Origin of the sequence: Rufibacter ruber (assembly GCF_001647275.1) — a bacterium.
Taxonomy (GTDB): domain Bacteria; phylum Bacteroidota; class Bacteroidia; order Cytophagales; family Hymenobacteraceae; genus Nibribacter; species Nibribacter ruber_C.
Genome location: NZ_LRMM01000026.1, coordinates 1 through 57,671, shown reverse-complemented (window position 1 = coordinate 57,671; position 57,671 = coordinate 1). Strand labels below are relative to the sequence as shown.

Here is a 57,671-nt window from a genome sequence, read left to right as displayed (position 1 = left end):
CAGCTTCCCCTGCCCTTCACCCCTCCCTTCGCACTGCAGGCCGATGCCGAGTACAACCTGCCCCGCCTAACCACTTACCTGCAAAATGGTTACTTCAAAGTCAACTACGGGTATTATGCGGCGCAGCACCGCGTGGAGCGCAATGAACTGGAAACAGACGCGTATTCTTTAGTGAGCCTGACTACCGGAATACATTTGGGCCAGCAGAAGTGGGGGCAGCTGGGCTTTCAGGTGCAGAACCTGCTGAATGGGAAATACCTCAACCACCTGAGCCGCTACCGCATTCTGAACTTGCCCGAACCCGGCCGCAATTACGTGGTTTCCCTGTCCATTGACTTAGAAACGCCGTAACACTATTCATTTGATTTCCGGTCTTAGGAAACGGCCATCCTCGGGACCGTCAGCCCAACTTTTTATTACTTCCCCATTGTTCCCAACTAGTTCTTAACTGACCACCTCATAAAAACTATAGGCTTCCAAATAATTTGAGAAAGTTGATGGAAAACACTGAATAGCTAAGGAAGATGTTTTAGAGTTTTCTTTCTGGCCCTGGCACAAGCGTCTGCATGTGCCTTTTAAAAAGTAAGCTTCTGTTACTAGGCTTTTTTTGTAAAAATAAGCCAAAAACGTGGGCGCAAGCGTCCGCTTACACCCGCGTTTTAGCCCTCTAATGCAGAAACCAGAATACTTTAGCAAGAAAACAAAAAAGCCCTGAACCATTGCTGATTCAGGGCTTTCAAGTACCAGGAGCGGGAATCGAACCCGCACTTCCTAATGGAAACAAGATTTTAAGTCTTGCGTGTCTACCAGTTCCACCATCCCGGCATCCCGTTCCTACAGGAGAAACGGAGTAGGTAGATAAACAAAAGACGTTACCGAAGCAACGTCTTTTATCTGGAGCGAAAGACGGGGTTCGAACCCGCGACCTCGACCTTGGCAAGGTCGCGCTCTACCAACTGAGCTACTTTCGCGTTTTTACTAACTCGCTGTTTGAATTAGTGATACAAAGGTAGGCGCTTTTTCTCTAAAGTCAAGAGGTGCCCACAAAAAAATCTTCACCAAACGCATTTCTTTCTGAAAATCAGGCAGAAAATTTTTCAGTCTTTTCTTACCCTCACGCGTTTCTGGGCTGTTTTCCTGAAAACAGCCCAGAAATAAGGTTTCCTTTTTAGGCTACGCTGGCGCGAGTCTCCGGACTCGCGCCGAAAGATGGTTGGAGTCTCCAGACTCCGTGTTTTCTTTCAGTGCCTCCCGGCGAGTCTGGAGACCCGCTTCATCCTTTGCCACGAGTCTGAAGATTCGCGCCAGAAAGGACCCGTAAATGCCGTTTTTGGCCTGTTTTCGCCAAAACAGGCGAAAAACGGAAAAGCACGCTCCCCTCTCTGCGGGAGAGGGACCAGGGCGAGGCCCCTATTTCTTGTCTACCAGCATTTTCAGCTCGTTGAGCTTGAGCAGCGCCTCAACCGGCGTAATGGTGTTAATGTCCAGCTTCTCAAACACTTCTTTGATGCGCACCAGTTGCGGGTCGTTGAGTTCAAACATGCTGAGCTGGTACGGCTGCTTGGGCAGGCTTTTTAGGGTTTCCTGCGGGTCTTGGTGCGGATGGCTGATCTTCTCCTGCTCCAGGTGGTGCATGATTTCGCTGGCGCGTATGACCACGCTGTTGGGCATGCCCGCCATCTGGGCCACCTGTATCCCGAAGCTGTGGGCGCTGCCCCCTTCCACCAGTTTGCGCATGAACAAAATCTTGCCGTTGCTTTCTTTCACGCTTACGTTGTAGTTCCGCACGCGGGGGAAATCTTCGGTGAGCTGGTTCAGTTCATGGTAATGCGTAGCGAACAAGGTTTTGGCCCGACCTTTGGGAGCGTTGTGCAAATGCTCTACAATGGCCCAGGCAATGGAAATCCCGTCATAGGTGCTGGTGCCGCGGCCAATCTCGTCCATCAAAACCAGGCTGCGGTCAGAGAGGTTGTTCAGGATGCTGGCTGTCTCGGTCATCTCCACCATGAACGTACTTTCGCCCCGGCTCAGGTTGTCTGAGGCGCCCACGCGGGTGAAGATTTTGTCAATCACGCCCAACTGCGCGGCCTCGGCGGGCACAAAACAGCCAATCTGCGCCATGAGCACAATCAAGGCCGTCTGTCGCAGCAAGGCACTTTTACCCGCCATGTTGGGCCCCGTGATGATGATGATCTGCTGCTCGTCATTATCCAGCCTGATATCATTGGGCACGTAGCGCTCACCGGGCGGCAGTTGTTTCTCAATCACCGGGTGACGGCCTTGGGTAATATTCAGCACTGTGCTCTCATCCACCTCTGGCTTCACATAGTTGTTCTGCTGCGCCAGCTGCGCGAAGTTGGCCAGACAGTCCAGCACGGCCAGCGCCTTGGCGTTCTGCTGAATCTGGGGCACAAACTCGGCGGTACTCAAGACCAGTTCGTTGAAAATGCGCTGCTCAATCACATACAGGCGGTCCTCGGCGTGCAGAATCTTCTCCTCGTAGGTTTTGAGTTCCTCGGTGATGTAGCGCTCGGCATTGACCAGCGTCTGTTTCCTGATCCAGGAGCTGGGCACCTTGTCTTTGTGCGCGTGCGTCACCTCCAGGTAATACCCGAACACCTTGTTATAGGCAATCTTCAACGATGAAATGCCCGTGTTCTGCACCTCGCGCTGCTGAAGCTGCAGCAGGTAATCCTTGCCCGAAAACGCAATGGCCCGCAGTTCGTCCAGCTCGGCGTCAATGCCGTCATTCACCAGGTTTCCTTGGTTGGTGAGCACGGGCGCGTCTGGTTTGAGAATGGCTTTGATTTCGTCCCTGATGCGTTCACACGGCAAAAGTTGGTCGGCCAGTTTCTGCAGGGCGGGCACGCCGCTCACCGCCAGCAGTTCTTTGATGGGCAGCGTGGCCTCCAGCGCCCGCGCCAACTGCAGCAGCTCCCGCGGGTTCACGCGGCGCACGGCCACCTTAGAAATGAGGCGCTCCAGGTCACTGATCTGCTTCAGGTAATGGCTGATGTCCTGCAGCAGCTCGGGGCGTTCCTGCAACCCTTCCACAGTGTCTAACCTTCTTCTTATTTGCGCCGCGTCTTTCAAGGGCAGCACCAGCCATCGGCGCAGCAGGCGCGCACCCATGGGCGTAATAGTATTGTCCAGCACGTCAATCAAGGGCACGCCCTCCGGGTGCTGCGGATAAATCAGCTCCAGGTTGCGCACCGTGAAGCGGTCCAGCCACACGTATTGGTCTTCCTCCAATCGGCCCACGGCCGAAATGTGGCGCAGGTCATGGTGCTGGGTCTCTGCCAGGTAGTGCAGCACGGCGCCCGCAGCGGTAATGCCCTCGGTGAGACCTTCCACCCCGTAACCTTTCAGACTCTGGGTATTGAACTGTTTGGTGAGCGTCTCCAGCGCAAAGTCATAGCTATACACCCACTCGTCCAGCCCGTAATGGCAAAAATCCGGCCCGAAGCTCTGGAAGAACGTCTCTTTCTTGCCTTTGCAGAACAACACCTCGGCGGGGCCGAAATTCTGGAGCAGCTTCGCCACGTAGCCCGCATCGCCCTGCGCCAGCATGAAATCACCGGTAGAGGCATCCAGCAGCGCTATGCCAATCAGCTCCTTCCCGAAGTGCAATGACGCCAGGTAGTTGTTGCGTTTCTGGTCCAGCACCTGGTCATTGAACGACACGCCCGGGGTCACCAGCTCGGTCACGCCGCGCTTCACAATGCCTTTCACGGTTTTAGGGTCTTCCAGCTGGTCACAGATGGCCACCCGCTCCCCCGCCCGCACCAGCTTGGGCAGGTACGTGTCCATAGAGTGGTGCGGAAAACCGGCCAGGGCCGTCTCAGCCGCGCTGCCGTTGCCGCGCTTGGTGAGCATGATGCCCAGAATTTTGCTGGCCTTGATGGCATCTTCACCGAAGGTCTCGTAAAAATCTCCCACCCGGAACAGCAGGAGCGCGCCCGGGTGTTTGGCCTTGATGGCATTGTATTGTTTCATCAGCGGCGTGGCGCTGAACTCTGCAGATTTACTCAAGGTGGTAATGTGCTAATATTTTTAAGGTACTGATGTGCTCGTTTGGAATTTCTGCTCCTGGTTTAGCCCATCAGACACCTCTTTATTTTTCTTTCTAATGCGTTTTTTGCCTGTTTTACAGAAAACAGGCCAAAAACGGCTTTGCCTGGTTTTGCTCTTTCTGAAAAAATCACGCCTCCAGTCCGCCTTTGACGGGGGCAGGGGCCTGATTTCTTGTGCAGACAAAGGCGTTCCTGTTGGCTTTTCTGCCAGCTGTTTTGGCGTAAAACTAATGCTTTTCACCTCTCAACGGCCTTGGTCATCCCCCCACCCCCTTCAAAGGGGCACGGAATGCGCGTCAGAATTTCCTCTTCCTATTTCCTGTTTTTGGCCTGTTTTCAGAAAAACAGGCCAATAACGGCTCTCCCGTTTCTTCCTTTGCCTGCCGCTGGTTTTGGTCTCATTTCTGAAAAACAGGCCAAAAACGCGTCTGTCCTCCCAATGTGTTACCTTTGCACTCCATTCTTCGGCTACGCCGAAAAACACCTTTGACTATGCGCAAATTAAGCATGGAAGAACTCCAGCGGGACTCGGTGGAGGACTTCAAAAATAAGCAAAAAAATCCGTTGGTGCTGGTTTTAGACAACGTGCGCAGCCTGCACAACGTGGGCTCCACCTTCAGAACCGCAGATGCCTTTGCCGTGGAAAAGATCTACCTCTGCGGGATTACCGGCACGCCGCCCAACAAGGAGATTCACAAGACAGCGCTGGGCGCCACCGAATCAGTGGAGTGGGCCCACGTGCCCACCACGCTGGAGGCCGTGCAGGGGTTGAAGCAGCAAGGCTATGCTGTTTGGGCCGTTGAGCAGGCTGAGGGCAGCATAGAGCTCCCCCACTTCCAGCCCGCGGCCGACGGGAAATACGCCTTTGTGTTCGGGAATGAAGTCTTTGGGGTAGAAGACGAGGTGATAGAGGCCGCTGATGGGGTGCTGGAGATTCCGCAGTTTGGCACCAAGCATTCGTTGAACGTGTCTGTGACCGTGGGCGTGGTGGTGTGGGATGTGCTGAGTAAACTTCTGGCTCCTACGCTCTAGAGTGGCACGTAGGGCCGCTGAGGTGTTCGGTTGCAGAGTCAAGCCTGCCAATCTCTGTTTTTGCCTGTTTTCAGAAAAACAGGCCAAAAACAGCCAATGCTTTGCCCAACTCATTTAGCTACGCCCATAAAAGCAGAAAGGCGAGATTTTCATCTCGCCTTTCTGCTTTTATATAAAGTATGGAATTATCGCTTCGCTATTTTTTTCTCCAGCTGAGATTTGGCCAGCTCTAACGTAAAGAGGGCTTGCTCATGGTTAGGGTTCTGCTGTAAGAATACGTTCAGGTCAGCAATGGCACCTTCTGTCTGTTTCATGTCCATTTTCACAACGGCACGGTTGTAAAGGGCTTTGTCATGCGTTGGCGCCGCGGCAACCACTTGGTCAAGGTCACTCAAAGCACCTTCATAATCTTCTAAATGAAACTTGGCAACGGCGCGGTCATAGATCAGCTCAACAGATTGGTTGTTCAAAAGAGCCACGTTGAAATCATTCAAGGCTTCTTTGAAGGCCTCTACCATGATGAAAGCATTACCACGGGCCTGCAGGAAATTAACATTCTCAGGGGCGATGGCAACGGCCGCGTTAAAATCTTTGATGGCACCAAACGCATCGCCCAACTCCAACTTAGCAGCCGCACGGTCTGCGTATGCCTGAGCATTTTGTGGGTTTTGCTTCAGCACCTGGGTGATTTCTTTCACCCGCATTTTTGAGGCGGCCATAGATTTAGCCACATCTCCTCCGCCACCGCCAGCAACTGAAGTAAAGGAAACAGCTGCAAAGCACACGAGCGCCAACACAATTCTGATATTTTGAATCATCTTGATATTTTTATTGACTTTTCTAACCAATCTTCTGCGGGGGAATCCTCTAACCAGCGAATCAGGAGTCTTTTATACTCCTAAAAATTACAACTAGTTACAAGAATGACACAAATATAAGGAGATTCTTTAGTTAAGTGCAATGGTTTTCATAAAATAGTGCTGTAAAATTCCGTGAATTGGCTCAATCAACTTGAAAAGACGTTAATCACCCCGTTTTATCCGTTGAAAATCATTTTTACCCCGACGAATGCGCAAATCTATTTCTCCATTTTTTGGCTTTGCCCTTGAAAGCCACTCTTATGATGCAATATTTTGCTAACATACTACAAAACCCGGCAAAACCAGTTAAATTTTTTATTAAAATGAGCCAAAATTTTTTCCTCTCATTTTAGAACAAGTATTAACTGCAGGCCCACATGGTTCATTGGTTAGCCTCTCCCCACCTGCTTAGAGGATTTCAAGAAAGCTGTAGGAGAATTTTAAGGCCTGCTTACGGCTACAGGTTTTGTGATCCAGAGCTCTACAGCTTCTGCGAGAGAAGGCATTAGCCAGGTAGCGTAAAATTTACTCAGTTTCGGCCTGGGGTAGCTGCACCCGAGAAAAATCTGTTTTCAGCCTGTTTTCAGAAAAACAGCCCTAAGAGCATGTTTAAATTTGCCTTTTGTGCTGCAAACGGGCATCAAAAGAACCTGACTTTGCCTTTTTCTCGCACCATAGTGGGGCGTATGCTGCTCAAAAAACGCTTCGCCAGAACCTTTCGCTCCCAATTTTCGCTCGCAAAATCAAAATTTAAACAAGGAGCCTGTTTAGCATTTCCCAAAATGAGCTTTAGATAGCTTCTGTACTGGCGCCAGCACCCGCTTGTGTCGCTGTTTTGGCTCTTCTTTTGCGAAAACAGGCCAGAAACAGAAGCAAATAGTTTCAAAAGACTACCAAAAAGCAGAAACTTGCGCCTATGATCAGAAAACACTAAACAGGCTCAAGCCCTAAAACAGAGAGCAGGTACGGCTTACTTAGTGGTTATTTGAATTGGAAGCCCCACTGGCCAGAGCAGGGTGCTGCCTATGCGGTTTAGAACCTTGTAACAGCGCTACAAAAAACAGGAAACCGCTTCGGTGTTGGCAGGATACTCTGCAGCCCATACGCCAGGAATGGATGGTTCTAAAAGCAAAAGGACTACACAACGTCATTGCATAGTCCTTTCAGGAAGAGACATGCGTAGCAGGGGAACAAATTGCCCCGCCACACCTGGCTTAAGAAACCTTTTGCCTGCGGGCTAGCGCATGCAGGGCATACCTTACTCCTTCATCAGCCCAGATATAATTGATTCGTAAGTACGAGGTCTGATCCAGTACCACCTGGTTTCCAAGCCCATCACAGATCGCAAAAGATGTTTTCACCTCCTGCGGGAGCACGGGCGGAAACTTCTCCTGTAATACAGAAGCCATATAGGCCACTTCCTCTGGTGAAGGGTGCCGTACCACACACTGGGCCAGGAATAACTTTCCGTGCAGGAAATGCAGACAAGAGGTGACGCCAATGGGGCCCACTTTCCTTTTAAAAATAAACGCCTTGTGCCCGGGCACCTCGGCCTGGGCAGATACCTCATGCTGCGGCTTCCCCATCACTTTCACCACCTCCTTCAAAGAAGTGCCAAAGGGAATGTTCTGAAAACAAACCTTCTCTTGCGTAAGCAGTACAGGAGACGGCGTTGCTTGCAGCACCTTAAGAAGTTGGTTTAAGGTGCCGGCAAAGCTGTACCGTTCAAAATAATCGTCCTTGGTGAAACTGGCAGAATACATCCGTTTTCTGCCTTTCAGGAATGGAAGGTTTTTCTGGAAAACTAGAGTAAAAAACTGATGCATGTGCTACGTCCTCTGGTGCTTTATGGTTGGTTTGAAAAATGCAGGATATCTGAAAGAAACTTTTTTAAGGCAATAGACAAATATATTCAGAGCTGGCAGCTAAATCAAATATTATAAAAATAGTACCGGTAAATACTTGTTTAAATACCTAACAATTATTTTACCAACGGTAAAGTGCAAAACCTCAACCGGATTTATTACATCTATTCTTCCCTTGGTTGTTTACTGGCACGCGGCATAGTTGCACTGTCCTCTCCAGTACTCTGTTTTGGTCTGATTTATAAAAAACAGCTCTTAAACGCCGTTTGTCTCCCCATCAGGGGCTCCTTCAACTGAACCAATCTCCTGTTGCTTCACTATTCGTTACCTGGAAGCAGACTGTTCTACACCTGGCGCAGGGGCGCTGTTTGAGCTATCTCAGCCAGCACGGCAACGGTATGCACGTTACCCGTTCAGGCCAGGGGGAAAGTTACTCCCCCAAAGGAACCTCACTTCTCTGCTTGATTAGCTGACTGCCCCAAAACTCCATGCTTTTGAATAAGCTCTTTCCGGCCTCCTTCTGCCTTTGCCCCGTTAGCTTCTGCCAAACCAGCCGGTCACCAGTGATATAATCAATGCGCAGATACACAGAACGGTCTATTGACACGCTGGCTCCACAAGCCCCCCTCACCACAGAAGAGGCCCCCAGGCTCTCCAGGCAAACCCTTGCCAGGTCCTTTACCGCCGAAACAATACAGAAGTCTGCCTGCATCACAGTAGGATACCTCACCACTTCCTGGGCAAGGAAAAATCTGCCTTCATAAAAATGGACGCAGGAAGTGACACCTATCGCTCCTACTTTTCTCCTGAAGATTAAAGCACTGTGCCCTTCTACAGTTGCAGAAGAGGCCATAGTATGAACCGGCTCCCCCAGTTTTTTCACAACCTCTCTTACGGTGGCCCCAAAGGGAATGGCTTGAAAGAAAATACTGCTCTCTACCTGATAGGCAGGTCTATGTTGAACAGACAATAGGTTTTGCAACTGTGTTAACGTCTCAGCAAAACCATATTTTTCAAAAAAGTTTGAACTTGAGTAGTAGATAGCTGAATGTTTCTTTTTTGAATGAAAAAGCAAGAACCAAGAGCGAACTGCCTGCACTACCTGAAGTTTCATAAAATGCCCTCCTCTAACTTAAATGTATTTTAATGTATGGGGGCGCTACATTTCTGCATAAAGTTAGCAAACAATCAAACCAGAACTTTTGGCTCCACAAATAAATTCAAACTATTCTTATCAGGATATATTAAATTTATAATATTCTTTATTTTATTAAATTAAAAGAAGGGAATAGACAAGCCTGCGCCAGATCTACAACCTTCTCCGGCCCGCTGTTATCAACTCCCAAAACAATGCGTACCTTTGCAGCTTAGTTCTAAAGAAGAGACACAATGCTTCGTTCACACACCTGCGGCGAATTACGCCTGGAGAATGTTGGTCAGGAAGTGACCCTGACCGGATGGGTACAGAAATCACGCGACAAAGGCGGCATGCTTTGGGTTGACCTGCGCGACCGCTACGGCATTACGCAGCTAAGCCTGGAGGAAGGCGTTTCTGAGGCCTCGGTGCTGGCCACTGCCCGCACCCTGGGCCGCGAATTTGTGGTCAAAGCCACCGGTACCGTGATTGAGCGCGAGTCTAAGAATGATAAAATCGCCACCGGCGAGATTGAGATAAAAGTAACCGCGCTGGAAATCCTGAACCCCGCCAAACTGCCGCCCTTCCTGATTGAAGACGACACCGACGGCGGCGACGACCTGCGCATGAAATACCGTTATCTGGATCTGCGCCGCTCCCCCGTGCGCAAAAGCCTGGAATTGCGCCACTGCATGGGCCAGCAAACCCGCTCTTACCTGGACGGCCAGGGCTTTATTGAGGTAGAGACGCCGGTCTTGATTAAATCTACGCCTGAAGGCGCCCGCGACTTTGTGGTGCCCAGCCGCATGAATCCCGGCGAGTTCTACGCCCTGCCACAGTCTCCGCAGACGTTCAAGCAGCTCTTGATGGTATCTGGGTTTGACAAGTACTTCCAGATTGTGAAATGCTTTAGAGATGAGGACCTGCGCGCCGACCGCCAACCGGAGTTCACCCAGATTGACTGCGAGATGTCTTTCGTGACGCAGGAAGACATCCTGAACACCTTTGAAGGTTTAGTGAAGCACCTGTTCAAGGCCGTGAAAGGCATTGAACTGGGAGACTTCCCCCGCATGACGTACGCTGATGCTATGCGCCTCTACGGCTCAGACAAACCAGACACCCGTTTTGCCATGCAATTTGTGGAGCTGAATGACCTGGTGAAGAACAAAGGCTTCAAAGTGTTTGATGACGCCGAGTTAGTAGTAGGCATTAACGCCAGCGGCAGCGCCCATTTCACCCGCAAGCAACTAGATGAGCTCACAGATTTTGTGAAGCGTCCGCAAGTGGGTGCCACCGGTTTGGTGTACGCCCGCGTGCAGGAAGACGGCAGCGTAAAATCAAGCGTTGACAAATTCTACTCTCCAGAAGATTTAGCGCAGTGGGCGCAGGCCTTCAACGCCCAGCCAGGTGATTTGCTGTTGGTGTTGGCCGGCGGCGCTGATAAAACCCGTAAAGCTTTAAATGAACTGCGTCTGGAGATGGGCAGTCGTTTAGGCCTGCGTGACAAAGACACGTTCTCTACCCTATGGGTACTGGACTTCCCGCTCCTGGAGTGGGACGAGGAAAGCAACCGCTACCACGCCATGCACCACCCGTTCACCTCACCCAAGCCCGAGGACATGGACCTGATTGACACCAACCCCGGCGCCGTGCGCGCCAATGCCTATGACATGGTCATCAACGGTGTGGAAGTGGGTGGTGGCTCCATCCGGATACATGACCGTGGCGTGCAAAGCCGCATGTTTAACCTGTTGGGCTTCACGCCCGAGGAAGCGCAAGCGCAGTTCGGGTTCCTGCTGGATGCCTTTGAGTACGGTGCGCCTCCGCACGGGGGTATCGCCTTCGGGTTTGACCGTCTGTGCTCGCTCTTTGGCGGGGCAGATTCTATCCGCGACTTCATTGCGTTCCCTAAGAATAACAGTGGCCGTGATGTCATGATTGATGCTCCTTCTCCTATCGCGCAGGCGCAGTTAGATGAGCTGCAGATTGACGTCCGCTTGCGCGGATAGTTATTCGTTATTAGTTGTTCGTTATTCTTTTGAAACGGGTGAGGTCTGTAGGCTTCACCCGCTTTGCGTTTTTGGCCTGTTTTAGGAAAAGTAGGCCACGCAAACGGCACAGAGACGCTCGCAGGTCCTCCGGACGCTACGAGGTCTTTTGTGCAAGGCGGCTTATTGAATGGCTGAAGAATCTGGCGCGAGTCTTCAGACTCGTGCCGCACTGTGAGTGGAGTCTCCAGACTCCATTTTTACTTTTTTAGCCGCTGGCTCCCGGCGAGTCTGGAGACTCGCTTCATCCCATGTCACGAGACTTTAGTCTCGCGCCAGCGTGGGGCTGCGTGGGATATATAAGTGTAGAGAGTTATCGGCATCTTCCTTGAAACTTGAAAATCTAATTCTGACCTCGTAGCGTCAGGAGGACGTGCGAGCGTCTGTGGCAAAAGCCGTTTTTGGCCTACTTTTCCCAAAACAGCCCGAAAACGGAACATTCCCCTTTCCAACAGCCACCACCAACAAATTACCCCTTCACCGCTCACCCTTTGCAATTACCGCTCATCATATTTTGCTTCTCATGTGCCTGGTTGCGGTGCACCTTTGTGACCATCAATCGCACTAAAAACCTTTAACCCATAAAAACATGAAAGCAAAACTTACCTCTCTCCTGGCGCTGTTGTTGTGCCTCACCTTAACGGCTCAAGCTAAAACTCCTTCTTTCAAAGTGGTGAAGACGGGCAAAGGCCCCGCCATGATTTTGATCCCGGGCCTGAACTCTGCGGGTGAGGTCTGGGATGAAACCGTGCAACACTATCAAAAAAACTACACCTGCTATGTACTCACCCTGCCAGGGTTTGCGGGCCAACCGGCCATCAAAGCTGATCCTTTCCTGAACACCATGCGCGATGAAATCATTGCCTACGTGCAGGAGAACAAACTGAAGAAACCGGTGCTGGTGGGGCACAGCTTAGGCGGTTATTTGGTGCTGGCCTTGAATGTAAAAGCGCCGGAGCTGTTTGGGAAAACAGTGGTGGTAGATGGTTTGCCATTCATTGGGGCCGCCCAAAATCCCGGTGCCACGGTAGAGACCATCAAGCCCATGGCTGAGCAGTTCCGCAAATCTATGGCTACACCCAGCCCGCAGATGCAAAAGCAGCAGGAAGCCAGCTACGGCACCACTATGGCCAAAGACTCAGCGCATATTAAGAAGATCATAGAGTGGGGCAGAAAATCAGCTTACCAAACCACCGGCCAGGCCATGTATGAGATGTACACCACAGACCTGCGCGCAGACATTGCCACCATTAAAGCCCCTGTGTTGGTGCTGGGCGCCTGGTACGGCTACAAAGGGTACGGCGTGACCAAAGACATGACCACTACCATGTATACCGCGCAATTCGCTAAATTGCCTTCGGCTGAAGTCAAAATTGCCGACACCGCCCGCCACTTCATCATGTATGACGAACCCGCCTGGATGTTTGCGCAGATAGACGCTTTCCTGAAAAAGTAATTCCAAAGTTTTAGATGACCACTTCCCGTCAACAAAAATGGTACTGGGTCTGCCAGGCAATTGGTTGGACCTTTTACCTGTGCATAGGCCTCCTGATGAGTGTCCTGTGGTTTAAAAAGCAGCCGGGCATGTACGCGGTGCAGTTTGTGGGAACGGGTATTTTTCTGGTGCTCACGCATTTACAACGGCACCTGAGCCACCAATACCGCTGGCTTGATTTGCCCCTGGGTAGACTGGCGCTGCTGGTGCTGGCGTACAATGCGCTGGCCTCTATTATCTGCCAGCTGCTGGTGTGCGTGTTCATGCTGAGCATTGGCCTGTTCACGTGGCAGGAATTCAGCTTCGGTTACCTGGTTATGTATGCGGCCAACGGGCTGGTGATTCTAAGCTTCTGGTCCACCATCTACTTCGCGTTTCAGGCAATAAGACGGTGGAAGGAAAAGGAAGTGGAAGCCTGGAAACTGCAGGCTTCTTTGAAGGAAGCCGAGCTGCAGGCCATACGGTCACAACTGAACCCGCATTTTCTGTTCAACAGCCTCAACAACATCCGGTCATTGGTGCTGGAAGACCAGGGCAAGGCGCGGGAGATGATTACCCGCCTCTCTGCCATGATGCGGTACGTGATTGGTTACAATAGAAACAACCTGGTGCCCGTGGCCGAAGAACTGGAATTTCTGGACAATTACGTGGCCTTGGAGAAGATTCATTTTGAAGAGAAGCTGCAGTTTTCCTCTCAGGTAGATGCCGCTGTGAAACAGGCCGCCATTCCGCCGCTGGGCATTCAACTGCTGGTGGAGAACGCCATCAAGCACGGCATTGGCACGCAGCTGGACGGAGGCCGCATTCACCTTTCCCTGCACCGGCAGAACGGGCATCTGCAGGTACAGGTAGAGAATACCGGAACGTTGCCAACTGCCTTGACCCCGGCGGGCATTGGCATAGAACGGCTGCTGGAGCGCGTGGGCCATTCGCTGGAGCAGCCGGGGACATTTGTCCTGGCGCAAACGTCAGAGCACCACGTGACCGCCACCCTCACCCTTCCCTACAGAGAATATGAGAATCTGCATCATTGAAGACTCGCGGCTGGCCCGCCTGGAACTGAAGCACCTGTTAGGCAAATTCCCGGAGCTGGAATTAGCAGGTGAAGCCGAAAACGCCGAGGAAGGCATTGCTTTGATTGAGGAACTTCGGCCTGATTTGCTGTTCCTGGACATTCACCTGCCCCAGAAAAACGGTTTTGAGCTGCTGGAGGCGCTGGAGTACACCCCGCAGGTCATCTTCACCACCGCCTATGACCAGTACGCCCTCAAAGCCTTTGAACAGAACGCGCTGGACTATCTACTGAAACCTATTGAGGAGCCCCGTCTGCGGCAGGCCGTGGAGAAAGCGCTACACAAGCAGGAGGGTTCCAAACCCACCATCGCTCCTGCTCAACTCAGCGAGGAAGACCGCGTGTTTGTGAAAGACGGCGAGCGCTGCTGGTTTGTGGCTCTCAAGCAGGTGCGCCTGATAGAATCTAACGGCAACTACGCTTTCCTGCACTTTGACCAGGAGCGCCCCTGCATCTTAAAAAGCCTGAACTACTTAGAAAACCGACTGGACCCGAAGGTGTTCTTCCGGGCCAACCGCCAGCAGATTATCAACGTGAATTACATTGAACAGATTAACCCGTGGTTTAGCGGCAGCATCAAGATTCAACTGAAAGGTGGTGAGGAAGTGGAGGTGAGCCGCCGGCAAAGCCAGGTTTTCAAGGAGCTGATGAGTTTGTAATTTCCATTTTTGTCCTGTCTTGCGAAAAGTAGGCCGAAAACGGAAATTTGATTGCTGATTGCAACTTCCCGATTGTTTCAAATAATAGCGCAAGCTAAGCGCAGATTCTCCCCTTGAGGGGAGCTAGTGGGGTGTTTACACCTGCCGGTCATGGCATTCCCAACTATGGTGCGGAAGTTACTTCCGTGACTTTCCTAGTTAGGCACAGAAGTAACCTCCGCGCCATAGAAAAATAAGTACGCCTAACAATGTGTGCTCTCCTGTGCAACACCCCTCTTTATCTCCCCTCAAGGGGAGAATCTACACTTAGCTTGCGCTATTATTTGAAACAATCGGGCAGTTGCAATCAGCAATCAAATTCCCGTTTTTGGCCTGGTTTCTGAAAAACAGTCCAAAAACGCATAAAAGAGAAGAGGCGCCCAAGGGCGCCTCTTCTCTTTTATCTAAAAATGGTAAGCCTTACAGCAAATCACTGAACAAGCCAGGCACCACACCCATCAGCACGGTCAAGACCACCAGAGAAATCAACGTAAAGGCAGCAAACGGGTCAACGGCTACACGCGCACCCACCGGTTCCCGCATGTACATGGCAATAATCACCCGGAAGTAGTAGTAAATCCCTACCGCAGACATCAACACCGCCACCACAATCAGCCAAAGCATGTCTTTTTCTAAAGCGGCAGAGAACAGGAACAGCTTTCCGAAGAAACCACCCGTTAAAGGAATTCCCGCCAGTGACAGCATGGAAACAGTCATGACAAACGCCAGCAACGGGTTGGTCTTACCCAGGCCGTTGAACGAAGAATAGTCATCTGAACCCCGCTCATCGGCTACGTATTTCAGCACGCCAAACGCCGCGATAGTTGCTACGCCGTAGGCCAGTGAGTAGAACAGGATGGCGTTTTCAGAACGGTCGTTGAACGCGGTCAAGGCAATCATCAGATAGCCCGCGTGTGAGATACTGGAGTAAGCCAGCATCCGCTTCATGCTGGTTTGTGCCACAGCCCCAATGTTACCTACCAGCAACGTCAGCACGGTAATGGCCACCACCGTGGGGAACCACTCCTGGTACACCGCCGGGAACGCCACGTTCATCAGTTTGTAGAAGGCCGCAATACCAGCGGTTTTCACCACGGTAGACATGTAGCCGGTGAAGAGGGTTGGCGTACCTTCGTACACGTCAGGAGTCCAGAAATGGAATGGGGCAGCCCCAATCTTAAAGGTAATGCCAATCAGCACCAGCAGAATGCCCATCAGGAGCAACGGGGCCATGTTGGGGTCAATGTTGTTGGCAACGTTGGCAATGTCTACTAAATAGAAGTGACCGGTGGCCCCGTAAATCAAGGCCATGCCAAACAGAATCACGCCGGTGAAGAACGACCCCATCAGGAAGTACTTCATGGCCGCCTCATTAGACAAGATGTTGCGTTTGTCTGCCCCCGCCAATACATACATAGGAATGGACATGATTTCAATGCCCAGGAACAGCATGAGCAGGTTCTCATAGCCCACCATCATCACACCGCCTACTAATGAGAAAATAAGCAGTGAATAATACTCAGCCAAGTTGGCTTCTTCGCCTACCACGTAGCGGCGGGAGAACGGCAGAATAAAAATAGTTGACAACACCATCACCGCCGTGAACCCAACGGTGTAGTTGTCTACAGCCAGCATGTTGTTGAAGAAGGTCTTGTTCTGGCCCCAGTCATACACGGTTGCGCCCAGCACCACCAGCAAGAACAGCAGCACCAGCGGGAGCAACGCTTTTTTAGACTTCATGAACCCCAGAAAGAGATTCAGAATCCCGAAAACAGAAAGTAGTATAATAGATGTCATGTGCAGGTGATTTCTCCTGTATGTCTTAAATTCTTAGCGCTTGATTACTTCCAGCAAGTTCAGAATGGCTGGTTCAGAAATGCTCAGGAACGTGTTAGGGTGCAAACCAATCCAGAACACCATCACCACCAACGGCACCAAGACGGCTTTCTCCGTGAAAGTAAGATCTGTAAAAGCCTGGGTGATTTCATTCTTCTCGCCAAACATCACGCGCTGGAACATGCGTAGCATGTACACGGCTCCTAAAATAATGGTGATACCGGCTACCGCGCCCATCCAGGCTTCGTACCGGAACACGCCCATCAAGAGCAGGAACTCGCCCACAAACCCGTTGGTCAATGGCAACGCCACCGCGCCCAGCATCAAGACCATAAAGCACACGGTCATGAACGGTGCGTTCTGCGTGATTCCGCCCATGGCGGCAATCTCCCGGGTACCAAGGCGACGCTGGATAATGTCAATGATGAAGAACAATCCCACCACGTTTACGCCGTGGCTCAGCATTTGAATCATCACGCCTTGCAAGCCTTGCTCATTCAGGGTGAACAAACCAGCGGCAATTAGTCCTACGTGTGAAATAGACGAGAACGCCACCACCCGCTTCATGTCATGCTGACGGATGGCAATGATAGCGCCGTAGATAATACCAATGATGGCCAACACCAACGCTACATCAGCCCACTGGCTCACGCCCAACGGCACCACGGGCAGCAACCAACGCAGCGCTCCGTAGATACCCATCTTCAGCATGATACCAGACAACAGCATAGTACCGGCAGCAGGGGCCTCAGTATAGGTGTCAGGTTGCCACGTGTGGAATGGGAACACCGGCATTTTAATGGCGAAGGCAATGAACAGGAACCAGAACAGCCAGCTTTGCGTGCCAGAATCTAATACCAGTTGGTAGAAGGCTACTTCCTCTGAACTATGCGTGCCCGGCGTCTGGAAATACAGATACACAAACGCAGCCAGCATGAACAGCGAGCCAAATACGGTGTAGATGAAGAACTTGAACGTGACCCTGATTCTATCGGCACCGCCCCACAATGCGGCGATGAAGTAGATAGGAATCAACGCCACTTCCCAGAAGAAATAGAACAGGAACGCGTCTAAGGCGGTGAATACGCCAACCAAACCGGTCTGCATGAACAGAATCAGGGCGAAGAACGAAGACGGTTTCTCGTAGTCATTTTTGAAAGAGGCCAGGATAATCAACGGAACCAGGAACACGGTCAACAGCACCATCAACAAACTGATGCCGTCCATGCCTACTTTAAAGGCGATGCCCGCTGAGGCCACCCATGGTTCATTCAATAAAAACTGCGGACTAGAGAGCGTAGGATTAAAGTTAATCCAAGCCCATACGCCTACCACCAGTTCCAACAACGCCGCGCCAAACGCGACTTTCTTGGCGCTCTGGCCTTTTACCAACAGTACCAGCAACGCCGCCAGCGCAGGCCATAAGATTAAGAATGCGGTTAACATGTTTGGCCTATCAGATAATAAAGTTCAGCAATAAGATTAATGCGATGCCCAGCACCATAATCAGGATATAAGACCCAATGGCCCCGCTCTGCACCAGACGAAGTGAACGTCCGCCGCCCAGTACGCCTTTTCCCAATCCGTTTACAATTGGGTCAATGATGCCGCGTTCCACAAAACGGTACAAGCCCACAGATAAACCCATGATGGGTTTCACGAACAGGGCATTGTAGAGTTCATCTACATAGTATTTGTTGTACACCAGCTTGTGCAGGCCAGTGGCAGTGCCTTCCTCGGCGGGAACGGCTCTTTTCTTTCCGTAAATCACGTACGCCAGAATGATAGCAACAATTGCCACGGCCACAGACACCGCCATCAAGGTGTATTCCAGTTCATGCGACAGGTGATGCGTCTCAAACGCACTCGGCACCGCTCTTCTAGCCAATTCATATACCGGAGATAAGAAGTTGGCCAGCATGTGGTTTTCACTGAATACTGGCGGCAAACCCATGAATCCACCCACGGTGGAAAGAATTGCCAGAATAATCAACGGAATGGTCATTACCGCTGGAGACTCGTGCAGGTGGTGGCGCTGCGCCTCGGTGCCTCTGAAACTTCCGAAGAAGGCCAGGTACAGTAGACGGAACATGTAGAACGCGGTCATGAAAGAGGTCAACAGACCGAATGCCCACATCACTTTGCTGTGCTGGAACACGTGCGCCAGTAATTCGTCTTTAGAGAAGAAACCCGCAAACGGCGGAATACCAGAGATAGCCAGCGTTCCAATCAAGAAAGTAAGGAAAGTAATTGGCAAAGCTTTTCTCAATCCGCCCATGCGGCGTAAATCCTGCTCACCAGACATGGCGTGAATCACGCTACCCGCACCCAAGAACAGCAACGCTTTAAAGAACGCGTGCGTCAATACGTGGAACAGTGACGATGAATACGCCATCACGCCTAGGGCGAGGAACATATAGCCCAACTGACTCACCGTAGAGTACGCCAATACTTTTTTGATGTCGTTCTGGAAAAGACCGATGGTAGCAGCAAACAGCGCCGTGGCTAAACCAATGATGGCTACAATTTCCAGCGTATCTGGTGCCAGCGTATACAACACGTTAGAACGAATCACCATGTAAATACCGGCGGTCACCATGGTAGCTGCGTGAATGAGGGCAGAAACCGGGGTTGGGCCCGCCATCGCGTCTGGTAACCAAGTGTAAAGTGGCAACTGCGCTGATTTACCCATAGCACCAACAAACAACAGAAGGGTAATAGCTACCACTATGCCATCGTTCACTTCATTCAGTTGAGAAGCCTGGTTGAACACCTCGCCGTAGCTCACGCTTCCGTAGGTGATGAAAATTAAGAAGATACCCAGCAAGAAGCCCAAATCACCAATCCGGTTGATGATGAATGCTTTTTTAGCGGCGTTGTTATAGGGAGTGACTTTGTTCCAGAAGCCAATCAGGAGGTACGAGCAGAGCCCTACGCCTTCCCAGCCCACGAACATCATCACGTAGTTTGAGCCCATCACCAGCAGGAGCATCGAGAACACGAACAGGTTCAGGAAAGCAAAGAACTTCCCGAAGTTCTCGTCATCATGCATGTAGCCCGCAGAGTAAATGTGAATCACCGAACCCACGCCCGTTACCAGCAGCAACATAATCAAAGACAGCTGGTCAATCTGGAACGAGAACGGAATTCTCAGCCCCGCCACGTTAATCCAGTTGAAGATGTCGGTGGTGTAGGGGCGGTTGCCGTAGCCTTCAAACCCGAAGAACAGGAACAAAGACAGCGCAAACGACCCGATGACGGTGGCACAACCCACCAGACCCGCCAGCCCTTTCGGCAATTTCCGGTTACCCAGGCCGTTAATCAGAAACCCGATGAACGGCAGGAGCGGAATCAGCAAACAGACCCAAGTCATCTCAGCGTTGTTTGCTGGCAAAATAAATTCTTGCATTTGTTAAAGCGTAAATGGAACGGTACTCTTTATAGATATAGCTCTGCGGTTAAACCGCCTTACCATTTCAGTTTGTTCAGGAAATTGATGTCTGTGGTGCGCAGGTTGCGGTAAATCATCACAATAATAGCCAACCCAACGGCCACCTCAGCGGCAGCCACCGCCATGATGAAAAACACGAATATCTGCCCGTTGGGGTCAGAACGGTACGCTGAAAAAGCCGTAAGCAACAGATTGACGGAGTTGAGCATGAGCTCCACACACATAAAGATAATGATGGCGTTGCGGCGGGTCAGAACCCCAATGACTCCAATAATGAACAAGGCGGTGCTGAAATACAGATACAAGTTCAGCGGAATGGTTCTAATGACCTCAGGAATTTCGTTCATGTCTACTATTCGTTCTTAGAAACGGGGTTGGCCCTGCCTTGCAACAGGGGCCAAAGTTATTTCCATTTTTTGGTAAATCCACAATAAAATATGACCTCACCCCCAGCCCCTCTCCCACGGAGAGGGGAGTACTCTTTTGCGTTTTGAGGCTGTTTTCTGAAAAACAGCCTCAAAAGCCTCAGCGGAAAAGTCCCTCTCCGCGGGAGAGGGATTTAGGGTGAGGTTGCTTGCGTTTCTGGCCTCTTTTTCAAAAAACAGCCCGAAAACGGCAGTTACTATTTTATACCACCCAAAGCGGCATGAAAAAAGGACAACAAATAAAGCTGTCCTTTTTAGGGGTTCTACAGAACCCTTAGAATCTATTTCGCTCGCCCGGCTCGCGTTTACCTAACATTACCGCACCGGCCATAGCCGCCAGCAACAAGATAGACGCCAACTCAAACGGCAACAGGTAATCTCTGAACAAGACAATACCCAGGTTCTCCACCAGACCAATCTGTGAGTCAAACACCGCCGGGTGGTACACGTTGGTGTCCACGTCCTTCAAGGCGGCAATGATGATGACAAACAGCATACCACCGGCAATAGCCGCCGCAATTTTGCTGAGCATGGGTTTGTGCTGTTCGGTGTCTTCGCGCATGTTCAGGAACATAATCACGAAGAGGAACAACACCATGATGGCCCCCATGTACACTATGAAATTCACAGCCGCCACAAACTGGGCGTTTAACAGAATGTAGTGCCCAGTCAGTGCGAAGAAGGTCAGAATCATGAAAAGAACGCTGTACACAGGGTTCTTAGAAACCACCACGCCTACAGCGGCAATCAGGGTCAGGAAGGTCAGGAAGTAAAAAATATTACCCGTCATAGTTTTTCTAGGTGATTAGCGAGTAGGGGCTGGTGCCGTTAATTCAATAGGAAGCGGCTCTACTAAACGGTCTTTGCCGTAGATGAACTCATCGCGCTCATAGCGGGCCGGCGCCACTTTGTCGTTCTGCAGGAAGATGGCTGCTTTAGGGCACGCCTCCTCACACAAACCGCAGAAAATGCAGCGCAACATGTTAATCTCGTAGCTTACCGCGTATTTCTCCTCACGGTACAAGTGCTCTTCGCCCCGCTTACGCTCACCAGACACCATGGTAATGGCTTCGGCCGGACAGGCCACCGCACACAAACCACAGGCCGTGCAACGCTCTCTCCCCTTCTCATCACGCTTCAGCACGTGCAAACCACGCCACACCGCACTCATGGGGCGGGTTTCCTCCGGGTATTTAATGGTCGCCTTCTTCTTGAAAAAGTGACGCATGGTAATGGTCAAGCCTTGGAAAATGGCTGGGAGATACATTCTCTCAGACAGGTTCATGGGCTTTTTCTCCAGTTTCTTTGCTCTATTACTTAATGATTGCATCTCATTCAGTCGTTAAAAGGTTGTCAGGCTTCTATAAATGAAGCCTTCCGTCTGCTATTTGAAGAATTCGTCTTTCAGCAGAATTGCACCGGCTGTCAACACCACGTTCAGGATAGACAACGGAATCAAGATTTTCCAGCCCAGGTTCATCAATTGGTCATAGCGGAAGCGCGGTAAGGTCCAGCGTACCCACATGAAGAAGAAAATGAACAACAGGATTTTCACGAACAGCACCACGGTACCCAAAATGGTCACCACATTGTGCGGCAAGCCGAGGTCATACATGAACGGGAAATTGTAGCCGCCAAAGTAAAGCGTTGCCATCACAGCCGAGGCCACGAAGATATTCACGTACTCCGCGAACAGGTACAAGCCCATGCCCATAGAGCTGTACTCGGTGTGGTAACCGCCCACTAGCTCAGTCTCGCACTCTGGTAAGTCAAACGGTACTCGGTTGGTCTCTGCGAAGGCACACACCAGGAAAATCAGGAAGCCCAGCGGCTGGTAGAAGATGTTCCAGTTCATACCAGAAATCCCGAATAAATCCTGCCCCTGCTGCTCGGCCATCACGCGTAATGAAAGTGAACCAGACAACACCAACAGAGCGATGATAGACATACCCATGGCCAGCTCGTAGCTGATGTTCTGAGACGCCGCGCGGATAGCCCCCAATAAAGAGAATTTATTGTTAGACGCCCAGCCTCCAATCATGATGCCGTACACGCCCAGCGCCACTACGCCGAAGATGTAGAGAATGCCAATGTTCACCTCAATGGCCTGCACCGGAATATACTCGCCGTTAATGTACAGCGTGTTCCCGAAAGGAATCACCGCGCTGGACATACAGGCGGTCAACATCGCCAATGACGGACCCGCAATAAACAGGAACTTGTTCGCATTGGCCGGCACGAATTCTTCTTTGAAGAACAGTTTCACGGCATCAGCCAGCGGCTGCAGCAAGCCCATGGGACCAGCCCGGTTAGGGCCCACACGGTCCTGAATGAACGCGGCTACTTTGCGCTCAGCATACGTGGAGTAGGTGGCAATCAGCAACGTGACCCCAAAAACGGCCACAATGATAAGCGCTTTGATTAATAATACGGATAGCTCCATTATACGTGTCTTCCTAGGTTGAAAGGAGTGGATTCTAAGTCTTCTTCAGTGGAGCCTGGTAAGTTAGGCACCACCGGCACGTTCAATACCGGCAACTCATAATGATTGGCAGAAATCACCGAGGCCCGGTCAATCTTGCGTGGTCCTTCAATGGTCCAGTCGTTCGGGTCTTTGTGGTCAAAGCGGCACTCGTTGCAGATGAACTCCTGCACCTCATTGTACTGGTCTTTGCGGGCCGTTACCCGTAGCACATCATTGCCACGCATCCAGAGCACGGTTTTACCAGAGCATTTAGGGCAGTCACGGTGCGCATCTACCGGTTTGGTGAACCACACACGGTTCTTAAAGCGGAACGTCTTGTCGGTCAAGGCACCTACCGGACACACGTCAATCACGTTTCCGGAGAAATCGTTGTCAATGACGTTCTCAATGTAGGTTCCAATCTCAGCGGCATCACCGCGGCCTAACACGCCATGCACCCGCTTATCGGTAATCTGGTTGGCAGTGTACACGCAGCGGTAGCACAGGATACAGCGCGTCATGTGCAGCTGCACCAACGGCCCGATGTCTACTTTTTCAAACGTGCGGCGCTCTTCCTCGTAGCGGGTACCCGAAGTACCGTGCTCATAGGCAAAGTTCTGCAAATCACACTCTCCCGCCTGGTCGCAGATGGGGCAATCCAGCGGGTGGTTAATTAACAGCATTTCCACCACGCCTTTGCGGGTCGCCAGCACATCTGGGTTAGTCGTGTTTTCCACCACCATACCGTCCTGCACCGGCGTCACGCAACTTGCCACCAACTTCGGCATGGGGCGCGGGTCTTTTGCCGAACCGGCCGCCACCTTTACCAGGCACGCGCGGCACTTGCCGCCGCTGCCTTTCAAAGGCGTATAGTAACACATGGCAGGGGGCACCACCTCACCGCCAATTTTGCGGGCTGCGTTGAGGATAGTAGTTCCTTCCTCTACCTCCACCTCTATGCCATCAAACGTAATTTTTACCATTTCAAATTATTGTTGATTGCTGCTGGCTATTTGTGTAAACCATAAGCAAATGGCTATTAAATTGTATTTCTGTTTTCGGCCTGTTTTAAGAAAAACAGGTCAAAAACGGCATTCTTTGTTTGTTCTTATTCAAAGCTGCTTCACGCATTTCGTCCCCCTTTGAAGGGGACATATCAGGCATACTCAACTCTTTCCATTCCTTTCACCCTTCCTTTTGTCATTCTGGAAGAATCTTGTGGGCGAACGGTAGTAGCTTTTGCTCTTCTGCTTTTCTAGCTTTCTCACAAGTTCCTTTCAGGATGACAAAAGAGAAAAGTTTATAAAAGGAACAGATGCTTTCAAAAGAATTTATTAGAAGCGGCTCTTCTATTCTTGCGTTTTCGGGCTGTTTTCTGAAAAACAGCCTGAAAACAGGATGCTTATGCTAAAACAGACTCTGCTTTGTTAAACACCGCGCCTGGAGCAGTAGCTGCCTGTGGGTGTTTCACGTGCCACTCAAACTCGTCTCTGAAGTGACGGATGGCAGCGGCAACTGGCCAGGCAGCAGCATCACCCAATGGACAGATGGTATTTCCTTCAATTTGTTTGGCAACGCTCACCAGCAGGTCAATGTCATGCATGTGGCCGTGGCCGTGCTCAATGCGGTGTAATACTTTCTCCATCCAGCCGGTTCCCTCACGGCACGGGCTGCACTGTCCGCAAGACTCATGGTGATAGAAACGAGCGAGGGTCCAGGTATGACGTACAATACACGTTTGGTCGTCCATCACGAAGAAACCACCGGAACCCAACATGGTACCCGTCGCGAAACCTCCGTCAGACAAAGACTCATAAGTCATTAAGCGGTCTTCGCCGTTGGCTGTTTTCAGAATCAGGTCTTTGGGAAGAATTGGAACCGAAGAACCTCCGGCAATCACTGCTTTCATGTCACGGCCTTTCCAGATACCGCCGCAATATTCGTCTGAGTAGATGAATTCCTCTACCGGAACACCCAGCTCAATCTCGTACACGCCTGGCTTGTTGATGTTACCACCGGCAGAAATCAGTTTGGTACCAGCACTGCGGCCAACGCCAATCTTAGCGTATTCAGCAGCGGTGTTGTTCACAATCCAAGGAACAGTGGCAATAGACTCCACGTTGTTCACCACGGTTGGGCAACCGTAAAGGCCCCAAACCGCTGGGAAAGGTGGTTTGTTACGTGGGTTACCGCGTTTTCCTTCCAGAGATTCCAACAACGCCGTTTCCTCACCGCAGATGTACGCGCCACCGCCTGGGTGCACGTGCAAATCCAAAGAGTAACCGCTTCCTAAGATGTTTTCACCTAAGAACCCGTTGGCATAGGCCTCAGCAATGGCTTTCTCCAAAATGCGAAGCACATACAACAACTCGCCTCTGATATAGATATAAGACGTGCGAGCACCCAGCGCGAAAGAAGATGTAATCATTCCTTCAATCAACAGGTGCGGCAGTTTCTCCATCAGGTACCGGTCTTTGAAAGTACCCGGCTCTGACTCATCGGCGTTGCAAACTAAATAGCGCGGCTTTCCTTCTGGTTTGGCCAAGAAGCTCCACTTCATTCCGGTAGGGAAACCAGCACCACCCCGGCCACGCAGGCCAGATGCTTTCACCTCTTCCACCACTTCCTCGGGGGTCATGGTTTTCAAAGCTTTCTCTACCGAGGCGTAGCCGCCATGCTTGCGGTATACGTCAAAGGTGTGGATGCCTTCAACGTTAATATGTTCAGTTAATAATTTTCTTCCCATGGTTTCCTTACGGTTAAGGCTTTCAGGTCTTCCAGCATCTGGTCAGCGCTGGCGGGGTCTAGGTTCTCGTAGAATTTCTCACGTACCTGCAGCATAGGGCCGGTTCCGCAAGAGGCCAGGCATTCCACAGTTTTCAAGGTGAAGTTGCCGTCGGCAGAGGTTTCACCTACTTTGCAGCCCAAACGGTTCTCCAGATGCTCAATCAGTTGGTCAGAGCCACGCAGCATGCAAGGGCCTGTGCGGCAAACCTCCAACACGTGCTTGCCTACCGGCTTCAGGTTGAACATGGTATAGAAGGTGGCTACCTCATACACCTCAATAGGCTGAATATCCAGAATCTCGGCCACTTTGTCCATCACCTCCGGGCTTACCCAGCCGCCAAATTCCGCTTGCGCGATGTGCAGGATAGGCAGAATCGCTGATTTCTGACGACCCTCAGGATAGTGGGAAATGTAGCGCCGAATCTCGGCCATGGCACCTTCTGAGAACTCTACTTTTTTATTTTCTACTGTTTGCTCCATTTGGTCAATGGCAGGTATGTAAAAGCTGCCCTGCGGCAGGCTTGGGAAAAATCGTTTCTAATCTACCAGCTTAAGCGTCAAGCTCTCCGGCAATCACGTTCATGCTGGACAGAATCACAATGGCATCTGACAGTTGCGTGCCCACCACCATCTCTGGATAAGCCTGATAATAGATGAAGCAAGGTCTTCTGAAGTGCAAACGGTACGGCGTGCGGCCTCCGTCAGACACCAGGTAGAACCCTAACTCTCCGTTTCCGCCTTCCACTGAGTGGTACACTTCGCCGGCCGGTGCGTCAATTTCACCCATCACAATCTTGAAGTGGTAAATTAACGCTTCCATGTTGCGGTAAACGTCCTGCTTTGGCGGCAGGTAGTACTCTGGGGCATCTGCGTGGAAAGGTCCTTCGGGCAGGTTGTCCATGGCCTGCTGAATAATGCGCAGGCTCTGCCAGATTTCCTCGTTGCGCACCATGAAGCGGTCATAGGTGTCACCCTTGGTTCCTACCGGAATTTCAAACTCGAAATCCTGGTAAGAAGAATAAGGGTTCATCACGCGCACGTCATAGTCAACGCCCGCAGCCCGCAGGTTAGGGCCGGTAAAACCGTAGTTCAACGCACGCTCAGCAGTGATAGGACCCACGCCTTCCACGCGGTCCACAAAGATGCGGTTGCGGTTGAACATGGTCTCGAACTCCTGCATCACCTTCGGGAAGTCACGCAAAAAGTCTCTAATTTTCTGAATGGCCACCGGAGACAAATCGCGCTCCATGCCGCCTACTCTACCCATGTTGGTCGTTAAGCGGGCACCGCAGATTTCCTCGTAGATTTCGTAGATTTTCTCCCGCTCCTGGAACACGTACAAGAACCCAGAGAAGGCTCCCGTGTCCACCCCAAGAATTGAGTTACAGATTAAGTGGTCGGCAATACGCGCCAGCTCCATTACGATTACACGGATGTATTCGGCGCGTTTTGGCACCGTCACCCCCAGCAGCTTCTCTACCGTCATCCACCAGCCCATGTTGTTGATGGGCGAGGAGCAGTAGTTCATGCGGTCAGTAAGCGGGGTAATCTGGTAGAAGTTGCGGCGCTCGGCAATCTTCTCAAACGCGCGGTGTATGTACCCGATGGTGGGCACACCGGACACAATCTTCTCCCCATCCATTTGCAGGATGTTCTGGAAGATGCCGTGCGTGGCGGGGTGCGTAGGCCCTAAGTTCAGGGTGGTTAAATCCTGAATAAAGGTATCGGTAGTGTTTAGTTCAGTATTCTGTTTGGCTAACTCCATGGTGGCTGTTAGTATAAGCAGAAACCCCGGCGGCTTGTTTTGCAAAAGCCGTAGGGGTCTCTCTTGTTTTATCTTCCGAAGAAGGTATTAATCTTGTCTTCGCGGGTCTGGTCTTCCAGCGGGAACTCCTTGCGCATTGGGAACACCTCCATCTCCTCCACATTGAGAATGCGAATGAGGTTGGGGTGCCCTTCAAACCTGATTCCGTAGAAATCCCACGCCTCGCGCTCCATCCAGTTGGCCGTAGCGTACAGGTTGGTGGCCGTTGGCACCACCGCATCATCTTCTGGGAAAAAGATTTTAATGCGCAGCCTGATGTTGTTCTGCAAGCTGTGCACATGGTACACCACGCCTAGCTCCTGCCCCTTGTTATCTGGGAAGTGCATGCCGCACATGGTGGTCAGGAACTGCATCTGCAGCACCTCATCGTCATACAGCGCCTGCAGCATGGGAATAATGTTTTCCCGGGTGGTGGTCACGGTGACAAGCCCGTACGGCTCCTGAATATCAAACACCTGGTCTCCGAACTTCTCCTGAAGCCGGGCAATCAGCTGTTCGTTGGTTATTTCGGCCATGCCTTATTTAATATTGTAAGAGGCTAAAAGTTCTTGGTACTCTGGTGAGTTGCGGCGGCGCAGTGACTCGTTCTCAGCCAAATCCTGAATGCGCATGAGGCCATCCAGAATCTGCTCAGGGCGCGGCGGGCAACCCGGCACGTACACGTCAACGGGCACAATGCGGTCAATGCCTTGCAGCACGCTGTAGGAGTCAAAAATGCCGCCAGAAGTAGCGCAGGCGCCTACGGCAATTACCCAACGCGGCTCGGCCATCTGCTCATACACCTGTTTCACCACCGGACCCATTTTCTTGGCAATGGTGCCCATCACCATCAGCAAATCGGCCTGACGGGGCGAGAAGCTAGGACGTTCAGACCCGAAACGGGAGATATCATAGTGCGCGCCCATGGTGGCCATGTACTCAATACCGCAGCAGGAAGTGGCAAACGGCAACGGCCACAGCGAGTGCTTGCGGGCCAGGCCTACTACTTTCTCAAAGGAAGTGGCAAAGAAACCGGCTCCCTCCACCCCCTCAGGGGTACCCACCATGGTTATATCAGTTTTGTTATCGCTCATGTTGTTTTCGCTTAGTTTTCAGAAAAACAGGCCAGAAACGCCTTCTTCCTGAACAAAAGCCCGCATATAAAAGTTTGCCGCGCACCGCGGAAAAGTATTATTCTATTCCCACTTGAGCACGCCCTTGCGGATTACATAGTAGAACCCGATCAAAAGCAGCGCCATAAACAGCAGCATCCAGATAAAGCCGTCCAGACCCATAGCCCTGAAATTCACCGCCCACGGATAGAGGAAGATGATTTCCACGTCAAAAAGTACAAACAGAATGGCAATCAGGAAATACTTGATGGAAATAGGGGTACGGGCATCGCCTTTCGACTCAATCCCGCATTCCCAGGAGGCGTTTTTCACCTTGCTCTGGCGCTTGGGACCAATGAGATGGGTCACCACCATGGCGAAAACCACGAAGCCCAGGGCCGCCGCAAACTGAATCACGATGGGCAGCCAGTCGCCGGGTACATATTGTGCAGTGGGTGTAGGTTCCATATATAAAATCAAATTCGCGCAAAATTAGACAGGAATACTAAAGTTTCAAAGCAAAAACCAGAATGACTCTTATGTAGAATCCTTCTCAATAACAAACAAACGAGCGTTCTGAACATTTTCTAAAATACCTAATAACTAACCCTTGTTAATTGAAAATTTAAAAAAAAGTTAGCTCCTTCTGTAATAAATCTGTAAACTTGACTACTTATCAATAGAAATCCTTACTCATGGATACATCAAGGCATGGCTGCCCCTCCTTCCAGTCTTCATGTATCTCTGTTTTATTTATAAGTTTTCTTCAGAACCTAGATAAAAGCCCGGTTATTTTAGCTGGGCTTTTTCTGTGCCTCCCCCTCTGTTTGTGCTGGTGTGTATTTCTGGATTACCTTTGCAGCGCGCCCGCAGAACAATACGGCGCGGTATTTGCTTTTGGCGGTAATGCTGAAACCTTCATGATCAATTATGAACAGAACGTATTTAATAGCCCTTTTAGTACCTTTTCTCTTCGCCTTTGCGCCGCCTAAACTCAAGAAAGTGACGGTCGCCAAAAATGTGGCGCTTTCCATACCGCAGAACTTTGAGGTGATGCCAGATGACGGCATTGCCCGCGAATACCCGGCGGCCCGCAAACCGCTGGGCGTCTACACCAGCCCAGACGGCCAGATTGACATCAGCGTGAACCAGCGCGAAAGCACGTTCCCGGCCAACGACCTGGACATGCTGCTGCCGTTCTACAAGGCGTCTATCCAGCGCATGTTCACTGAGGTGCAGTTCCTCAAAGAGGAGAAGCAGAAGATCAACGGCCGCGACTTCCTGGTCTACGAGTTTGTCTCTACCGTACGTGATGAGCGCAGCACCCGCAGCCTGGCCCCGGTAAGAAAATACACCCTCATTCAGTACACCTTCCTGAAAGGCCAGATGGTCATCTTCAGCTTCAACGCCCCGGCGCAGCTGCAGAACCAATGGCAGGAAACCGCCAGAGCGGTAATGGCCACAGCCAGTGTCAAGTAAAGCCTCACCCCCAGCCCCTCTCCCACGGAGAGGGGAGACAATATGATTGTGTTTTTGATCCGTTTTCTGGAAAAGAGGTTAAAAACAGTTTAGTGAGAAAGCCCCCCTCTCCGTGGGAGAGGGGCTGGGGGTGAGGTCATTTGAAACATAGCACAGCGGGTGGCAGTAGAAAAAGCCACCCGTTTCCATTTAACCCAACCCGCCCGTGCTCAGCATACACTCAGACGAACATTTCATGCGTGAAGCCTATAAGCAAGCGCAATATGCCCTGGAGGAGGGTGAGATTCCCATTGGGGCCGTGGTGGTCTGCCAGAACAAGATCATTGCCCGCGCCTATAACCAGACGGAGAAACTGAATGACGTGACCGCGCACGCAGAAATGCTCGCCTTCACCGCCGCCGCCAACCACCTAGGCAACAAATACCTGCATGACTGCACCCTGTACGTCACCGTAGAACCCTGCGTGATGTGCGCCGGCGCCAGCTACTGGTCCCAGCTGAAACGGGTGGTCTACGCCACTGGTGATGAGAAGCGCGGCTACCGCCGAACGGGCGTAAACCTGCTCCACCCCAAGACCGAACTGGTAACCGGGATCCTGGCCAGCGAGTGCGCGCAATTGATGACTGACTTTTTCAGGGCGAAAAGAATTTAATCTTAACTTTGGCGCGTTCCCACTAGTATACTTGTAGGAACATCAATTGTATTTCTAACCATAAACCAGATAAAACTATGGCATTTGAACTTCCGCAACTTCCGTATGCGTATGATGCGCTTGAGCCGCACTTTGACCGTCAGACCATGGAAATCCACCATACCAAGCACCACCAGGCCTACACCACCAACCTGAACAATGCCATTGCCGGCACTGAGAAAGAAGGCCAGTCTATTGAGGAGATCCTGCGTGATGCGGCCAAGACCCCGGCCATCAGAAACAACGGTGGCGGGTACTACAACCACAACCTGTTCTGGACCATCCTGAGCCCGAACGGCGGCGGCGCCCCCACCGGAGCCGTGGCTGAGGCCATTGACAAAGCGTTTGGGTCTTATGACGCGTTCAAAGAAGAGTTCACCAAAGCCGCCACCACCCGTTTCGGTTCTGGCTGGGCCTGGCTGTGCGCCGTAGAAGGCGGCGGAGTGCAGATCTGCTCTACCGCCAACCAGGACAACCCTTTGATGGAAGGCGTTGACACCTGCGGCGGCGTTCCAATTTTAGGCCTTGACGTGTGGGAGCACGCCTACTACCTGAAATACCAGAACCGCCGCCCAGACTATATCGCCTCGTTCTACAACCTCATTAACTGGGACGAAGTAAACCGTCGCTACGCGGAAGCAAACCGTTAATTCTTTAGCCTTGCATAGGCTCCCTAAAAGGGCTTCGCTGTAAAAGGCGGGGCCCTTTTTTTTATGGCTGACATTTGAAGTGCGTTTTTGACCTGTTTTGGCGAAAAGAGGTCAAAAACGGAAAATTAGTTGCTGGTTGAGATATTTTCCCACTATTCCTTCGCTGGCGCGAGCTTGCAACTAGTGCCTACAGATGATGGGTAGTTTGCAACTACCCTCGCTGCCCCGCAGCGAAACTTCTTTTGCTAAGGCCAAATGGTTTAATAAATTTCTATCTCTCTGCTGTAATCTGCTGATTCCGCTGTTCGGGATTTGCAATCCCGAACCATATATCTGGGGATTTGTAATCCCCTCTCATGAAGTGAAACGGGGATTACAAATCCCCTATTACCTACTTCCGGATTGCAAATCCGGAAGAGCAAAGCTTGGGATTTTCAAATCTGGAACAGCAAAAGTGTAATAATTGCAATCCCCTTCACTTAACGCAGATTCTCCCCTTGAGGGAGCGAAGAGGGGTGTTTACACAGGAGAGCACGCATTTCAGAAAAAGACTTGTATTACCTATTCAGTTAAAGAAAGCATTTCATCAGCAATGCTTAATCAGCAAGTGTTAACATCCCTCTTTATCTCCCCTCAAGAGGAGAATCACCTGTAATAAGCAATATCACGAAAGCAAATTCCTAACTCCGTTTCCGGCCTACTTTTTCTAAAACAGCCCCAAAACATTCTTCTCACGCCTTGCACCCCGCACAGTACCCAGACACCCAGCAGTTCACCTGTGCCACCTGGTACGCGGGGGGCAGCGCCACCCTCACCTGTTCCGGCAGGCATTCTACCCGCTGGCAGGCGAGGCACCGGAAGTGGAAATGGTCATGGGCATGGTGGTGCTTCTCGCAGCCTTTGCAGAGCGCGAAGTAAGATTTGCCTTCCTCAGAGACAATGCGGTGGGTAATCCCGTCTTCACTAAACCGGTTCAGCACGCGGTAAATGGTAACTCTATCTGCTGTGCCCTGCAGCTGCTGCTCCAGCATGTCCTGGCTCATCGCCGAATCTGAGGATTTGAGCAGGGATAAAATAGCTTGCTGGGCAGGGGTGGTTCGTCTTTTCATCTTCATTATTGCAACACTGTTGCAATAATAGAAAATTCGGCTACATTTGCCAAAAATAATTTACCATGCCCCCCCGCCAGAAGAGCCGCTCTGAAAAAGAAACGCATGGCATCTACCGCCATCTGGTGCTAAAGGGGACTGCCTAATCTGCAACAGCCATGATAGAGAGAGAAGAGTTTGATGCCATTGTTATTGGGGGAAGCTATGCCGGCCTGTCGGGCGCTATGTGTTTGGGGCGTTCCCTGCGCCGCGTGCTGGTCCTGGACAGCGGCCAGCCGTGCAACCGCCAGACACCGCACTCCCACAACTTCCTGACCCAGGACGGTGAAACCCCGGCCGCCATTGCCCAGAAAGCCAGGGAACAGGTACTGGCCTACCCCACCGTCACCTTGCAACCGGGAAAAGCAGTAGCCGCGGCCAGGCAGAACCAGGCATTTGAAATTACCACAGAGGCCGGCCACGTCTATACAGGAAGTAAACTGCTGCTCGCCACCGGCGTGAAAGACCTGATGCCGCCCATCCACGGCTTCGCCGAGTGCTGGGGCATCTCTATCCTGCACTGCCCCTATTGCCACGGCTATGAAGTGGCCCATCAGGAATGGGGCATTCTGGCCAACGGCGACACGGCCCTGGAGCTGGTGAAACTACTACAGAACTGGACACCGCAGCTTACAGTCTTCACCAACGGCAAAGCTGATCTCACCCCAGACCAGCGGCTGGTTTTAGAGAAGCACCATGTCACCCTTGTTGAACAGGAAATTGCCTCCCTCACGCATGCGCAGGGCCAGCTGCGGCAGGTAAACATGAAAGACGGCACCTCCCACCACCTGAACGTCATGTTTGCCCGCCCCGCTTTTGAACAGCACTGTAAACTAGGAATAGACCTGGGGTGTGAACTGACTGAAACCGGGCATTTGAAGGTAGACCCCATGCAGAAAACCAATGTACCAGGCGTTTTTGCCGCCGGTGATGCCATGACCATGTTCAGAACGGTCTCGTTTGCGGTGGCCACCGGCACCATGGCGGGCGCGGCCATGAACAAGGAACTGATTGAAGAGCGTTTTTGACCTGTTTTCAGAAAAACAGGCTAAAAACGGAACGGGCACCCACGGCATTGGCGGCAGCCGAAGTGGAGAGGTATCTTTTTTACCGGATAATATTGTAATATAGTGCCTAGACGTTAATAGGCTGCTATGGAAGTATTTCTGCTTTTGGTGCTGGTGATTTTGGTGCTGTGGTTTGGGAAAAGCGTCTCCAGGCATCTGCTGGCCAGCCGGCAAGAGATGCAGGAGGTGCGTGAAGAACTGGCGCGGCTGCGGGAGCAGGTAAACCGGTCTGTGGTTAGACCGCCTGTTGATGCCGCCGCGGCCGCCGCCCAAAGAGACGCCAGCGCGGCCGTGCGGGCAGCACCCCAAGAAGCGCCTGCCCCGCCCAAAGCGCCCGAGACAGCTGCCCCGGCTCCAAAGTTTACTCCGCCACCGTCCATTCTTCCGCCCGCGGCCGAAAAGCCAGGACCAGCACCCACTCCTATTCCAGCACCGCCCATGGCGGCCTTTGCGCCAGCGGCGGAAGAACCTGCTTACACCGGCCCTGAGCCGGAGAAGCCCTTTTCCTTTTCACAGAAGATTGACTGGGAAAAATTCATTGGCGAAAACCTGATCAACAAGCTGGGGATTGCCATTCTGGTGCTGGGCATTGGGTTCTTCGTGAAGTATGCCATTGACCAGGACTGGATAAACGAGATAGGCCGCGTGGCCATTGGCTTGCTGGCGGGCGGCGCGTTGGTGGCCGTGGCGCACCGGCTGCGTCAAAACTACAAGGCGTTCAGCTCGGTGCTGATTGGCGGCGGCATGGCGGTTTTGTACTTCACCATTGCCATTGCGTTTCATGAGTACCAGATTTTCAGCCAGACGGTGGCGTTTATCTTGATGGCGGCCATTACGGGGTTCACCATCTTCCTGAGCATGGCCTATGACCGTATGGAGCTGGCGGTGCTGGCTTTGGTGGGCGGCTTCGGGAGTCCGTTTATGGTGAGCACCGGCGAAGGCAATTACGTGGTGCTCTTCGTCTTCATTCTGCTGCTGAACGCAGGTATTCTGGTGCTGGCGTACTTCAAAAAGTGGAACCTGCTCAACTTCATTGCCTACGTCTTCACCATTGTGCTGTACGGCGGCTGGCTCTTTACCCGGGTGGTAGACACGCCCAACGCGCCGTATCTGGGGGCGTTGCTGTTTGCCACGCTGTTTTACCTGGTGTTCTTTTTAATAACCATCATCTACAATGTAAAAGAGCGGCAGCGGTTCAGCGGCCCAGAGATCATGATGCTGGTGAGCAACACCTTTCTGTATTATTCAGCGGGGCTGTACGTACTCCATTTTGTGACCGGCGGCCGTTACCAGGGGTTGTTCACCGTTGCGCTGGGCGCGTTCAATTTTGTCTTCGCCTATGCCTTGTACCGCAGCCAGCGCGTTGACCGCACCCTGGTGTACCTGCTCATTGGCCTGGTGCTCACGTTCCTGAGTTTATCTGCCCCCATTCAACTGGAGGGGAATTACATCACGCTGTTCTGGGCGCTGGAGGCGGTTCTGCTGCTGTGGCTGTCACAGAAATCGGGTATTCAGCTCATGAGGTACGCGTCTGTGCTGGTGCTGCCGCTCATGCTGGTCTCGCTCTGCCTGGACTGGATGGAATACACCGTGACCCGCCTGCCGTTGCCGCCGGCCCTGAACAAGCTGTTTGTGACGGGCGTGGTGGCGGTGGCCTCGCTGGCGGGCAGCTGGTGGCTGCTGGGCCGTGAAACCCCCACCCCGGCACAAGGCCGGCTTTTAAGAACCTACCGCACCATAGTGGGGCTGCTGCTGGTGGCGTTCCTGTACCTGGTGCCATTGCTGGAACTGCACCACCAACTGCCCCTTTCCCCGCTGAGCGAAAACACCCAGACACTCTGGCTGGGTTTCTACCGGTATGTGTTCCTGCTGGGCCTGTTGCTATGGAGTAGACGGCTGCGTGACCCGGGGTATCACAACCTTCTGCTAGGGCTGTCCCTTTTGGCGGCGATCCTATACGCCCTCCATCTCAATCCTGCCACCGTGTCCCTGAGAAACGCCTACCTCTTCCCCCAGACTGAAACCCTGGGGGCGTATGCCACCCATTACCTTCCGCTGGGGGCGCTGGGGGCGGTACTGGTGCTGGCGCTGGTGAAGGTGCGGCGGCAGTATGACTGGGGAGGCGCCTGGGGCAAGGTCAGTCTGTGGCTCATCAGCATCATGGCGGTGTTTCTGGCCAGCACTGAGCTGGAGCACACGTGGCTGCTGGTTTCCCGGCCATCGGCCGAAGGCCAGTATGACACCCTGCGCCACGTGCATAACATTGGGTTCCCAATTCTCTGGGGCCTCTGCTCGTTTCTTTTGATGATGCTGGGCATGTCCCGTAAGTTGAAACCGCTGCGCATTATCTCCCTCACGCTGTTCTTCTTCACGCTGCTCAAACTCTTCCTGCTAGACCTGCGGGATATGTCTGAAGGCGGAAAAATTGCAGCCTTCATTTGCCTGGGGGTGCTGCTGCTGGTGATTTCGTTTATGTACCAGAAGTTGAAAAACCTTATCTTGGTTGATGATTCCGCCCCGGCGGAAAACATGACGCCCCTTCCTGATGAAAAGTAACCCGTTCCTGCTCCTCTGCTTCCTCCTGCTGCTGCCCCTTGCGTCTGCCTCTGCCCAGGATTTTAAATGGCAGGCGCAGCTTACCCCGGTGCCGCAGCCGGGGTATTACCGCGTGCTGCTCAGCCCCCAGATAACCGGGCACCTGCAGGAAAGCCTGGCCGACATACGCCTGGTAAACCGGGAAAAGCAGGCGGTTCCTTATCTGCTGCGCGTGGAGCAGCCGGTGCAGTACCAGACGCTGTTCAAAGAATATGAGATTCTGCGGTACCAGCGCCGCCCCGGCGGCATGTCTGAACTGCTCATTCACAATCCAGAACAGCGCACCCTCAACAACATCAGCCTCCTCATTGGCAACGCCGAAACCCGTAAAACCGTCTCGCTTAGCGGCAGTGACAACCAGCAGGACTGGTTTGTGCTCAAGGAGCAGGACGTGCTGTACGCCATTGAGAACACCCAGAAAACCACCGAGGTCAAGCTTCTGGACTTCCCGCTCAGCAACTACCGCTACTTTAGGCTGCAGCTCCAGGACTCTGCCAGTGCGCCGCTCAACATTCTCAAGGCCGGCTACTATGACACCTATTCTGAAGCGGGCAAGTACACCCGTATTCCGGTGCAGACCCTCTCCCGCACTGACAGCGCGAAGACTACGCTGCTGCGCCTCAGGTTTGGTCAGCCGGTGTACCCAGAGCAGTTGGTGTTCCATATTTCGGCCCCGCACCTGTACCACCGTGCGGGACGCGTGGTTTTGGGCAAAAAAGAAGCGTCCGCCAGAGTCCGTAAGAAAAGACGCCGCCAGCAGATAGAGCAAACCACGGTGCCGCTGCTGCTGAGTTCTAACACCCCGGCCACGCTGCACCTTCCGCGGCAGCGGGTAGAGGAGCTGGTGGTACAGATTGACAACGGTGACAGCCCGCCGCTGCGCATTGACTCCCTGCAGGTGCTGCAGCTGAACCGGTACCTGGTAGCCGAGATGGCGCCTGACCAGCAGTACAGCCTCCTGTTTGGCAGTGAAAAGCTGGACGCCCCAGACTATGATTTGATGTACTTCCAGGACAGCATTCCGCGGGAGCTCCCGCTGGTACACGTGCAGTCCCTGCAACGGCTCAAAACCGATATAAAAGTAGGCAAGACCAAAGGCTCCAAGATTCTCATCTGGGTGGCCATTGCCGTACTGGCGGCAGGGCTGGGGCTCATGAGCATCAAACTGCTGAGGGAGATGGAGAAGAAGAAGTGACTCCTGTTTTGGGCCTGTTTTTCAAAAAACAGCCCAAAAACAGAAGGCACCCCTCTAATTCATGGCACATGTAGGGCAGAAGCTTTATATTGGCACTCTTACAGACCTACCCCATGAAACCCTTTTTCCTGCTCCTCTTCACCTGCCTCGCCCTAGAGGCAGCCGTGGCCCAGAACCCAGCCACCAAACCAGCCGCCGCCAAGGCAACCCCTCCCGCCGCCGCCCCTGACTCCCTGCAAGTGGAGTACGTGCGCACCCAGCCAGATGCCGACCTGTGGCTCCAGCCCGGCGACCGGCTCCAGATGCGGGTCAAGGCCAGATCTGGCCTGAAGGTAACCCTCTGGAACCAGCACTCGCTGCAGGAGCTTCCGGCGGTACAGAACAAAGGAGAGAAAGGCTTGTACGTGGGCACGTACATCCTTCAGCCCGGCGACAGACTCCCCAGCTTGAACGTACCGGTGCTGGTAGATGACACCACCAACGCGTACCCGGCTACCGTCTTCAGCACCAAAAGCAACGTTACCCTGCTCAACCCCGCGCAGCCTCTTTACGGCCTCACCAACACCTCCAGCGCTTACCTCAACTATGGTTTGGGCGAAGACCGCCTGGGCGGTGCCAAAATGGGTTTTCTGGACTCGCTGGTGCGGGTGCAGATCACGGGCAAAATTGGCCGCGATTACCGCATTAAACTGTCTAACACGCTCAACGCCTACATGCCGGTGCAGCAGGTGCAGCTGGAAGGAGGCCCCTCTTCGCTTACCGGCGAAAGCCTCACCAGCTCCTGGAGCGTGACCGGCGATGACGAGAAAGGGAAATACGATTACGTGCGGGTGGCCGTGGGCCAGCGCCTGCCCTACACTTCTTTTATGGACGTAGCCCCCAGCCGCATAGTGGTTGATATTTACGGGGCCGTCTCCAACTCCAACTGGATCACCCAGCACCGCACGCTGCGCGAAGTGGAGAACGTGCAGTACCAGCAGCTCACCTCAGATGTGTTCCGGGTCATCATTGACCTGAAGCACCCGCAGGCGTGGGGCTACGGCATTGGCTACCAAGGCAATTCACTGGTCATCAAGGTAAAGCGGCAGCCTGAGAAACTGAAGCTGAAGCACCTGACCGTGGCGGTAGATGCCGGGCACGGCGGCACCAACAAAGGAACCATTGGCAAAACCGGCATTCCGGAGAAGGAAATCACCCTCCAGATTGCCCAGCAGCTTAAAAGAGAACTGCAGAAGAAAGGCGCCCACGTGATCATGACCCGTGAGGCAGATGTAACCGTTGACAACTCTGAGCGCGTGCGTATTCTGAAAAAAGCCCAGCCAGACCTGCTGGTGAGCGTGCACGTGAATTCGGCGGGGCGGCCAGAGGTGCAGGGCACCAGTACCTATTACCGGCACGTGGCGTTCCGGCCGCTGTCACAGGCGCTGTATGAAGAGGTGCTGGAACTGGGGCTGAAAGAGTTTGGCAACATTGGCGGCTTCAACTTCGCGCTCAACGCGCTCACTGAGTTCCCCAACGCACTGGTAGAAACCGCCTTCTCCTCCAACCCCCAGGATGAGCAGAAACTCATTAACCCAGCGTTTCAGGAAGACATGGCCCAACAGATCAGAAAAGGCGTGGAGCGGTTTCTGAAGGAAACCAAAAGAAGAAAAAAATAACGTTTTCGGCTTACTTTTAGAAAAACAGGTCAAAAACAGAACCAACCTTCTAGAGCTTACTTTCATTTTGGTTTTGCCGGTTAAAAATGGGAGGAAAGGTCCTTCTACAGCGTTTTTGAGCGGCGTGGCAGCGCTACAGTGCGAGAAAATGGTGAAGTCAGGTTCTTTTGATATCCGTTTGCAGCGCGAAAGAAAAATATAAACCTACATTTAGCACCCTTTCAATATGGCTATTTTCAAAGATTTCAAAGAGTTTGCCATGCGGGGCAACGTGGTAGACCTGGCCGTGGGGGTGGTGATTGGCGCCGCCTTCGGGAAGATTGTCACCTCACTGGTCAATGACCTGATCATGCCGCCGCTGGGCCTGCTGGTGGGCGGTGACCACTTCAAAAACCTGAAAATGGTGCTGCGCCGCGATGTGATGGGCCCAGACGGCAAAGTAGCCGATGTCACGCTCAACTACGGCGCTTTTCTCCAGAACATCCTGGATTTCATCATCATTGCCTTCGCCATATTTATCCTGGTGAAGCTCATCAATAAACTCAAGCGGGAAAAAGCGGCGGCCCCAACCGCCCAACCCGCCCCTACCAAAGAAGAAGTACTGCTCACTGAGATCAGAGACGCCCTTAGGGAGCAGCGGAAGGGGTAGCCGTTTTCACGGTTCCCGTTTTGGGTCTGCTTTCTGAAAAACAGCCCCAAAACGCACCCACCCCTGTCTCACGGTACTCACCTTCTTTCAAACAGAAAAGCCACCGCAGGTGGTGGCTTTTCTGTTTGAAAGAAGGTGAACCAAGGCTTACGCCTCTTCTTTCTGGTCTTTGATGGCCAACTGGCCACAGGCTGCGTCAATGTCTTTGCCCCGGCTGCGCCGAACGTTCACCTGCACACCTCTGTCTGCCAGATAGCGCATAAACGGCTCCAGGCGGTCATCGCCTGACTTCTGGAACAGGCCGTCGCCAATGGGGTTGTACTCAATGATGTTCACCTTGCAGGGAATGAGCTTGGAGAACTGCAGCAGTTCTTTGGCGTCTTCCAAGTTGTCATTGAAGTGGCTGAGCAAGATGTACTCATAGGTCACCTTGCGGCCGGTTTTCTGGTGGTAATAGACCAGCGCCTCTTTCAATGCCTCCAGCGAGTTGGTCTCGTTGATGGGCATGATCTCGTTACGCTTGGTGTCATTGGCGGCATGCAGGCTCAGGGCCAGGTTAGCCTTGATGCCGTCATCGGCCATTTTCTTGATCATCTTGGCAATACCGGCGGTACTCACCGTGATTCTGCGGGCAGCCATGTTCAAGCCGTCTGGCGCCGTGATGCGCTCAATGCTCTTCATCACGTTGGCGTAGTTCAGGAGCGGCTCGCCCATGCCCATGTACACAATGTTGGTGAGGGCGCGGTTGTAGTTCTGCTCAGACTGTTCTTTGATGCGCACCACCTGGTCATAGATCTCATCAGCGTTGAGGTTGCGTATGCGGTCCATCTTGCCGGTGGCGCAGAAAGAGCAGGTCAGGGAGCAACCCACCTGGCTACTCACGCAGGCGGTCATGCGCTTGGGGTGCGGAATGAGCACGCCCTCCACAATGTTGCCGTCAAAAAGCCTGAAGGTAGATTTGATGGTATAGTCTTCGCTCAGCTGGCTGGTGTTCACTTCTACCGTGTTAAGGGTGAAGTGGCGCTCCAGTTTTTCGCGCAGCGGCAGCGCAATGTTGTTCATCTCGGCAAACGAGGTGGCCGTGAGCTTCCAGATCCATTCATAGACCTGTTTGGCCCGGAACGGCTTTTCGCCCTGCTCCACCATCCAGGCCTTGAGCTGGTCAAGGGTCAGCTTTCTAATGTCCTGCCGGTTCAGAATCTCTATGTCTGGGATAACTAAAGTGCTCATACCACAAAGGTACAAAATATCTTACGGTTTAGTTTCCAGCCGCTCCCGGGCTTGGGCGGGAATTGTCTGGAGCTTTCTGGCGCCGTAGTCAAAGCAGAGCATGCCGGTCTTGGCGTGGGCAATCTCCCTGCCGTTCTGGTTGGTGAGGCGGTACACCAGATCAAACCCGTACTTGCTGAACTCAACCGCCTGCACCTGCACGGTGAGCACATCGCCGTAGAAGCCTTCGCCTTTGTAGACAATGCCCACGTCGCTCATGATCAGCCCGGCGCCACCGAAATCCAGCTCTGAGTACCCGTGCTCTTTCAGAAACCGCACCCGCGCCTCATGCAGCAGGCTCAGCAGGGCGTCATTGCCCAGGTGGCCACCGTAGTTGAGGTCGGTGATTCTGATGGGCAGTTGGGTCTGGAAGGAGAAATGCTCTGGGAGGTCTATCTTGATGCGGGCCACTTTTTAATTATGAATTGGGAATTGGGAATTAAGAATTAGGAATTAGGAATGGAAGATACGGCAAAGACAGTTAGAAAGGGCGTTTTGGAGCTGTTTTCCTAAAAACAGCTCCAAAACAGAAAGCGGGCTGCTCAGAAAAAATGCCTATTTTGGAAGCCCAATCACCAAACAACGCGTACCCGTGAACCTACCCGCCCTCCAGAAAGGCGATGCCGTGGGCATTGTCTGCTTAGCCAAGAAAGTGAGCCCAGATGAAATTTTGGCCGGTGTGCAACTGCTGGAGAGCTGGGGCCTGCGGGTCATCATTGGCCAAAGCGTAGGCGCTGAGGACCGGCAGTTTGGCGGCTCTGATGAACTGCGCACCGCTGATTTCCAGCAGATGCTGGACAACCCCGAGATCAAAGCCGTGATTTCCGCCCGCGGCGGCTATGGCACCACCCGCATTCTGGATCAAATTGACTTCTCCCGCTTGCAGCAGAACCCCAAATGGGTGGTGGGCTTCAGTGATATTACCGCACTCCTGTGCCACCTCCAGAATCTGGGAATTGAATGCCTGCACGCCACTATGCCGTTGCTCATGGGCCAGCCAGACACCGCTGCCGCAGATGAGAGCCTGCGCAAAGCCCTGTTCGGCGAGCCAATTTCTTACACCGTTCCTGCACATCCGCTAAACCAACTGGGCACCGCCACCGCCCCCGTGGCAGGCGGCAACCTGATCTTACTGGACACCATTGTCAACACCGCCTCAGACCTGAACTACAACGGCAAGATCCTGTTTCTGGAAGACGTGGGCGAATACTACTACAACATAGACCGCGTGCTGGTGCACCTGCGTCGCATGGGACGCCTGAGCCAATTGGCGGGTCTGGTGGTGGGCCAGTTCACTGAGATGCAGGACAACGCGGTGCCGTTTGGGAAGACGGTAGAGGAGATTGTGCTGGAGCATTGCGCGGGCTACGGTTACCCTATTTGCTTTAATTTCCCAGTGGGGCATGTGCCCAGGAACCTGGCCCTGGTAGTAGGCAGAGAGGCTGCGCTGGAGGTGACTCCTGAAGGTGCGAGGCTGGAATTTTTATAGTTCCTGTTTTTAGGCTGTTTTTGTAAAAACAGCCTAAAAACAGCTAAACTTCAGTCTATTGCCTCTACCCTGTCTTTAAAGACGTTGACCAACTTGTGTGTCTTATTTAATGCGATCACTTGCTCCCACACATGTGTAGTGGTTAAGAAGAACTCCCGCATCTTCATGTTGCCAAACCGAATATGAATTACTTTGGGAGGCGGTTCTTTGAACAAAATTCTGTTTGAGAAATCGCTGTCTTTTGAGATACTGGTTAATGGCTGCTCCTTCGCGAACTTCCAGATCTGCTTATCTCTCCAAATATCATCAATGTCCGGTTGATGAAGGTAGTCTGGTGAATTTTAAAGGGAGAAATAGTATGGCAGATGTCATCTATGAGGAACTTTGGCATACTGGTTAGGCTACGGTTCTCAGCACATAGCTTCTGTTCATTAATTCTGCCGCAAATTGAAGGCACGCGGTAATGTCTTCCTTTTCCAGAGATGGATATTGGTGAAGTATTTCCTCTGCCGCTTCTCCTGCACACAAAAATCCAAGAATGGTCTGCACAGCTGTCCTTTTCCCCCTAATGGAAGGTTTCCCGTTGCAGATTCTCTCATCTAGAGTTATTCTATCTGTTAGACACTCCATAGGTCATAGTTAATTCCCTTCTCAATGATACTACTTTTTACGTGAGATACATCCAGACTGTCTAGTACTCACGCATCTCTTAAACAAAAAGCCGTTTCCTGGCTCTTTTCCAGAAAACGGCTCCAAAACGCACTTCGGCTGTGCCGATGAGGTGTTCTACTGTTCGGTCATGACCACGTGCAGTACGGTCTGCCCCACCGCTTTCAGGGTGCGCCTGTCAATCACCTCCAGGTTATCTGTATGGCGGTGGTGGTACGGGCCAAAGTAGCCGTCTTCACTGGTGGGGTCATAGGCAATGATATCTGCCATTCTTATATTGGTGTTCTGGATCACGTAGGTGTGGTCATCTGTAATGCCGGGGCTGTCCTGAAACGGGAAATAGTCTGAGTAGCCAATCTGGTGCGCCGTCTTCCAGATTTTCTCCACCACGTCACCGGCGTACACCCGGCTGGTTTCCTCTCTGGCGAAACGGGAATTCTTAGCCCCCACCATGTCCAGCAGAATGCCGTACTGCGCGGTATAGCCCGCCGGCATCAGGTTCTTGCTCCAGTACTGCGACCCCAGGCACCAGCTGTCGGGTTGGTAGGGGTCTGTGCTGCTGTCTGGCTGGCCGTAGTCTTCGCCGTCAAACAGCAGCAGGTCTACCCCCACGTTGCCCTGCAGCGGGTTAGCCTTTAACTGGCGGGCAATTTCCAGAAGAACCGCTACGCCGCTGCCGCCATCATTGGCCCCGTCAATGGGTTTCTCCGGGTTCTGCTTGTCTTTGTCAGCCACGTGGCGGGTATCCCAGTGGGCGGCCAGCAGAATACGCTTACCCGCCTCCGGATTGTACTGCGCCATGATGTTGCGCAGGTTCAGCACCTTGCCGTTGTAGGCTTTGGCGGTGAACTCCTGCACCTGCACCTTGCCGCCGTACGTTTTCAGCTGGTTGATCAGGTAATCTCCGGTTTGCCGGTGGGCAGCGGTGTTGGGTACCCGTGGCCCAAAGCTCACCTGCTTCTGCACAAACGCAAATGCTGAGTCTGCATTGAACGTGGGCACATTGGCCGCGGGGGTCTGTGCCGCGGGAGTTTCAGTAGCCCCGGCGGTTTCCTGCTTTCTACCGTTCTCACAGGCCGGAAGCCCCGTGGCCAACAGCAAACCCAGCACCAGCAGTTTCATCTTATTCTTCATAGGCCCAGTCAATCCCGGTTTTCATGTCTTTGATCACAATGCCCTGCCCTTTGAGCTGCGCCCTGATCTGGTCAACCTTGCCGTAATCTTTGGCCTCTTTGGCTTCTTTGTAGAACCCTAGCACCACCTCCAGCAGCGCCTGCGCATCTGCGGTTTGCTCCTCTTTGAGCCCCAGCACGTCTGTCACCAGGGTGCGGTACTGGCTGCGCATGTGCTCAAAGGTTTCCTGCGAAATGGTTTCCAGCCTCAAGGCGCCGGTGTGCATGCTGTTCACCTTTTTGAGCAGGTTGAACAAAGAGGCAATGGCCTTGGCGGTATTTAAATCATCATGAAGCGGGGCGAACAAGTCTGCCGTCAGCTTTTTGATCTCTTCTTCGGCTTTGGCCTCTACGCCCCCTTCGGCTGAAGCCGGATACTGCAGCTGGTTCAGAATCTTTAAGCCGTTCATCACCTTCAGATAGCCTTTGCGTGCTGCCTGGAGCCCTTCATTGCTGAAGTCAAGCGTGCTGCGGTAGTGGGCCTGCAAGATGAAGAAACGCACGGTCATGGGCGAATACGCCTGCTGCAGCACCTCATGGCTGCCGGTGAAGAACTCGCCCAGCGTGATGAAATTGCCCAACGATTTGCCCATCTTCTTGCCGTTGATGGTGATGAGGTTGTTGTGCACCCAAAAACGGGCGGCATCGGTGTGGTTGTGGCTGGCCTGGCTCTGGGCAATTTCGCACTCGTGGTGCGGGAACATCAGGTCTAGTCCGCCGCCGTGAATGTCAAACTGCTGCCCCAGGTATTTCCGGCTCATGGCCGAGCACTCCAGGTGCCACCCCGGAAACCCGTCACTCCACGGCGAAGGCCAGCGCATGATGTGCGTAGGCGAGGCTTTCTTCCAGAGCGCAAAATCCAGCGGCGACCGCTTTTCCTCCTGCCCTTCCAACTCGCGGGTGTTGGCCAGCAGGTCTTCAATCACACGGCCGGAGAGCTTTCCGTAGCGGTGGTGCTGGTTGTAGGCCGGCACGTCAAAGTATACTGAGCCGTTCACCTCATACGCCAGCCCGTTGGCCAGAATCTCCTGGATCATCTCAATCTGCTCAATGATGTGGCCAGAGGCACGGGGCTCAATGTCTGGCGGCAGCACGTTCAGGCGCTCCATGTCGCGGTGGAAGCTGTTGGTGTACTTCTCCACCACTTCCATGGGCTCCAGCTGCGCCGCTTTGGCCAGTTTCTGGATTTTGTCTTCGCCGTGGTCCGCGTCATTCTGCAGGTGCCCCACGTCTGTGATGTTGCGCACGTAGCGCACCTTGTAGCCCTGGTGCTGCAGGTAGCGCCGCATGACATCAAAGGTGATGTAGGGGCGCGCATGGCCTAAATGGGCGTCACCGTAAACGGTTGGTCCGCAGACGTACAGGCCCACAAACGGGCTGTGCAGCGGCACAAACTGCTCTTTGGTGCGGGAAAGGGTGTTATATAAGTATAAGGAATGGTCCATGTGGGGTTAAACTAATTCTGTGGCAAAATTATAAAACTTACTGGTACTTGTGGTATGGGGGCCAGGTTCTGGGGCCAGTGCGTCTGTTTTAGCCCTGTTTTCTGAAAAACAGCCCAAAAACAGGTTGGGTTCTTGTTTTTAGTTTGGACGAAGCATGGAAGCTAGTGTTGTGAGGTTACTTTGTCAGCATGACTTTTTTTTGCGGCTGCAGTGGCAATGCGTGGTCTGTTGTTCCCTTGGCTGGGCTGTTGGATGAGGTGCCTCATAATCATGCTACTGCAGGGGCAATGCGTAGTTTGCTACTCCCCTGGCTTTGGCGCTTGACGCGGTGGTTTAGTAGCTGTACTGTTTCATCTTTTCCGGTAAGCGCTCACGGCCGCGGGGCCCCGTCCTGCCGGTGAGCACTGCTGTTAAAACTAGGCCCTCCGGCCTTGCCGCTGGAGCGGCACCGTATTAACAGAGGCGCTCACCCCCAGGACTGGTTCAGGTTCCTTTGCTGTAACTGCTTGTGCTGTTATGTCTGCCTTTGCAGGTAACTACTGCTGTTCCGCTAGCCTGTGGCGAGCCCGTGCTGCGCACATCAGCCGGGGGCAGAAGTGCTAATTAACCCAGGTGCCATTAGCAGAAGTGTTGGTTGTTCATTGTTCTTTGTTTGTTTACTTTTTGCTGCTTGCCTGCCGCTTTCTCTGGTTCAAGTTTCCTTCGCTGGCGCGAGTCTCCGGACTCGTGCCTACAGCTGACAGGCGGTCTCTGGCTGCCCTCGCGGCGCGGCGGCGAAACCAGGCATTGCTGCTTCATTCCGGCTGAATTCCCTAAGATGAAAAGAAAGGACTCTGAACTCAAGACTCAGGACTCAGAACTCACTCCAATACTCCCCCCTTTGAAGGGGCGAAGGGGGATGTTACACAGGAGGACGCGCATTGCTGAGGTACGGTCACACGGCATATGCCACACGCATCATGCCAGACAACTTCCTTCCCGGGAGGGGCAGGTGGGTTCTTACGCATGGCAAGTTGCTTTTCCAAACCAAGACAAAGTCACACTTTTAACTCACAACTCAAGGCTCTGGACTACCACCAGCCCCCGTAGTAATGGATTTGCGGGCGTATGAGCCAATTTCTGTTTTCGGCCTGTTTTTCTAAAAATAGCCCCAAAACAGGGGCGCCTATTCTGTTTCTTTCAGCACATAGGTGGCCTCTACGGGGAAATGGTCTGTGAACGTAATCTGGTTGAGCACGTCAAACTGGAGCAGTTCCAGTTGGTCGCTGTAGAAGTGGTTGTCAATGCGCAGGGGCAGCTTGCCGTTGTAGGTGAACCCAAAACCGCTTCCGCCGGCTTCAAAGGCGTTGTTCAGGTGACGCCGAAGCTGCTGATAGGTGTAGGAACTGGGCACATCGTTCAGGTCGCCGCAGAGCAGCACGGGGTGGCGGCAAGCCTCAATGTGCTCCAACAGGCGCTGCACCTGCCGGCTGCGGGCAATGAAACCGCCCTTGAGCCGGCGGGCTATGTTACGGCCCTCGGTCTTGAAGCCCTCCTCACTTTCAACAGCGGCCTCTACTTTTTTTTCCTCTATGGCCATAGACTCTAAGTGCATGTTGTACACCCTGAGCGTGTCTTGGTTGGGCAGGCGCACGTCTACGTAGATGACCTGGTTCTTAGTGGGGAAGCCGAAATCAACGCGCCCTTTGCCCAGGATAGGGAACCTGGAAAAAATGGCCAGCCCAAACTCAGCGCCCACGCCGTTGGTCAGAAACTTGTCTACAAACACCTCCCGGCCCTGTTCTTTGCCTATCCGCTTGCGGCTGTTGTAGGTTTTTTCTTTTTTATTGTGGTAGAACTCCTGCAGGCACAGAATATCTGCGGGGTGCTGGGCCACCCACTGCATCTCCCGCTCCGGCAGTTCGGGGTCCTGGGCGTGCAGGTGCTTGTAGACATTGAATACGCGCACATTGTAATTCAACACCTTGATGCGCTGCTGCCCCGGGTCTGGCGCGGCGTCTGGGGTGTTGAGCGTGAAGTAGCGGGTATGCTGCCCCCAGAACACCACCACCAACAGCGCCGGCCAGAGCGCCCACAGCGGGCGGTGCAGCAGCCAGAAAACCACAAGCACTATATTCAGAACCAGTGCCCCCGGCAGGGACATGGCAATAAACCCGGCCGGCCAGAAATGCTGTGCCGGTATGTACTGGCACAGCACGCCCAGCAAAAGCCACAGGGTTGAAAGTGAGGTGAGAAAGGAGAGGAACTTCTTAAGCATTATGCACTAGGCAGAAAATTAACTGAAGAAGTAAACCTACACAAAAAACCGGAAGCTCTTACAAAAACGTAGGTTCAGGCGCTTTTAAGGCTACTTTTTCAAAAACAGGCTTAAAACAGAGACAGAGCTTTCTCCCGCCGCAGAAAATACCTGACCGGTTGCTCCGTTTTAAACTTGGCAGATGTGCCAAGATTTCGGGAATTAAACATTATTTTTGCATTCTTAACACTTTAACAGTACAGCTATGTTGCTTTCAAATGTTTTGGCGTTCATTGGAAACCTGGGCACCGGGGAAATGGTGGTTTTAGTTTTGATCGTTCTGTTGCTTTTTGGCGCCAAGCGCATTCCAGACCTGGCCCGCGGCTTAGGCAAAGGCATCAGGGAGTTCAAAGACGCCACCAAAGAGATCAAGCACGATATTGAGAACGCGGCCAATGATGACCGCCCGCACAATACCGCAAACCGTAACCAGGGCGGCCCTTACAACCCAAACCCTAACACCAACGGCTACAACCAGCCACAAGGTTACAACAACCCTAACAACGCTCCTTACAACAACAATGAGCCTGTTGTAAACCCTACTACCCCTCATAACCCCAACGTTTAATTCATGCGCTATACATCCCTTGACGCTATCCGGGAGGAGATAGGCCGAGGCTCGCTCTCATGCCGCCAACTGGTGGAGCGTTACCTGCAGAACATTGCAGACAAACGTCACCTCAACGCATTTCTGGAGGTATTTGAAGACGAAGCCCGCCAACAGGCGGAAAAAGTGGATGCCAAACTCCAGGCGGGCACTGCCGGCAAACTGGCGGGCATGGTCATTGGGATCAAAGACGTACTGGCCTACGAGGGCCACACGCTGCAGGCCGCCAGCCAGATCCTGAACGGCTTCAAGTCTCTGTACACGGCTACGGCTGTGCAGCGCCTGCTCGCAGAAGACGCCATCATTATTGGCCGCCAGAACTGTGATGAGTTTGCCATGGGCGGCTCCAATGAGAACTCCTCCTTTGGGCCATCGCTCAATGACATTGACAATACCCGCGTACCGGGCGGTTCCTCGGGTGGTTCGGCGGTAGCCGTACAGGCAGATTTGTGCCTGGCCTCTATTGGCTCAGACACGGGCGGCTCTGTGCGTCAGCCGGCGGCGTATTGCGGCGTGGTGGGCATGAAACCTACTTACTCCCGCATCTCACGCTACGGGCTCATTGCCTATGCGTCATCTTTTGACCAGATTGGGGTGATCACGCAAAGCGTGGAAGACGCCGCCCTTCTGGTAGAAGTAATGGCCGGGGCCGATGAATATGACAGCACCGTGAGCCAGCGCCCTGTTCCCGCCTATAGCCAGGCACCTGTGCCTGACCAGCCTGCCCGCATAGGGTTCATCAGAGATTCTTTTGAGAGCCCAGGTCTTAACCTAGAGGTTAAGCAGGCCGTACAGCGGGTACTGGAGGGGCTGCAGGCCCAAGGACATACTGTTGAGGCCGTAGAATTCCCGTTCCTGGACTACATAGTGCCCACCTATTACATTCTCACCACTGCTGAGGCCAGTTCCAATTTAGGCCGCTATGACGGCGTGCGCTATGGCTACAGAAGTGAGAATGCCACAGACCTGGCGTCTATGTACAAGAAAACCCGCGCCGAAGGCTTTGGCAAGGAGGTACAGCGCCGCATCATGCTGGGCACCTTTGTTTTGAGCGCCGACTATTATGACGCATACTACACCAAGGCGCAGCAGGTACGCCGCCTCATCAAAGAAAAGACAGATGACTTGCTGGCGCAGTATGATTTTCTGATCTTGCCCACCACGCCAACCACCGCTTTCAAGATTGGCGAGAACACCAAAGACCCGCTGGCCATGTACCTGGAGGATATTTACACCGTTCAGGCCAATCTGGCAGGCATTCCGGCTATTTCGTTACCAATTGGGCAAGATGCCGCAGGGCTGCCAATTGGGGTGCAACTGATGACTAAAGCCTTTGGGGAGGAGCAGCTGTTTGCCTTCTCCAGACAACTGATGAACCATCAATCACAAGTAACCGTCTAATGCGCATTTCTACCTTTCTCTCTGGCCTTGTTCTTTCACTGGGTCTATGCCTTTCTGTGCATGCCCGCCAGGCAACCGTCTTACCAGACGCGGCTGCTGCCCCCAAAGACACGACCAAGGTGTTGGTTGACTCAGTGGAGTTTATTCCCGTGGAAACCGATGAACTCATTCAGGACCGCCTGAGCTGTCTGGAGCAGGAGATCCCGCTGGAGTTCAACAAGCACGTGAGAGGGTTGATTGATTATTTCACCATCAGGAACCGTAACTACACCCGGCGTGTACTGAGCCGCCAGCCACTGTACTTCCCTCTTTTTGAGAAGTACCTGGCCAAGCACAACATGCCAGATGAGTTGAAGTACCTGGCCGTGGTAGAGTCAGCGCTGCTGCCTAAAGCCGTTTCGTCGGCCAAAGCGGTGGGGCTGTGGCAGTTTATGACACCAACGGCCAATGACTTCAAGCTGGTGCAGAACTCGTATCTGGATGAGCGCATGGACCCGGAGAAATCTACTGAGGCCGCCTGCAAGTTCCTGAAACAGCTGTACCGCATGTTTGGCAGTTGGGAAATGGCGCTGGCAGCGTATAACTGCGGCCCGGGCAATGTAAAGAAAGCCATTGCCCGCTCTGGCGGCAAAACTACTTTTTGGGGCATCTACCCGTGGCTGCCCCGCGAGACCCGCAGCTATGTGCCTTCTTTCACGGCCATTGTCTACGCCATGAACCACGCCCCAGACCATAACATTCGGCCTGATTCTTTACAGCAGCCCATTCTGGCAGACACGCTGCTCATCAACCAGTCACTGGACCTGAAGCTCTTGGCCAAGCAGCTGAACCTGCCAGAGAACCAGATCGCTGACCTGAACCCGGCGGTAAAAAAGCAGTACCTGCCAGAGACGGTGCAGAACTTTCCGTTGCGCATTCCGGCCTTCAGCAGGCCCCTGCTAGAGGAAAACCGGCTGGCTATTCTGGACTCGGCACGCCATAGGGTACCGGTGAAGATGACCATGCCGGCGGCGTCTACTATGATTGCCAGGGCGGTAACAGCACCTTCAGACTCGGCTAAAAAAGGGGTGTATGTGGTACAGAGAGGTGACAACCTGACCAGGATTGCGCAGGAACACCAGGTGACGGTTGCCCAATTGAAAGAATGGAACAGCCTGAAAGGAAATGCGCTTCTTGCCCACCAAAAACTGGTTGTTTTTAAACCTGTTCCGGCAGAGGCCAAAGAAGAAAAAGCCCCAGCGCCAACAGCAGAGGCAACCTTGCTGGCCTCTGCCGAGGAAACGGCCGCGGCTAAAGGAAAAGTGGCAGGCCCTAATGCGGAGGCAACCCCTAAAGAGAATGCGGCCACAGCCTCTGTGGCGGTAAAAAGAGCACCTGCCAGAAAAGCAGAGGTTGCCACCCCGCAGACGATTCACCATGTGCAGCCTGGAGACACGCTCTGGAACATCTCCAAGCGCTATAACAACATTAGCGTAGAGCAGCTTAAAAAAGCGAATAAATTAAAAGGGGATGAACTTAAACCGGGTATGAAGCTTATTGTAGGCTGATATCCCCCCTATTATATGAATGGCATCTCGGGCAAACGTCTGAGATGCTTTTTGTTTTTCTGTTCATTTAAGAAAAACAGGCCAGAAACGCACCACATGGCGCATCTGGCGCTGTTCCCTTTGCTGAATAGGAAAAATCTTACCAACTTGAAATTCTTACCCATTGCCGCCCCTGGTGGCCATGGGCCATTTGACAACAACAGGAGAAAACATGATCAAGATCAACAAGAAAGACGCGCTGAACTACCATAGCCAAGGACAGCCGGGTAAAATTGAGGTGGTTCCCACTAAAATGGTGAGCACCCAGATGGATCTAGCCCTGGCGTATTCCCCCGGCGTGGCCGAGCCTTGTAAAGAAATTGCCGCCAACAAAGATGATGTGTACAAATACACCGCCAAAGGCAACCTGGTGGGCGTGATTTCCAACGGAACCGCTGTTCTTGGGTTAGGGAATATTGGCCCGGAGGCCTCTAAACCCGTGATGGAAGGGAAAGGCGTTCTTTTCAAGAAATTTGCCGGCATTGATGTGTTTGACATTGAGATCAATGAAACAGACCCAGACAAATTCATCCAGATTGTAAAATCACTGGAGCCTACGTTTGGGGGGATCAACCTGGAAGACATCAAAGCCCCTGAAAGCTTCAAGATTGAGAATGCGTTGCGGGAGCAGATGAACATTCCGCTCATGCATGATGACCAGCACGGCACCGCCATCATCTCCAGCGCCGCCTTGCTGAACGCCCTTGAACTGGTGGGCAAAGACATCAAGAAGATTCAGATGGTGATCAATGGGGCCGGGGCCGCTGCCATTGCCTGCGCCAAGCTCTACCTGGCCCTGGGTGTGAACATTGACAACATTGTCATGTTTGACAAAGACGGCATCATCAACCCGGAGCGCAATGATCTGGATATTTACCGCGCCCAGTTTGTGACCATGCGCAAGATCACCACCCTGGCAGAGGCCATGGAAGGCGCTGATGTGTTTGTGGGGCTGAGCGCCGGCAATGTGCTGGACCCAGAGCTGGTGAAAAAGATGGCCGCCAACCCTGTCATTTTCGCCCTGGCCAATCCAGACCCGGAAATTGCGTATGAGGCCGCCATGGCTACCCGTGATGACCTGATCATGGCTACCGGCCGTTCAGACCATCCTAACCAGGTGAACAACGTACTCGGGTTCCCTTACATTTTCAGGGGGGCTTTAGACGTGCGTGCCACTGAGATCAACGAGGCTATGAAACTGGCCGCCGTGTATGCCCTGGCAGAACTGGCCAAAGAGCCGGTGCCCGACATTGTACACAAGGCCTACGGTGACAATACCATCTCCTTCAGCCGCACGTATTTGATCCCCAAACCCCTGGACCCACGCCTGATCACTACGGTGAGCCCTGCCGTGGCGAGAGCGGCCATGGAGACCGGGGTGGCGAAGAACCCAATCAAAAACTGGGAGCGCTACCACCATGACCTGCAGGCCCGCATTGGGATAGACCAGAAACTGATGAACCGGGTGATTACCCAGGCCCGCCAGAACCCCAAGACCGTGGTATTTGCCGAGGCAGACAACTACAAGATCCTTAAGGCGGCAGAGACGGTGCTGGAGCAAAACATGGCCTTCCCTATTCTGCTAGGGGAGAAAGCCCGCATTCAGGAACTGATTGAGGAATTCCATTTAGAACTGGACGGGGTGAAAATTATTGACCCCCGCGAGGAAGACGCCAAGTGTGAGAAATTTGCCCACCTGCTTTACGAGAAGCGCAAACGCAAAGGCATGACCCTGTTTGACTGCCGCAAGCTGGTGCGCATCAGGAACTACTTTGGCTGCATGATGGTGGAGACCGGCGAGGCCGATGCCCTCATCTCTGGCTTGACCCGTGACTACTCCTCTACCATTAAACCCGCGCTGCAGGTTATTGGCGTGGAAGAAGGCGTGAACAAGGTGGCCGGCATGTACATCATCCAGAACAAAAAAGAGCCTTATTTCTTCTCAGACACCACCGTGAACCTGCAGCCTACCGCAGAGGAACTGGTAGACATCATAGGCCTGACTGCCCGCTACGTACGGTTCTTTGACCGGGTGCCAAGAATTGCGGTGCTGTCCTACTCCAACTTTGGGTCAAGCGCAGGCGTGGTACCTACCAAAACCCGCGAGGCTACCCGTATGGCCAAGCAGCGGTACCCAGACCTGCTCATTGACGGGGAAATGCAGGCCAATACCGCAGTAAACACAGATCTGCTGCGGGAGCACTATCCGTTTAGCGAGCTGGCCAATGAAGGAGCCAACACGTTGATCTTCCCGGGGCTGGCCGCCGGTAACATTGCCTATAAACTCCTGCAGGAGATTGGCGGGGCCGAAACCATTGGCCCGGTACTGATGGGCATGCGCAAGCCGGTGCACATTCTGCAGCTGGGCTCCTCTGTGCGGGACATCATCAACATGGTGGCCATTGCGGTGGTAGACGCGCAAACGTGCAAGGCAAAACTCTAACTCCACTGATTTACCTGTGTAGGTGAGCTTGCCTGTCTGCGGGTCTACTTTAAACGTGGTGATGTTGTTGGAGCGCTGGTTGGCCACCAACAGCGTTTTCCCTGAGGGCGAAAACCCGAAATTGCGGGGCCAGTTGCCCTGCACATTCTCATGCTGCACCAAGGTAAGTTTGCCGCTGGTCTGGTCAATGGCGAACACCACTATGCTGTTGTGCCCGCGGTTAGAGCCGTACACAAACCGGCCGTCTTCAGAAACGTGCACATCGGCGCAGAAGCTTTCGCCGGTGAAGCCCGCCGGGAGCGTGGAAACGGTTTCTACCTCGGTGAACGTGCCCGTGGCGGCGTTGTAGGTGAGGGCCGTGAGGGTGGAGTTGAGCTCACTGATCACGTAGGCAAAGCGCTTGTTGGGGTGGAAGGTGAGGTGGCGCGGTCCGGCCCCCGGCTTGGCCGTGAACGCGGGCTGCGCCTGGCGCTCCAGTTTGCCATTGGCTTTGTCCAGTTTGTAGCCGATGATCTGGTCTATGCCCAAATCTACCGCCAGGGCGAAGTCGTTTTTGGGATCTGGTACAATGCAGTGGGCGTGCGCCGTTTTCTGCTCTTTTCTGGGGCCGCTTCCTTCGTGCTGATCAGAATCAGTGGGCGCGCTCAGCTTCCCGTCGGCCTCAATCCTGAACGCCGTGACGTTCCCGCCGGAATAATTGGCCACCAGCGCTACCTTCTCGGAATGATCCAGACTGATATAGCAGGGGGCGCCGCCCAAGGTAGGCTGTTGGTTCAGGAGGGTGAGGTTGCCGGTGCGCTGATCTATGGAAAACGCACTTACCCCGCCGCCTTTCTGCCCCTGGAACTGGGCGGTCTCGTTCACGGCGTATAAGTGCTGGCGGTCTTTGTCCAGGGCCAGGAAAGAAGGGTTCTCACCGCCTTTCACGGAGATCACCCTGGTCAGTTCCCCGGTTTGTTCATTCAGCCGGAAGGCAAAGATGCTTTCGGCGTCTGGTTTTGCGTACGTACCTACGTAGACCATCATTTCTTTATTGGTTTGGATCTGTTTAACGGAGGTACAGGCGGCTAAGGTTATGGCAACCAATAGAACTAAGGCATTCAGAGATTTCACAGACAGGGAGAGTTGGTTTTCGGTAAGTTGCAAAAAAGAGGGCACAGAGAAAAAGAAACGGCTGTTTTTGGCCTGTTTTCAGGAAAACAGGCAAAAACAGAACTAGGGCTTAGGCGGCCTGTAACCGGCGCACCACCACGTAGAAACCGACTGCCGTAAAGACAGAGAGCCCGCAGCCTGCCCACCACAACGTGTCAAACCCGAAGCTGGCAATGGTTCTGGTGCCCACAAACGGGCCAATGATATGGGCCGCGGAGTAGGCAAGGCTGTAGAGCGCCATATAGGAACCCCGGTTGCGCAGGCCCGACCGGTGCACGGTGAGCGTGCTCATGAACGGCATGGCCAGAATCTCAGAAAGGCTCATGAGCAGCACCGAGAGCAACAGCACCAGAAACCCATAGGCCAGGTTCAGGAGCGCAAACGCCATGGCCAGCAGCAGCAGACCCGTGACAATCATCTTCCAGAGGGGGAACCGGTCCCCCACCAGATAGACAATGATCATCTCCAGCAGAAACACCATGAGTCCGTTAGAAGCCAGCAGGGCGCCAATCTGCAGCTCAGAGAGCTGGTACACCTGCCGGTAATACAGCGGCATGGTAGAGAAGAACTGGAAGAAAGCCACCGCAAAAAAGCAGCACAGCACCGTAAAGAGCAGGAACAGGCCGTCACGGTACGGGTTGCGGTCTGGTGCGGCCGCAGGCGCAGCGGCCTCTGCCGGTTTGGGCAGTGGGGCGTGGCCCTGGCGGTGCCGAAAGTAGAAGTAGAAGATAGCCCCCGCAGTGATACACGTCAGTCCGTCTGCCATGAAGAGCCACTGGTAGGAAACGGTGGCCAGTACACCGCCCAGCGCCGGGCCAATGGAAAAGCCCAGGTTGATGGCCATGCGGTTAAGGGAGAACGCGCGGGTGACATTCTCAGGGCGCGCATATGAGCTCACCGAAGAGGCGTTGGCCGGCCTGAGGCTTTCAGTGAGCAGGCTGAGCAGGAAAATACCCCCGGCAAACAATTCAAACCGCTGTAGCTGCACCATTACAAAAAACCAGCCTCCGCCCAGAACCAGGCTGAAGAACTGCACCCTGAAATGGCCAATGCGGTCAGTGAGCCAGCCGCCCAGAAAAGTGCCGCACATAGAACCCACCCCAAACAGGCTGAGCAAGATACCCGTTTCCCTCACGCTGAACCCCAGAGACTCGGTCAGGTACACGCTTAGGAACGGCACCACCATGGCCCCGCTCCGGTTAATGAACATCACCGCCGCCAACAGCCAGGCCTCCCGGGAAAGGCCGCCAAAGGCATTGCGGTAGAGGGTGAGAATTTTGACCATGTTGCCGAATTGAGCGCGCAAAAGTAGGAAATTGCTGAAAATCAGCCTAGTCAGTAACTAGTGAAAGCTCAGTTTCAACGGGGTATATTTCTATTTCATCGATTTTTTGGTCCGGCCACGGGGTTGACAATTACCTTTGCCACAAGAAATTTGACCACCCCTAAGCCAAATGAAATGCCCATAGCCGAGTTTTCTCCAGGAAACACCCCTTCCCAAAACGAGGAGCTGCGCTTAGAGGCGTTGGCAGAATATGAACTCTTAGACACTACCGCAGAAGAGGAGCTGGACGAACTCACGGAGCTGGCGTCACAGGTGTGCGGGGTGCCCATCTCCCTTATTTCCCTGCTGTCAAAAGACCGGCAATGGTTTAAGTCAAAACTGGGGCTGACCATCTCAGAGACGCCGCGGTCTGTTTCATTCTGCCACCATGCCATTCAGGGCAACGGGCTGTTTGAGGTAGAAGATGCCACCACAGACCATCGGTTTAAAGACAACGCCCTGGTAACGGGTAACCCCAATATCAAGTTCTACGCCGGCGTGCCGCTGGTGACCCCGCAGGGCCATGCCCTTGGCTCCCTCTGTGTGATAGACACCCAGCCGCGTATTCTCACCCAGGAGCAGCGGCTGGCGCTGGAGGTGCTGGCCAGGCAGGTGATGCTGCACTTTGAGCTGAGGCGCATCAGGCTGGAGCGGGAACGGGAAAAGGGGCAACTGGCACTGGTCCAGCAACAGCTGGCGCAGTTGCAGAAAGTCATGAACTCCCAGAACCCTCCGTTGAACTAACGCCTGGCCCTGCGGGACCAGCCACATAAATTTAAGAGCCCGGGAGAGCGTCTCCTCCTAATGTCTTCCACTGGGGTATCTTCAGAAAGAGCTGCACCCGTGCCGTCTCCCGTCTGAAACCAGCTGAATTATGCCTCTTTTACATTGTGCAGTACGGTGGGGGCCGTGCCTTCCTGCTTTTTAAGGGCGCTCATACTGCCGCTGGTCTCCAGCACTACCGCCTCTACCTGTTCCAGGCCAGAAATACCGCTGCTGCGCATGGCGGCCAGCACCTCGTCTTGGGTTACCCGTTCCTCCTGCAGTGCCTTCTCCAGAAATTTGCCCTGGTAGTACAGAAACCGGGGCTCTGACTTCACCAGCTCAGACACTGCCTTAGACCGCACAGAAAGCCACGTAATGATGTACTGCAGCAGGGTCAGCATGGTCAGCGCCACCACCCCTTCGGCCAGCGTCACGTCTTTGGAGAGAATGATGGTAGCCAGGGTAGACCCAAAGGCCACCGTCACAATGAAATCAAAGGCGTTCATTTTGGAGAGGGTGCGCTTGCCGGTAACGCGAAGCACAATTATCAGGTACACGTATGCCAGCAATGACATCAACACCACCCGTAGTATCCCGTCCCAGTTCTTGAAAAACATGTCTTCCATATCTATACCCTGGTTTGCAGTAAGTTCCTCTATAGAAGACGGGAAAAGGAGCCCCGGGTTTAGAAGAACTCAGGCGGCGGGGCGGGCCAGAAAAAGAACGTCCTTCTGTGCGTTGTTTTCAGTAAACAGCCCCAAAAA

At 53.1% G+C, this 57,671-nt stretch carries 48 protein-coding genes, 2 tRNA genes and 1 pseudogene (1 of these 51 running past the window's edge); 20 read left to right on the top strand and 31 right to left on the bottom strand.

Annotation, left to right across the window (positions count from 1 at the left end; genetic code table 11):
• On the top strand, nucleotides 1-351 hold the 3' portion of the coding sequence (locus A8O25_RS11890) for a TonB-dependent receptor (RefSeq protein WP_082893594.1). 2,082 nt of this gene lie to the left of the window's left edge; the window shows 351 of its 2,433 coding nt (coding positions 2,083-2,433); the start codon falls outside the window, past its left edge; it ends in the stop codon at nucleotides 349-351.
• Between the two features lie 390 nt (nucleotides 352-741).
• Here the strand turns inward: A8O25_RS11890 and A8O25_RS11885 are convergent.
• From A8O25_RS11885 to mutS, 3 genes are all read right to left on the bottom strand, one after another.
• Nucleotides 742-825, bottom strand: a tRNA-Leu gene (locus tag A8O25_RS11885).
• Between the two features lie 70 nt (nucleotides 826-895).
• Nucleotides 896-971 (bottom strand) — tRNA-Gly (locus A8O25_RS11880).
• A 439-nt stretch (nucleotides 972-1,410) separates the two neighbouring features.
• The gene (gene mutS / locus A8O25_RS11875) at nucleotides 1,411-3,996 is read right to left on the bottom strand and encodes a DNA mismatch repair protein MutS (RefSeq protein ID WP_066835102.1); all 2,586 of its coding nucleotides are present in this window, start codon (nucleotides 3,994-3,996) and stop codon (nucleotides 1,411-1,413) included.
• Between the two features lie 569 nt (nucleotides 3,997-4,565).
• Between mutS and A8O25_RS11870 the strand changes: the two genes are divergently transcribed.
• On the top strand, nucleotides 4,566-5,105 hold the full coding sequence (locus tag A8O25_RS11870; RefSeq protein WP_066835083.1) for an RNA methyltransferase: 540 nt from the start codon (nucleotides 4,566-4,568) through the stop codon (nucleotides 5,103-5,105).
• A gap of 185 nt (nucleotides 5,106-5,290) precedes the next feature.
• Here the strand turns inward: A8O25_RS11870 and A8O25_RS11865 are convergent, their stop codons facing one another.
• The 3 genes from A8O25_RS11865 to A8O25_RS11855 form a co-directional block, all read right to left on the bottom strand.
• On the bottom strand, nucleotides 5,291-5,923 hold the full coding sequence (locus A8O25_RS11865; RefSeq protein ID WP_066835082.1) for a tetratricopeptide repeat protein: 633 nt from the start codon (nucleotides 5,921-5,923) through the stop codon (nucleotides 5,291-5,293).
• 1,256 nt (nucleotides 5,924-7,179) lie between these two features.
• Complete coding sequence (locus A8O25_RS11860; RefSeq protein ID WP_153042717.1) at nucleotides 7,180-7,728, bottom strand: hypothetical protein; 549 nt, start codon at nucleotides 7,726-7,728, stop codon at nucleotides 7,180-7,182.
• 532 nt (nucleotides 7,729-8,260) lie between these two features.
• Nucleotides 8,261-8,800, bottom strand: a complete 540-nt coding sequence (locus A8O25_RS11855) for a hypothetical protein (protein ID WP_153042716.1) — start codon at nucleotides 8,798-8,800, stop codon at nucleotides 8,261-8,263.
• Nucleotides 8,801-9,219: 419 nt separating this feature from the next.
• Between A8O25_RS11855 and aspS the strand changes: the two genes are divergently transcribed.
• The 4 genes from aspS (at nucleotide 9,220) to A8O25_RS11835 (ending at nucleotide 14,239) form a co-directional block, all read left to right on the top strand.
• On the top strand, nucleotides 9,220-10,974 hold the full coding sequence (gene aspS, locus A8O25_RS11850) for an aspartate--tRNA ligase (protein WP_066835076.1): 1,755 nt from the start codon (nucleotides 9,220-9,222) through the stop codon (nucleotides 10,972-10,974).
• Nucleotides 10,975-11,602: 628 nt separating this feature from the next.
• Nucleotides 11,603-12,469, top strand: a complete 867-nt coding sequence (locus A8O25_RS11845) for an alpha/beta fold hydrolase (protein WP_066835074.1) — start codon at nucleotides 11,603-11,605, stop codon at nucleotides 12,467-12,469.
• 95 nt (nucleotides 12,470-12,564) lie between these two features.
• Complete coding sequence (locus A8O25_RS11840; RefSeq protein WP_161947742.1) at nucleotides 12,565-13,542, top strand: sensor histidine kinase; 978 nt, start codon at nucleotides 12,565-12,567, stop codon at nucleotides 13,540-13,542.
• A complete protein-coding gene (locus tag A8O25_RS11835; RefSeq protein WP_066835070.1) occupies nucleotides 13,523-14,239 on the top strand; it encodes a LytR/AlgR family response regulator transcription factor in 717 nt (238 codons plus the stop codon). The genes A8O25_RS11840 and A8O25_RS11835 overlap by 20 nt, the downstream gene beginning before the upstream one ends.
• Nucleotides 14,240-14,698: 459 nt before the next feature.
• Here the strand turns inward: A8O25_RS11835 and A8O25_RS11830 are convergent, their stop codons facing one another.
• From A8O25_RS11830 to A8O25_RS11765, 14 genes are all read right to left on the bottom strand, one after another.
• Nucleotides 14,699-16,075 carry an NADH-quinone oxidoreductase subunit N gene (locus A8O25_RS11830; protein ID WP_066835068.1) on the bottom strand — a complete coding sequence of 459 codons (1,377 nt, stop codon included), beginning with the start codon at nucleotides 16,073-16,075 and terminating at the stop codon, nucleotides 14,699-14,701.
• A gap of 33 nt (nucleotides 16,076-16,108) precedes the next feature.
• Nucleotides 16,109-17,560, bottom strand: coding sequence for a complex I subunit 4 family protein (locus tag A8O25_RS11825; RefSeq protein ID WP_066835066.1), 1,452 nt, complete (start codon nucleotides 17,558-17,560; stop codon nucleotides 16,109-16,111).
• Between the two features lie 10 nt (nucleotides 17,561-17,570).
• Nucleotides 17,571-19,523: an NADH-quinone oxidoreductase subunit L gene (gene nuoL, locus A8O25_RS11820; protein ID WP_082893593.1), complete on the bottom strand. Its 1,953-nt coding sequence runs from the start codon at nucleotides 19,521-19,523 to the stop codon at nucleotides 17,571-17,573.
• A gap of 59 nt (nucleotides 19,524-19,582) precedes the next feature.
• Nucleotides 19,583-19,912, bottom strand: coding sequence for an NADH-quinone oxidoreductase subunit NuoK (gene nuoK / locus A8O25_RS11815; protein ID WP_066835064.1), 330 nt, complete (start codon nucleotides 19,910-19,912; stop codon nucleotides 19,583-19,585).
• A gap of 352 nt (nucleotides 19,913-20,264) precedes the next feature.
• Nucleotides 20,265-20,780, bottom strand: coding sequence for an NADH-quinone oxidoreductase subunit J family protein (locus A8O25_RS11810; RefSeq protein ID WP_066835062.1), 516 nt, complete (start codon nucleotides 20,778-20,780; stop codon nucleotides 20,265-20,267).
• Between the two features lie 15 nt (nucleotides 20,781-20,795).
• Nucleotides 20,796-21,320, bottom strand: a complete 525-nt coding sequence (locus A8O25_RS11805; protein WP_066835059.1) for a NuoI/complex I 23 kDa subunit family protein — start codon at nucleotides 21,318-21,320, stop codon at nucleotides 20,796-20,798.
• A 54-nt stretch (nucleotides 21,321-21,374) separates the two neighbouring features.
• On the bottom strand, nucleotides 21,375-22,433 hold the full coding sequence (gene nuoH / locus A8O25_RS11800; protein WP_066835057.1) for an NADH-quinone oxidoreductase subunit NuoH: 1,059 nt from the start codon (nucleotides 22,431-22,433) through the stop codon (nucleotides 21,375-21,377).
• Nucleotides 22,433-23,437 carry an NADH-quinone oxidoreductase subunit G gene (locus A8O25_RS11795; protein ID WP_066835055.1) on the bottom strand — a complete coding sequence of 335 codons (1,005 nt, stop codon included), beginning with the start codon at nucleotides 23,435-23,437 and terminating at the stop codon, nucleotides 22,433-22,435. Before A8O25_RS11795 ends, nuoH begins: the two co-directional genes overlap by 1 nt.
• 419 nt (nucleotides 23,438-23,856) lie before the next feature.
• Complete coding sequence (nuoF, locus tag A8O25_RS11790; protein WP_066835053.1) at nucleotides 23,857-25,200, bottom strand: NADH-quinone oxidoreductase subunit NuoF; 1,344 nt, start codon at nucleotides 25,198-25,200, stop codon at nucleotides 23,857-23,859.
• Nucleotides 25,182-25,721: an NADH-quinone oxidoreductase subunit NuoE family protein gene (locus tag A8O25_RS11785; RefSeq protein WP_066835051.1), complete on the bottom strand. Its 540-nt coding sequence runs from the start codon at nucleotides 25,719-25,721 to the stop codon at nucleotides 25,182-25,184. Before A8O25_RS11785 ends, nuoF begins: the two co-directional genes overlap by 19 nt.
• A 70-nt stretch (nucleotides 25,722-25,791) precedes the next feature.
• Entirely contained in the window at nucleotides 25,792-27,006 is a 1,215-nt protein-coding gene (gene nuoD, locus A8O25_RS11780) for an NADH dehydrogenase (quinone) subunit D (protein WP_066835098.1), read from the bottom strand.
• A gap of 68 nt (nucleotides 27,007-27,074) precedes the next feature.
• A complete protein-coding gene (locus A8O25_RS11775) occupies nucleotides 27,075-27,581 on the bottom strand; it encodes an NADH-quinone oxidoreductase subunit C (protein ID WP_066835049.1) in 507 nt (168 codons plus the stop codon).
• A gap of 3 nt (nucleotides 27,582-27,584) precedes the next feature.
• Nucleotides 27,585-28,139: an NADH-quinone oxidoreductase subunit B gene (locus A8O25_RS11770; RefSeq protein WP_066835047.1), complete on the bottom strand. Its 555-nt coding sequence runs from the start codon at nucleotides 28,137-28,139 to the stop codon at nucleotides 27,585-27,587.
• A 102-nt stretch (nucleotides 28,140-28,241) separates the two neighbouring features.
• Entirely contained in the window at nucleotides 28,242-28,625 is a 384-nt protein-coding gene (locus tag A8O25_RS11765) for an NADH-quinone oxidoreductase subunit A (protein ID WP_066835096.1), read from the bottom strand.
• A 462-nt stretch (nucleotides 28,626-29,087) separates the two neighbouring features.
• On the opposite strand from A8O25_RS11765, the gene A8O25_RS11760 reads away from it, so the two are divergent.
• The 3 genes from A8O25_RS11760 (at nucleotide 29,088) to A8O25_RS11750 (ending at nucleotide 30,977) form a co-directional block, all read left to right on the top strand.
• Nucleotides 29,088-29,636, top strand: a complete 549-nt coding sequence (locus tag A8O25_RS11760; RefSeq protein WP_066835045.1) for a hypothetical protein — start codon at nucleotides 29,088-29,090, stop codon at nucleotides 29,634-29,636.
• Nucleotides 29,637-29,841: 205 nt separating this feature from the next.
• The gene (locus A8O25_RS11755; protein ID WP_241499005.1) at nucleotides 29,842-30,288 is read left to right on the top strand and encodes a nucleoside deaminase; all 447 of its coding nucleotides are present in this window, start codon (nucleotides 29,842-29,844) and stop codon (nucleotides 30,286-30,288) included.
• A gap of 77 nt (nucleotides 30,289-30,365) precedes the next feature.
• Nucleotides 30,366-30,977, top strand: coding sequence for a superoxide dismutase (locus A8O25_RS11750; RefSeq protein ID WP_066835043.1), 612 nt, complete (start codon nucleotides 30,366-30,368; stop codon nucleotides 30,975-30,977).
• A 731-nt stretch (nucleotides 30,978-31,708) separates the two neighbouring features.
• On the opposite strand, the gene A8O25_RS11745 is transcribed toward A8O25_RS11750, so the two are convergent.
• Nucleotides 31,709-32,086 (bottom strand): Fur family transcriptional regulator, encoded by a 378-nt coding sequence (locus A8O25_RS11745; RefSeq protein WP_066835092.1) that lies wholly within the window; start codon nucleotides 32,084-32,086, stop codon nucleotides 31,709-31,711.
• 158 nt (nucleotides 32,087-32,244) lie between these two features.
• On the opposite strand from A8O25_RS11745, the gene A8O25_RS11740 reads away from it, so the two are divergent.
• The 5 genes from A8O25_RS11740 to mscL all read left to right on the top strand — a co-directional run bounded on the left by A8O25_RS11740 (nucleotide 32,245) and on the right by mscL (nucleotide 39,289).
• Nucleotides 32,245-33,153, top strand: a complete 909-nt coding sequence (locus tag A8O25_RS11740; RefSeq protein ID WP_066835041.1) for an NAD(P)/FAD-dependent oxidoreductase — start codon at nucleotides 32,245-32,247, stop codon at nucleotides 33,151-33,153.
• A gap of 126 nt (nucleotides 33,154-33,279) precedes the next feature.
• Nucleotides 33,280-35,748 carry a DUF2339 domain-containing protein gene (locus A8O25_RS11735; protein WP_066835039.1) on the top strand — a complete coding sequence of 823 codons (2,469 nt, stop codon included), beginning with the start codon at nucleotides 33,280-33,282 and terminating at the stop codon, nucleotides 35,746-35,748.
• On the top strand, nucleotides 35,738-36,982 hold the full coding sequence (locus A8O25_RS11730; RefSeq protein ID WP_066835036.1) for a hypothetical protein: 1,245 nt from the start codon (nucleotides 35,738-35,740) through the stop codon (nucleotides 36,980-36,982). The genes A8O25_RS11735 and A8O25_RS11730 overlap by 11 nt, the downstream gene beginning before the upstream one ends.
• Nucleotides 36,983-37,095: 113 nt before the next feature.
• Entirely contained in the window at nucleotides 37,096-38,640 is a 1,545-nt protein-coding gene (locus A8O25_RS11725) for an N-acetylmuramoyl-L-alanine amidase (protein WP_066835034.1), read from the top strand.
• Between the two features lie 226 nt (nucleotides 38,641-38,866).
• A complete protein-coding gene (mscL, locus tag A8O25_RS11720; RefSeq protein ID WP_066835032.1) occupies nucleotides 38,867-39,289 on the top strand; it encodes a large-conductance mechanosensitive channel protein MscL in 423 nt (140 codons plus the stop codon).
• 147 nt (nucleotides 39,290-39,436) lie between these two features.
• Here the strand turns inward: mscL and rlmN are convergent, their stop codons facing one another.
• Complete coding sequence (rlmN, locus tag A8O25_RS11715) at nucleotides 39,437-40,519, bottom strand: dual-specificity RNA methyltransferase RlmN (RefSeq protein WP_066835030.1); 1,083 nt, start codon at nucleotides 40,517-40,519, stop codon at nucleotides 39,437-39,439.
• 21 nt (nucleotides 40,520-40,540) lie between these two features.
• A complete protein-coding gene (locus tag A8O25_RS11710) occupies nucleotides 40,541-40,969 on the bottom strand; it encodes an acyl-CoA thioesterase (protein ID WP_066835028.1) in 429 nt (142 codons plus the stop codon).
• 181 nt (nucleotides 40,970-41,150) lie between these two features.
• On the opposite strand from A8O25_RS11710, the gene A8O25_RS11705 reads away from it, so the two are divergent.
• Nucleotides 41,151-42,047, top strand: coding sequence for a S66 peptidase family protein (locus A8O25_RS11705; protein WP_241499004.1), 897 nt, complete (start codon nucleotides 41,151-41,153; stop codon nucleotides 42,045-42,047).
• 50 nt (nucleotides 42,048-42,097) lie between these two features.
• On the opposite strand, the gene A8O25_RS11700 is transcribed toward A8O25_RS11705, so the two are convergent.
• The 5 genes from A8O25_RS11700 to A8O25_RS11680 all read right to left on the bottom strand — a co-directional run bounded on the left by A8O25_RS11700 (nucleotide 42,098) and on the right by A8O25_RS11680 (nucleotide 47,590).
• Nucleotides 42,098-42,331 carry a DUF5615 family PIN-like protein gene (locus tag A8O25_RS11700; RefSeq protein WP_241499006.1) on the bottom strand — a complete coding sequence of 78 codons (234 nt, stop codon included), beginning with the start codon at nucleotides 42,329-42,331 and terminating at the stop codon, nucleotides 42,098-42,100.
• A gap of 112 nt (nucleotides 42,332-42,443) precedes the next feature.
• The gene (locus A8O25_RS11695) at nucleotides 42,444-42,677 is read right to left on the bottom strand and encodes a DUF433 domain-containing protein (protein WP_066835024.1); all 234 of its coding nucleotides are present in this window, start codon (nucleotides 42,675-42,677) and stop codon (nucleotides 42,444-42,446) included.
• Between the two features lie 156 nt (nucleotides 42,678-42,833).
• The gene (locus tag A8O25_RS11690) at nucleotides 42,834-43,850 is read right to left on the bottom strand and encodes a M28 family peptidase (RefSeq protein WP_066835023.1); all 1,017 of its coding nucleotides are present in this window, start codon (nucleotides 43,848-43,850) and stop codon (nucleotides 42,834-42,836) included.
• The gene (cysS, locus tag A8O25_RS11685) at nucleotides 43,840-45,333 is read right to left on the bottom strand and encodes a cysteine--tRNA ligase (protein WP_066835022.1); all 1,494 of its coding nucleotides are present in this window, start codon (nucleotides 45,331-45,333) and stop codon (nucleotides 43,840-43,842) included. Before cysS ends, A8O25_RS11690 begins: the two co-directional genes overlap by 11 nt.
• Nucleotides 45,334-46,498: 1,165 nt before the next feature.
• Nucleotides 46,499-47,590 (bottom strand): endonuclease/exonuclease/phosphatase family protein, encoded by a 1,092-nt coding sequence (locus A8O25_RS11680; protein ID WP_066835020.1) that lies wholly within the window; start codon nucleotides 47,588-47,590, stop codon nucleotides 46,499-46,501.
• A gap of 244 nt (nucleotides 47,591-47,834) precedes the next feature.
• Here A8O25_RS11680 and A8O25_RS24355 point away from each other — a divergent pair, with 244 nt between their 5' ends.
• From A8O25_RS24355 to A8O25_RS11660, 4 genes are all read left to right on the top strand, one after another.
• Complete coding sequence (locus A8O25_RS24355; RefSeq protein ID WP_082893592.1) at nucleotides 47,835-48,197, top strand: Sec-independent protein translocase subunit TatA/TatB; 363 nt, start codon at nucleotides 47,835-47,837, stop codon at nucleotides 48,195-48,197.
• A 3-nt stretch (nucleotides 48,198-48,200) separates the two neighbouring features.
• Complete coding sequence (gene gatA, locus A8O25_RS11670; protein ID WP_066835019.1) at nucleotides 48,201-49,637, top strand: Asp-tRNA(Asn)/Glu-tRNA(Gln) amidotransferase subunit GatA; 1,437 nt, start codon at nucleotides 48,201-48,203, stop codon at nucleotides 49,635-49,637.
• Complete coding sequence (locus tag A8O25_RS11665) at nucleotides 49,637-51,184, top strand: lytic transglycosylase domain-containing protein (protein ID WP_066835018.1); 1,548 nt, start codon at nucleotides 49,637-49,639, stop codon at nucleotides 51,182-51,184. The genes gatA and A8O25_RS11665 overlap by 1 nt, the downstream gene beginning before the upstream one ends.
• 211 nt (nucleotides 51,185-51,395) lie before the next feature.
• A complete protein-coding gene (locus A8O25_RS11660; RefSeq protein ID WP_182512332.1) occupies nucleotides 51,396-53,666 on the top strand; it encodes an NADP-dependent malic enzyme in 2,271 nt (756 codons plus the stop codon).
• Between the two features lie 9 nt (nucleotides 53,667-53,675).
• On the opposite strand, the pseudogene A8O25_RS23815 reads toward A8O25_RS11660, so the two are convergent.
• Nucleotides 53,676-54,689, bottom strand: a pseudogene (locus A8O25_RS23815) (lactonase family protein); the annotation flags it as partial.
• 199 nt (nucleotides 54,690-54,888) lie between these two features.
• Nucleotides 54,889-56,103: an MFS transporter gene (locus A8O25_RS11655; RefSeq protein WP_066835017.1), complete on the bottom strand. Its 1,215-nt coding sequence runs from the start codon at nucleotides 56,101-56,103 to the stop codon at nucleotides 54,889-54,891.
• 150 nt (nucleotides 56,104-56,253) lie between these two features.
• Here A8O25_RS11655 and A8O25_RS11650 point away from each other — a divergent pair, with 150 nt between their 5' ends.
• Nucleotides 56,254-56,886: a GAF domain-containing protein gene (locus A8O25_RS11650; protein WP_206598677.1), complete on the top strand. Its 633-nt coding sequence runs from the start codon at nucleotides 56,254-56,256 to the stop codon at nucleotides 56,884-56,886.
• A gap of 128 nt (nucleotides 56,887-57,014) precedes the next feature.
• Here the strand turns inward: A8O25_RS11650 and A8O25_RS11645 are convergent, their stop codons facing one another.
• Complete coding sequence (locus A8O25_RS11645) at nucleotides 57,015-57,533, bottom strand: DUF421 domain-containing protein (RefSeq protein WP_066835014.1); 519 nt, start codon at nucleotides 57,531-57,533, stop codon at nucleotides 57,015-57,017.
• Nucleotides 57,534-57,671 lie beyond the last annotated feature (138 nt).

What these genes read in the sequence shown, in the direction of transcription:
- mutS (WP_066835102.1), bottom strand. Translation starts at nt 3,996, where the DNA reads ATGAAACAATACAATGCCATCAAGGCCAAACACCCGGGCGCGCTCCTG.
- A8O25_RS11870 (WP_066835083.1), top strand. Translation starts at nt 4,566, where the DNA reads ATGCGCAAATTAAGCATGGAAGAACTCCAGCGGGACTCGGTGGAGGAC.
- A8O25_RS11865 (WP_066835082.1), bottom strand. Translation starts at nt 5,923, where the DNA reads ATGATTCAAAATATCAGAATTGTGTTGGCGCTCGTGTGCTTTGCAGCT.
- A8O25_RS11860 (WP_153042717.1), bottom strand. Translation starts at nt 7,728, where the DNA reads ATGTATTCTGCCAGTTTCACCAAGGACGATTATTTTGAACGGTACAGC.
- aspS (WP_066835076.1), top strand. Translation starts at nt 9,220, where the DNA reads ATGCTTCGTTCACACACCTGCGGCGAATTACGCCTGGAGAATGTTGGT.
- A8O25_RS11845 (WP_066835074.1), top strand. Translation starts at nt 11,603, where the DNA reads ATGAAAGCAAAACTTACCTCTCTCCTGGCGCTGTTGTTGTGCCTCACC.
- A8O25_RS11840 (WP_161947742.1), top strand. Translation starts at nt 12,565, where the DNA reads ATGAGTGTCCTGTGGTTTAAAAAGCAGCCGGGCATGTACGCGGTGCAG.
- A8O25_RS11835 (WP_066835070.1), top strand. Translation starts at nt 13,523, where the DNA reads ATGAGAATCTGCATCATTGAAGACTCGCGGCTGGCCCGCCTGGAACTG.
- A8O25_RS11830 (WP_066835068.1), bottom strand. Translation starts at nt 16,075, where the DNA reads ATGACATCTATTATACTACTTTCTGTTTTCGGGATTCTGAATCTCTTT.
- A8O25_RS11825 (WP_066835066.1), bottom strand. Translation starts at nt 17,560, where the DNA reads ATGTTAACCGCATTCTTAATCTTATGGCCTGCGCTGGCGGCGTTGCTG.
- nuoL (WP_082893593.1), bottom strand. Translation starts at nt 19,523, where the DNA reads ATGCAAGAATTTATTTTGCCAGCAAACAACGCTGAGATGACTTGGGTC.
- nuoK (WP_066835064.1), bottom strand. Translation starts at nt 19,912, where the DNA reads ATGAACGAAATTCCTGAGGTCATTAGAACCATTCCGCTGAACTTGTAT.
- A8O25_RS11810 (WP_066835062.1), bottom strand. Translation starts at nt 20,780, where the DNA reads ATGACGGGTAATATTTTTTACTTCCTGACCTTCCTGACCCTGATTGCC.
- A8O25_RS11805 (WP_066835059.1), bottom strand. Translation starts at nt 21,320, where the DNA reads ATGCAATCATTAAGTAATAGAGCAAAGAAACTGGAGAAAAAGCCCATG.
- nuoH (WP_066835057.1), bottom strand. Translation starts at nt 22,433, where the DNA reads ATGGAGCTATCCGTATTATTAATCAAAGCGCTTATCATTGTGGCCGTT.
- A8O25_RS11795 (WP_066835055.1), bottom strand. Translation starts at nt 23,437, where the DNA reads ATGGTAAAAATTACGTTTGATGGCATAGAGGTGGAGGTAGAGGAAGGA.
- nuoF (WP_066835053.1), bottom strand. Translation starts at nt 25,200, where the DNA reads ATGGGAAGAAAATTATTAACTGAACATATTAACGTTGAAGGCATCCAC.
- A8O25_RS11785 (WP_066835051.1), bottom strand. Translation starts at nt 25,721, where the DNA reads ATGGAGCAAACAGTAGAAAATAAAAAAGTAGAGTTCTCAGAAGGTGCC.
- nuoD (WP_066835098.1), bottom strand. Translation starts at nt 27,006, where the DNA reads ATGGAGTTAGCCAAACAGAATACTGAACTAAACACTACCGATACCTTT.
- A8O25_RS11775 (WP_066835049.1), bottom strand. Translation starts at nt 27,581, where the DNA reads ATGGCCGAAATAACCAACGAACAGCTGATTGCCCGGCTTCAGGAGAAG.
- A8O25_RS11770 (WP_066835047.1), bottom strand. Translation starts at nt 28,139, where the DNA reads ATGAGCGATAACAAAACTGATATAACCATGGTGGGTACCCCTGAGGGG.
- A8O25_RS11765 (WP_066835096.1), bottom strand. Translation starts at nt 28,625, where the DNA reads ATGGAACCTACACCCACTGCACAATATGTACCCGGCGACTGGCTGCCC.
- A8O25_RS11760 (WP_066835045.1), top strand. Translation starts at nt 29,088, where the DNA reads ATGAACAGAACGTATTTAATAGCCCTTTTAGTACCTTTTCTCTTCGCC.
- A8O25_RS11750 (WP_066835043.1), top strand. Translation starts at nt 30,366, where the DNA reads ATGGCATTTGAACTTCCGCAACTTCCGTATGCGTATGATGCGCTTGAG.
- A8O25_RS11745 (WP_066835092.1), bottom strand. Translation starts at nt 32,086, where the DNA reads ATGAAAAGACGAACCACCCCTGCCCAGCAAGCTATTTTATCCCTGCTC.
- A8O25_RS11740 (WP_066835041.1), top strand. Translation starts at nt 32,245, where the DNA reads ATGATAGAGAGAGAAGAGTTTGATGCCATTGTTATTGGGGGAAGCTAT.
- A8O25_RS11735 (WP_066835039.1), top strand. Translation starts at nt 33,280, where the DNA reads ATGGAAGTATTTCTGCTTTTGGTGCTGGTGATTTTGGTGCTGTGGTTT.
- A8O25_RS11730 (WP_066835036.1), top strand. Translation starts at nt 35,738, where the DNA reads ATGAAAAGTAACCCGTTCCTGCTCCTCTGCTTCCTCCTGCTGCTGCCC.
- A8O25_RS11725 (WP_066835034.1), top strand. Translation starts at nt 37,096, where the DNA reads ATGAAACCCTTTTTCCTGCTCCTCTTCACCTGCCTCGCCCTAGAGGCA.
- mscL (WP_066835032.1), top strand. Translation starts at nt 38,867, where the DNA reads ATGGCTATTTTCAAAGATTTCAAAGAGTTTGCCATGCGGGGCAACGTG.
- rlmN (WP_066835030.1), bottom strand. Translation starts at nt 40,519, where the DNA reads ATGAGCACTTTAGTTATCCCAGACATAGAGATTCTGAACCGGCAGGAC.
- A8O25_RS11695 (WP_066835024.1), bottom strand. Translation starts at nt 42,677, where the DNA reads ATGGAGTGTCTAACAGATAGAATAACTCTAGATGAGAGAATCTGCAAC.
- A8O25_RS11690 (WP_066835023.1), bottom strand. Translation starts at nt 43,850, where the DNA reads ATGAAGAATAAGATGAAACTGCTGGTGCTGGGTTTGCTGTTGGCCACG.
- cysS (WP_066835022.1), bottom strand. Translation starts at nt 45,333, where the DNA reads ATGGACCATTCCTTATACTTATATAACACCCTTTCCCGCACCAAAGAG.
- A8O25_RS11680 (WP_066835020.1), bottom strand. Translation starts at nt 47,590, where the DNA reads ATGCTTAAGAAGTTCCTCTCCTTTCTCACCTCACTTTCAACCCTGTGG.
- A8O25_RS24355 (WP_082893592.1), top strand. Translation starts at nt 47,835, where the DNA reads ATGTTGCTTTCAAATGTTTTGGCGTTCATTGGAAACCTGGGCACCGGG.
- gatA (WP_066835019.1), top strand. Translation starts at nt 48,201, where the DNA reads ATGCGCTATACATCCCTTGACGCTATCCGGGAGGAGATAGGCCGAGGC.
- A8O25_RS11665 (WP_066835018.1), top strand. Translation starts at nt 49,637, where the DNA reads ATGCGCATTTCTACCTTTCTCTCTGGCCTTGTTCTTTCACTGGGTCTA.
- A8O25_RS11660 (WP_182512332.1), top strand. Translation starts at nt 51,396, where the DNA reads ATGATCAAGATCAACAAGAAAGACGCGCTGAACTACCATAGCCAAGGA.
- A8O25_RS11655 (WP_066835017.1), bottom strand. Translation starts at nt 56,103, where the DNA reads ATGGTCAAAATTCTCACCCTCTACCGCAATGCCTTTGGCGGCCTTTCC.
- A8O25_RS11645 (WP_066835014.1), bottom strand. Translation starts at nt 57,533, where the DNA reads ATGGAAGACATGTTTTTCAAGAACTGGGACGGGATACTACGGGTGGTG.